This is a genomic window from Bosea sp. 124 (genome assembly GCF_003046175.1).
In the GTDB taxonomy this organism is placed as follows: domain Bacteria; phylum Pseudomonadota; class Alphaproteobacteria; order Rhizobiales; family Beijerinckiaceae; genus Allobosea.
In genome coordinates, this window is record NZ_PZZM01000001.1 from 2,350,647 (window position 1) to 2,405,509 (window position 54,863).

General features: G+C 67.8%; 54 protein-coding genes and 1 tRNA gene (2 of these 55 cut by a window edge). 25 read left to right on the forward strand and 30 right to left on the reverse strand.

What is annotated here, in order from left to right; translation table 11 throughout:
* Both C8D03_RS11060 and C8D03_RS11065 read right to left on the reverse strand, forming a co-directional pair.
* Positions 1–712, reverse strand: partial view of a bifunctional metallophosphatase/5'-nucleotidase gene (locus C8D03_RS11060; RefSeq protein ID WP_108046307.1) — the 5' end (the start) only. It extends 809 nt beyond the left edge of the window; only the first 712 of its 1,521 coding nucleotides appear in the window; the start codon lies at positions 710–712; the stop codon falls past the left edge of the window.
* 92 nt (positions 713–804) lie between these two features.
* Entirely contained in the window at positions 805–1,515 is a 711-nt protein-coding gene (locus C8D03_RS11065; protein WP_108046308.1) for a hypothetical protein, read from the reverse strand.
* A gap of 159 nt (positions 1,516–1,674) precedes the next feature.
* Between C8D03_RS11065 and hemH the strand changes: the two genes are divergently transcribed.
* Entirely contained in the window at positions 1,675–2,739 is a 1,065-nt protein-coding gene (gene hemH / locus C8D03_RS11070) for a ferrochelatase (RefSeq protein ID WP_108046309.1), read from the forward strand.
* Here hemH and C8D03_RS11075 read toward each other — a convergent pair.
* Positions 2,655–3,647 carry an alpha/beta fold hydrolase gene (locus C8D03_RS11075; RefSeq protein ID WP_108046310.1) on the reverse strand — a complete coding sequence of 331 codons (993 nt, stop codon included), beginning with the start codon at positions 3,645–3,647 and terminating at the stop codon, positions 2,655–2,657. The genes hemH and C8D03_RS11075 overlap by 85 nt on opposite strands.
* 45 nt (positions 3,648–3,692) lie before the next feature.
* On the opposite strand from C8D03_RS11075, the gene C8D03_RS11080 reads away from it, so the two are divergent.
* Positions 3,693–4,172: a MarR family winged helix-turn-helix transcriptional regulator gene (locus C8D03_RS11080; RefSeq protein WP_108046311.1), complete on the forward strand. Its 480-nt coding sequence runs from the start codon at positions 3,693–3,695 to the stop codon at positions 4,170–4,172.
* Positions 4,173–4,268: 96 nt separating this feature from the next.
* Here the strand turns inward: C8D03_RS11080 and C8D03_RS11085 are convergent, their stop codons facing one another.
* The gene (locus tag C8D03_RS11085) at positions 4,269–5,150 is read right to left on the reverse strand and encodes a TorF family putative porin (protein ID WP_181300879.1); all 882 of its coding nucleotides are present in this window, start codon (positions 5,148–5,150) and stop codon (positions 4,269–4,271) included.
* Here C8D03_RS11085 and C8D03_RS26435 point away from each other — a divergent pair.
* On the forward strand, positions 5,149–5,298 hold the full coding sequence (locus tag C8D03_RS26435; RefSeq protein ID WP_181300881.1) for a hypothetical protein: 150 nt from the start codon (positions 5,149–5,151) through the stop codon (positions 5,296–5,298). The two genes, C8D03_RS11085 and C8D03_RS26435, sit on opposite strands and share 2 nt — an antisense overlap.
* A gap of 109 nt (positions 5,299–5,407) precedes the next feature.
* Here C8D03_RS26435 and C8D03_RS11090 read toward each other — a convergent pair whose 3' ends face one another.
* The 3 genes from C8D03_RS11090 to C8D03_RS11100 form a co-directional block, all read right to left on the reverse strand.
* The gene (locus C8D03_RS11090) at positions 5,408–6,865 is read right to left on the reverse strand and encodes a L,D-transpeptidase family protein (protein ID WP_146170149.1); all 1,458 of its coding nucleotides are present in this window, start codon (positions 6,863–6,865) and stop codon (positions 5,408–5,410) included.
* 198 nt (positions 6,866–7,063) lie between these two features.
* Entirely contained in the window at positions 7,064–8,017 is a 954-nt protein-coding gene (locus C8D03_RS11095; RefSeq protein WP_108046314.1) for an acetyl-CoA carboxylase carboxyltransferase subunit alpha, read from the reverse strand.
* Positions 8,018–8,124: 107 nt separating this feature from the next.
* Positions 8,125–8,892 (reverse strand): class I SAM-dependent methyltransferase, encoded by a 768-nt coding sequence (locus C8D03_RS11100; protein ID WP_108046315.1) that lies wholly within the window; start codon positions 8,890–8,892, stop codon positions 8,125–8,127.
* Positions 8,893–9,044: 152 nt separating this feature from the next.
* On the opposite strand from C8D03_RS11100, the gene gloB reads away from it, so the two are divergent.
* The 3 genes from gloB (at position 9,045) to C8D03_RS11115 (ending at position 11,137) form a co-directional block, all read left to right on the forward strand.
* Positions 9,045–9,809, forward strand: a complete 765-nt coding sequence (gene gloB, locus C8D03_RS11105; protein WP_108051507.1) for a hydroxyacylglutathione hydrolase — start codon at positions 9,045–9,047, stop codon at positions 9,807–9,809.
* Positions 9,810–9,890: 81 nt separating this feature from the next.
* Entirely contained in the window at positions 9,891–10,355 is a 465-nt protein-coding gene (locus C8D03_RS11110) for a cupin domain-containing protein (RefSeq protein ID WP_108046316.1), read from the forward strand.
* A complete protein-coding gene (locus C8D03_RS11115) occupies positions 10,355–11,137 on the forward strand; it encodes a GNAT family N-acetyltransferase (protein WP_108046317.1) in 783 nt (260 codons plus the stop codon). Before C8D03_RS11110 ends, C8D03_RS11115 begins: the two co-directional genes overlap by 1 nt.
* Before the next feature lie 50 nt (positions 11,138–11,187).
* Here the strand turns inward: C8D03_RS11115 and C8D03_RS11120 are convergent, their stop codons facing one another.
* The gene (locus C8D03_RS11120; RefSeq protein ID WP_108046318.1) at positions 11,188–12,423 is read right to left on the reverse strand and encodes a metal-dependent hydrolase family protein; all 1,236 of its coding nucleotides are present in this window, start codon (positions 12,421–12,423) and stop codon (positions 11,188–11,190) included.
* 38 nt (positions 12,424–12,461) lie between these two features.
* Entirely contained in the window at positions 12,462–12,941 is a 480-nt protein-coding gene (locus C8D03_RS11125) for a DUF2938 domain-containing protein (RefSeq protein ID WP_108046319.1), read from the reverse strand.
* Between the two features lie 242 nt (positions 12,942–13,183).
* Between C8D03_RS11125 and C8D03_RS11130 the strand changes: the two genes are divergently transcribed.
* The 3 genes from C8D03_RS11130 (at position 13,184) to C8D03_RS11140 (ending at position 17,724) form a co-directional block, all read left to right on the forward strand.
* Positions 13,184–14,320, forward strand: a complete 1,137-nt coding sequence (locus C8D03_RS11130) for an ROK family protein (protein WP_108046320.1) — start codon at positions 13,184–13,186, stop codon at positions 14,318–14,320.
* A gap of 244 nt (positions 14,321–14,564) precedes the next feature.
* Positions 14,565–17,195, forward strand: coding sequence for a DUF3772 domain-containing protein (locus C8D03_RS11135; RefSeq protein WP_181300883.1), 2,631 nt, complete (start codon positions 14,565–14,567; stop codon positions 17,193–17,195).
* Between the two features lie 4 nt (positions 17,196–17,199).
* Positions 17,200–17,724, forward strand: a complete 525-nt coding sequence (locus tag C8D03_RS11140; RefSeq protein WP_248308430.1) for a CAP domain-containing protein — start codon at positions 17,200–17,202, stop codon at positions 17,722–17,724.
* A 24-nt stretch (positions 17,725–17,748) separates the two neighbouring features.
* Here the strand turns inward: C8D03_RS11140 and C8D03_RS11145 are convergent, their stop codons facing one another.
* Complete coding sequence (locus tag C8D03_RS11145; protein ID WP_108046322.1) at positions 17,749–18,573, reverse strand: OmpA/MotB family protein; 825 nt, start codon at positions 18,571–18,573, stop codon at positions 17,749–17,751.
* Positions 18,574–18,605: 32 nt separating this feature from the next.
* Complete coding sequence (locus C8D03_RS11150) at positions 18,606–19,376, reverse strand: motility protein A (RefSeq protein ID WP_108046323.1); 771 nt, start codon at positions 19,374–19,376, stop codon at positions 18,606–18,608.
* Between the two features lie 153 nt (positions 19,377–19,529).
* On the opposite strand from C8D03_RS11150, the gene C8D03_RS11155 reads away from it, so the two are divergent.
* Positions 19,530–21,347 (forward strand): glucan ABC transporter ATP-binding protein/ permease, encoded by a 1,818-nt coding sequence (locus tag C8D03_RS11155; RefSeq protein WP_108046324.1) that lies wholly within the window; start codon positions 19,530–19,532, stop codon positions 21,345–21,347.
* A 28-nt stretch (positions 21,348–21,375) separates the two neighbouring features.
* On the opposite strand, the gene C8D03_RS11160 is transcribed toward C8D03_RS11155, so the two are convergent.
* Positions 21,376–22,533: an acyl-CoA dehydrogenase family protein gene (locus tag C8D03_RS11160; RefSeq protein ID WP_108046325.1), complete on the reverse strand. Its 1,158-nt coding sequence runs from the start codon at positions 22,531–22,533 to the stop codon at positions 21,376–21,378.
* A 226-nt stretch (positions 22,534–22,759) separates the two neighbouring features.
* Between C8D03_RS11160 and C8D03_RS11165 the strand changes: the two genes are divergently transcribed.
* The 3 genes from C8D03_RS11165 (at position 22,760) to C8D03_RS11175 (ending at position 25,871) form a co-directional block, all read left to right on the forward strand.
* Entirely contained in the window at positions 22,760–23,416 is a 657-nt protein-coding gene (locus C8D03_RS11165) for a winged helix-turn-helix transcriptional regulator (protein ID WP_108046326.1), read from the forward strand.
* 104 nt (positions 23,417–23,520) lie between these two features.
* Positions 23,521–24,504 carry a TRAP transporter substrate-binding protein gene (locus C8D03_RS11170; protein ID WP_108046327.1) on the forward strand — a complete coding sequence of 328 codons (984 nt, stop codon included), beginning with the start codon at positions 23,521–23,523 and terminating at the stop codon, positions 24,502–24,504.
* 242 nt (positions 24,505–24,746) lie between these two features.
* Positions 24,747–25,871: a calcium:cation antiporter gene (locus C8D03_RS11175; protein ID WP_108051511.1), complete on the forward strand. Its 1,125-nt coding sequence runs from the start codon at positions 24,747–24,749 to the stop codon at positions 25,869–25,871.
* A 177-nt stretch (positions 25,872–26,048) separates the two neighbouring features.
* On the opposite strand, the gene aroB is transcribed toward C8D03_RS11175, so the two are convergent.
* The gene (gene aroB, locus C8D03_RS11180) at positions 26,049–27,203 is read right to left on the reverse strand and encodes a 3-dehydroquinate synthase (RefSeq protein WP_108046328.1); all 1,155 of its coding nucleotides are present in this window, start codon (positions 27,201–27,203) and stop codon (positions 26,049–26,051) included.
* On the reverse strand, positions 27,200–27,823 hold the full coding sequence (locus C8D03_RS11185) for a shikimate kinase (RefSeq protein WP_181300887.1): 624 nt from the start codon (positions 27,821–27,823) through the stop codon (positions 27,200–27,202). Before C8D03_RS11185 ends, aroB begins: the two co-directional genes overlap by 4 nt.
* A gap of 162 nt (positions 27,824–27,985) precedes the next feature.
* On the opposite strand from C8D03_RS11185, the gene C8D03_RS11190 reads away from it, so the two are divergent.
* From C8D03_RS11190 to C8D03_RS11205, 4 genes are all read left to right on the forward strand, one after another.
* Entirely contained in the window at positions 27,986–28,144 is a 159-nt protein-coding gene (locus C8D03_RS11190; protein ID WP_465246439.1) for a histidine kinase, read from the forward strand.
* Positions 28,141–29,070: a site-specific tyrosine recombinase XerD gene (locus C8D03_RS11195; protein ID WP_108046329.1), complete on the forward strand. Its 930-nt coding sequence runs from the start codon at positions 28,141–28,143 to the stop codon at positions 29,068–29,070. Before C8D03_RS11190 ends, C8D03_RS11195 begins: the two co-directional genes overlap by 4 nt.
* Positions 29,071–29,079: 9 nt before the next feature.
* A complete protein-coding gene (locus C8D03_RS11200; protein ID WP_108046330.1) occupies positions 29,080–29,691 on the forward strand; it encodes a HutD/Ves family protein in 612 nt (203 codons plus the stop codon).
* Positions 29,692–29,855: 164 nt separating this feature from the next.
* Positions 29,856–30,164: a hypothetical protein gene (locus C8D03_RS11205; protein WP_146170150.1), complete on the forward strand. Its 309-nt coding sequence runs from the start codon at positions 29,856–29,858 to the stop codon at positions 30,162–30,164.
* 55 nt (positions 30,165–30,219) lie between these two features.
* Here the strand turns inward: C8D03_RS11205 and C8D03_RS11210 are convergent, their stop codons facing one another.
* The 3 genes from C8D03_RS11210 to C8D03_RS11220 form a co-directional block, all read right to left on the reverse strand.
* Entirely contained in the window at positions 30,220–30,912 is a 693-nt protein-coding gene (locus C8D03_RS11210; protein ID WP_108051517.1) for a carbonic anhydrase, read from the reverse strand.
* Between the two features lie 69 nt (positions 30,913–30,981).
* Positions 30,982–31,299 (reverse strand): DUF167 family protein, encoded by a 318-nt coding sequence (locus tag C8D03_RS11215; RefSeq protein ID WP_108046332.1) that lies wholly within the window; start codon positions 31,297–31,299, stop codon positions 30,982–30,984.
* A 1-nt stretch (position 31,300) separates the two neighbouring features.
* Positions 31,301–31,591: a YggT family protein gene (locus C8D03_RS11220; protein ID WP_108051519.1), complete on the reverse strand. Its 291-nt coding sequence runs from the start codon at positions 31,589–31,591 to the stop codon at positions 31,301–31,303.
* Between the two features lie 130 nt (positions 31,592–31,721).
* On the opposite strand from C8D03_RS11220, the gene C8D03_RS11225 reads away from it, so the two are divergent.
* Positions 31,722–31,797, forward strand: a tRNA-Ala gene (locus C8D03_RS11225).
* A gap of 169 nt (positions 31,798–31,966) precedes the next feature.
* On the opposite strand, the gene C8D03_RS11230 is transcribed toward C8D03_RS11225, so the two are convergent.
* The 4 genes from C8D03_RS11230 to C8D03_RS11245 all read right to left on the reverse strand — a co-directional run bounded on the left by C8D03_RS11230 (position 31,967) and on the right by C8D03_RS11245 (position 37,823).
* Positions 31,967–32,176, reverse strand: a complete 210-nt coding sequence (locus C8D03_RS11230) for a hypothetical protein (protein WP_108046333.1) — start codon at positions 32,174–32,176, stop codon at positions 31,967–31,969.
* A 78-nt stretch (positions 32,177–32,254) separates the two neighbouring features.
* Positions 32,255–34,072 (reverse strand): peptidoglycan L,D-endopeptidase MepK, encoded by a 1,818-nt coding sequence (locus C8D03_RS11235; RefSeq protein WP_248308431.1) that lies wholly within the window; start codon positions 34,070–34,072, stop codon positions 32,255–32,257.
* Positions 34,073–34,273: 201 nt separating this feature from the next.
* Positions 34,274–36,223, reverse strand: a complete 1,950-nt coding sequence (locus tag C8D03_RS11240; protein ID WP_181300889.1) for a L,D-transpeptidase scaffold domain-containing protein — start codon at positions 36,221–36,223, stop codon at positions 34,274–34,276.
* A gap of 106 nt (positions 36,224–36,329) precedes the next feature.
* Positions 36,330–37,823, reverse strand: a complete 1,494-nt coding sequence (locus tag C8D03_RS11245) for a sigma-54-dependent transcriptional regulator (protein WP_108046335.1) — start codon at positions 37,821–37,823, stop codon at positions 36,330–36,332.
* 237 nt (positions 37,824–38,060) lie between these two features.
* Here C8D03_RS11245 and C8D03_RS11250 point away from each other — a divergent pair, with 237 nt between their 5' ends.
* Positions 38,061–39,884 (forward strand): M3 family oligoendopeptidase, encoded by a 1,824-nt coding sequence (locus C8D03_RS11250; RefSeq protein ID WP_248308678.1) that lies wholly within the window; start codon positions 38,061–38,063, stop codon positions 39,882–39,884.
* A 158-nt stretch (positions 39,885–40,042) separates the two neighbouring features.
* On the opposite strand, the gene C8D03_RS11255 is transcribed toward C8D03_RS11250, so the two are convergent.
* Entirely contained in the window at positions 40,043–41,578 is a 1,536-nt protein-coding gene (locus C8D03_RS11255) for an outer membrane beta-barrel protein (RefSeq protein ID WP_108046337.1), read from the reverse strand.
* Positions 41,579–41,734: 156 nt separating this feature from the next.
* Between C8D03_RS11255 and C8D03_RS11260 the strand changes: the two genes are divergently transcribed.
* Positions 41,735–42,709 carry a KpsF/GutQ family sugar-phosphate isomerase gene (locus C8D03_RS11260; RefSeq protein WP_108046338.1) on the forward strand — a complete coding sequence of 325 codons (975 nt, stop codon included), beginning with the start codon at positions 41,735–41,737 and terminating at the stop codon, positions 42,707–42,709.
* Between the two features lie 48 nt (positions 42,710–42,757).
* Here C8D03_RS11260 and C8D03_RS11265 read toward each other — a convergent pair whose 3' ends face one another.
* The 5 genes from C8D03_RS11265 to C8D03_RS11285 all read right to left on the reverse strand — a co-directional run bounded on the left by C8D03_RS11265 (position 42,758) and on the right by C8D03_RS11285 (position 47,293).
* The gene (locus C8D03_RS11265) at positions 42,758–43,144 is read right to left on the reverse strand and encodes a nitrile hydratase accessory protein (protein WP_282568591.1); all 387 of its coding nucleotides are present in this window, start codon (positions 43,142–43,144) and stop codon (positions 42,758–42,760) included.
* A complete protein-coding gene (gene nthB / locus C8D03_RS11270; RefSeq protein WP_108046339.1) occupies positions 43,131–43,790 on the reverse strand; it encodes a nitrile hydratase subunit beta in 660 nt (219 codons plus the stop codon). The genes C8D03_RS11265 and nthB overlap by 14 nt, the downstream gene beginning before the upstream one ends.
* The gene (nthA, locus tag C8D03_RS11275) at positions 43,787–44,410 is read right to left on the reverse strand and encodes a nitrile hydratase subunit alpha (protein WP_108046340.1); all 624 of its coding nucleotides are present in this window, start codon (positions 44,408–44,410) and stop codon (positions 43,787–43,789) included. The genes nthB and nthA overlap by 4 nt, the downstream gene beginning before the upstream one ends.
* Before the next feature lie 24 nt (positions 44,411–44,434).
* Positions 44,435–45,631: an amidase gene (locus C8D03_RS11280; protein WP_108046341.1), complete on the reverse strand. Its 1,197-nt coding sequence runs from the start codon at positions 45,629–45,631 to the stop codon at positions 44,435–44,437.
* 72 nt (positions 45,632–45,703) lie between these two features.
* On the reverse strand, positions 45,704–47,293 hold the full coding sequence (locus C8D03_RS11285) for a gamma-glutamyltransferase family protein (RefSeq protein WP_108046342.1): 1,590 nt from the start codon (positions 47,291–47,293) through the stop codon (positions 45,704–45,706).
* 136 nt (positions 47,294–47,429) lie between these two features.
* Between C8D03_RS11285 and C8D03_RS11290 the strand changes: the two genes are divergently transcribed.
* Positions 47,430–47,669 carry a hypothetical protein gene (locus C8D03_RS11290; RefSeq protein WP_108046343.1) on the forward strand — a complete coding sequence of 80 codons (240 nt, stop codon included), beginning with the start codon at positions 47,430–47,432 and terminating at the stop codon, positions 47,667–47,669.
* Between the two features lie 3 nt (positions 47,670–47,672).
* On the opposite strand, the gene C8D03_RS11295 is transcribed toward C8D03_RS11290, so the two are convergent.
* The 3 genes from C8D03_RS11295 to C8D03_RS11305 all read right to left on the reverse strand — a co-directional run bounded on the left by C8D03_RS11295 (position 47,673) and on the right by C8D03_RS11305 (position 51,434).
* Positions 47,673–48,038 (reverse strand): DUF1850 domain-containing protein, encoded by a 366-nt coding sequence (locus C8D03_RS11295; RefSeq protein ID WP_108046344.1) that lies wholly within the window; start codon positions 48,036–48,038, stop codon positions 47,673–47,675.
* Positions 48,035–50,350 carry a TRAP transporter permease gene (locus C8D03_RS11300; RefSeq protein ID WP_108046345.1) on the reverse strand — a complete coding sequence of 772 codons (2,316 nt, stop codon included), beginning with the start codon at positions 50,348–50,350 and terminating at the stop codon, positions 48,035–48,037. The genes C8D03_RS11295 and C8D03_RS11300 overlap by 4 nt, the downstream gene beginning before the upstream one ends.
* Before the next feature lie 115 nt (positions 50,351–50,465).
* Positions 50,466–51,434, reverse strand: a complete 969-nt coding sequence (locus C8D03_RS11305) for a TAXI family TRAP transporter solute-binding subunit (protein ID WP_108046346.1) — start codon at positions 51,432–51,434, stop codon at positions 50,466–50,468.
* A gap of 254 nt (positions 51,435–51,688) precedes the next feature.
* Between C8D03_RS11305 and C8D03_RS11310 the strand changes: the two genes are divergently transcribed.
* The 4 genes from C8D03_RS11310 to C8D03_RS11325 form a co-directional block, all read left to right on the forward strand.
* Positions 51,689–53,308: an OpgD/OpgG family glucan biosynthesis protein gene (locus C8D03_RS11310; RefSeq protein ID WP_108046347.1), complete on the forward strand. Its 1,620-nt coding sequence runs from the start codon at positions 51,689–51,691 to the stop codon at positions 53,306–53,308.
* Positions 53,309–53,492: 184 nt separating this feature from the next.
* A complete protein-coding gene (locus C8D03_RS26440; protein WP_181300892.1) occupies positions 53,493–53,642 on the forward strand; it encodes a hypothetical protein in 150 nt (49 codons plus the stop codon).
* A 14-nt stretch (positions 53,643–53,656) separates the two neighbouring features.
* Positions 53,657–54,412, forward strand: coding sequence for a zinc ABC transporter ATP-binding protein AztA (gene aztA / locus C8D03_RS11320; RefSeq protein ID WP_248308432.1), 756 nt, complete (start codon positions 53,657–53,659; stop codon positions 54,410–54,412).
* A gap of 164 nt (positions 54,413–54,576) precedes the next feature.
* Positions 54,577–54,863 carry the start of a metal ABC transporter permease gene (locus C8D03_RS11325; protein ID WP_108046350.1) on the forward strand. It continues 595 nt past the right edge of the window, so 287 of the gene's 882 nt are visible here — the first part of the coding sequence; its start codon is at positions 54,577–54,579; its stop codon lies off the right edge, out of view.

Sequence of the window (54,863 nt, forward strand, 5' to 3'; positions counted from 1 at the left end):
CGATGGCGAGATCGTGGTCGTGGCCGGTCAGCAGGATGTCGACGACGCGGGAGCGCACGATCTCGTTGTCCATGGCGCGGTCGGCATGGACGACGGCGACGAGGATGTCGGCGCCCTGGCTCTTCAGGGCGCGGGCCTCGCGGCGCAGCGCCTCCATGGTCGAGGAGAATTTCAGGTCGCCGGGATTGGAGATTTGCGGGGTCGGGTCATAGGCCGTGCCGATGACGCCGACCTTGAAGCCGCCGAGTTCGAAGATCTGGGAGTCCTTGTGGCCGGGCAAGGGCTGGCCGGCGGCGTCGCGCAGATTGGCAGCGAAGGTCGGGTAGGTCTGGGCGGCGGTCAGCTTGAGATAGTTCTCCTTGCCGAAGTCGAATTCGTGGTTGCCTGGCACGAAGACGTCGAGCCCCATCTTGTTCTGCATCGCGACGATATGGGCGCCCTGGTCGAAGCCCGACATCAGCGAGGGCGAGTAGCAATCGCCGGCATGGCAAAACAGCAGCGGCACACCCTTGGCGCGCTCGGCCCTGGCAATGCCGGCGGCGCGCGCGAAGCCGCCGCGGCCCTTGTCGTCGCTCATCTTGTAGATGTCGTTGACCAGCAGCAGCGTGAAGGCCGGAGCCGGCGTCTGCGCGATCGCGGCCGGCGCGGTGGCGGCGAGCGCGGCCGGGGCGGCGATAACGCCCAGGGCGTTGCGGCGGGTCAGCTTGGTCATGAGTGCTTTCCTCGGCGAGGCGGCGATGGGGAGACCTCGCACGCAATATCGCAGTGTCGAGCCGTTCCAATCAAGCGGCTCGCCGCCCGGCGCTAGCGATTGGTCATCTCGCTGCGGGTGGTGTTGATCGCGTCGCTGACATGGGCGTAGTTCGCGGCCGAATCGCGGATGTCCGCGCGGCGGTTGCGTTCCGCCAGCCATGGCCCGTCCCTGAACCAGGATGTCAGATTGTCCTTGCGGATGTAGTGATCGAATGTGCTCTCGGGCAGTTCCTGCGCATCCGTCAGGAATTTCTTGGTCCATTCATCCTCGAGGACCTGCCCCGGCAGCCAGTCGCGCATGATCTCGATGTCGTCGAGGACGTGCAGAAGTTCGTGCTCCCAGATGACCCCAAACAGCTTCCGGCTGAGGCGGTCCTTGTCGAGCGGGCGATCATCCTCGAGGACATGGACCGCTATCGTCGCCTCCAGAAATACATCTCCGCCCTGGAAGCGCCATGTCACGCGGTTCTGAGCCGCGATGCTGCGCTGCCACTGCTTGTCGATATCGGGAAAGATCACCGAGAATTCGGCGGTGACGAGACCATGGACCGAGGCCAACTGGCTCGGATTGTTCTTCTGCGTGCCGCTGCGCAGCTTCATCAGATCCTCGCGCCGCACGAAATTCGGCAGGCGCAGGTCGCTGGCCGTCAAGCCCGCGGGCGGTTTGATGGCGTAGAGGGCTTTCGGCACGATCACCTTGTTCGCATGGACGATCCGGCCCTTGAGCTCGAAAGCCGGGCCCCTGACTGTGGCCGGCGGCATGGCGTTCCTCCCTGCGCCGCGGGCGTCGCGGTGTCCAGATCGATGGTCTGCCGCTTCGGCCATCTCCGCAAGACAGGATCGCCAGTGTCGCACCTGCGGCGCCGGCACTGGACGAAATCGCGAACTCGTCTAAATCACGCCTAAAGGATATCCGCGCTCATGACCGTCGAGACCAAGCCCGTGGCCGCTGATTTTGCCGTGCCGCTTCCGCCCGATCACCCACCCATCCGGACCGGGCGCATCGGCGTCCTGCTGATGAATCTCGGCACGCCGGAAGGCACGAGCTACTGGCCGATGCGGACCTATCTGAAGGAGTTTCTCTCCGACCGCCGCGTCATCGAGACCTCGCGCTGGCTGTGGTGGCCGCTGCTCAACCTGATCATCCTGACGACGCGGCCCGGCCGCAAGGGCAAGGACTACGCCTCGATCTGGAACAATGAGCGCGACGAGGGCCCGCTCAAGACGATCACCCGCTCGCAGACGGAGCAACTCGCCGCCCGTCTCGGGCCTGAACTCGGGGACCGCGTCGTCTTCGACTGGGCGATGCGCTACGGCTTCCCGGATGTGAAGAGCCGGTTGAAGGCGCTGCTCGACCAGGGTTGCGACCGCATCCTGATGGTGCCGCTCTATCCGCAATATGCGGCACCGACCTCGGCCACGGCCTGCGACCAGGCCTTCCGCGCGCTGATGACGATGCGCTGGCAGCCGGCGGTCCGGGTCGCGCCGCCCTACCATGACGATCCGGCCTATATCAAAGCGCTGGCGGTCTCGATGCGCGCTTCGCTGGCGAAGCTCGATTTCGAGCCCGAGGTGATCCTCTGCTCCTTCCACGGCATGCCGAAGGAATACCTGCTCAAGGGCGATCCCTATCACTGCCACTGCGCCAAGACCTGGCGGCTGCTGCGCGAGGAACTCGGCTTCAGCCGCGAGCGTTTCAGGATGACCTTCCAGTCACGCTTCGGGCCCGACGAATGGCTGCAGCCCTATACCGACGAGACGGTGAAGGCGCTGGCGTCGTCCGGCACGAAGTCGATGGCGATTGTCGCGCCCGGCTTCTCGGCCGACTGCCTGGAGACGCTCGAGGAACTCGATGTCGAGAACCGCGAGATCTTCCTGCACAATGGCGGCGAGCGCTTCGCCTATCTGCCCTGCCTGAACGCCTCGCCGGAGGGCGTGGACGCCATCGAGGCCGTGGTGCGGCGCGAACTGATGGGCTGGGTCTGAGCGGAACGCTCATCGGTCCGTCCGGCGACGAAATCCGCGACGATCGCCGTGACACGGCGCGATTGCAGGATGCGGCGATGGCCGAGCCCCTGCATCGACTCCAGGCGGATGAAGGGGCCGGCTTCAGCCAGTGCCTCGGCATCGGCGAAGGGAACCTCCTTGTCGTCACGGCAATGCACGAGCAGCGTCGGCCCACCGAAGCGCGCCAGTTGATCGACGCCCTCGAAGGCCGCGACCGGCACGCCTGCGACACTGTGGATGCGCGCCGCCAGCGCTGCCTGGCCGCGCCGGCCAAGCCCGATCGTCGTGCCGAATTGCCGCGTCACCTGCGCCATCGATGAGGGTGGGGAGATCATGGCCAGGCGCTTCGCCGTGACGCGCGGCTGCGCCGGGACCGTCCCGGCCAGCGCCGCGAGCGCGATCGAGCCGCCGAAGGAATGGGCGACGATGGCATGCACGGGAGCAAAGGCGCGCGCCACGGCAGCCAGGCTCGCGACGCCGATCGGCAGGTTGAGTTCGGCGCCGGTCGATTGCCCATGGGCCGGCAGATCGAAGGCTACGACCCGGAAGCCGGCCCGCAGCAGCGGCGCGACGAAGGCGCTCATGAAGGCGGCTTCGCCGGTCCAGCCATGCAGAAGGATCACCGTCGGCGCCGGTTCGGGCTCGGCGATGGCAGGCGGCTCGAAGAGATAAGCGGTGACGGAGCCGCAGGGGAACGGCACCGATATCCGCGCCGCACCGTCGAGGCGGGCGGTGATGGACTTGACCGCAGGCGCGCGATTGGCTCCCTGCTTGGGGCGAGGTGGGGTGCAGAAGGCCGTGAAGGCGAGACGGCCGGTCAGGCGCGGTGCAATGAGGCTCGAGATGCGGATGACGGGCCGGAGCAGGCGGAGGAGCGAGACGGCCATGGCGCCAGTCCTGATTTGTTCATTGATGAACAAATATGTTCAACCATGAACAAAAAGCAAGAACCCTCGCCGCGTCCCGATATACCCCGGCGGTTGCCCTGGGATCTGCCGCGCTTTCGCAACTGGATCGCGGTGGCGCGTGTCCATCAGCTCTGGAAGAAGGTCTTCGGTGAGGCACTGGCGCCGCTGGGCATCCAGCTCGCGCATTACGACGTGCTCGCCAATATCGCCCATGTGCCGGGGCTGACCCAGCAGGCGCTGGCGGAGAAACTGCTGGTCGGACGCAGCGCGATGAGCATGCTCCTGCCGGAACTTGAGCGCCGCGGCCTGATCGAGCGGCGCAGCGACGAGGCCGACCGCCGTGTCCGCAGGCTCTGGCTCACCGAGGCCGGTACCACCCTGACGGACAAGGCCATGGCCATCCATGTCGTCCGGCTGGAGGCGATGATGACAGTACTGAGCGACGCCGAATGCGAATCGATCGGCGAGATGATGCGGCGGATCGGGAAGTCGCTGGAAAGCTGAGCCGGGTCGCCCCACGGCCCGGACAGCAAAAAGGCCGCTCGCAAGAGCGGCCTTTTCCTATTCAGGTCGGCGTGGTCAGGCCCGTTGGGGCCGAACTCACTTGGCCGGGGCGAAGATGCCGATGCTGCTCGCCGTGATGTCGAAGGACAGGGTGCCGACAACAGTCGCGCCGCACCATTTCGACCGGCCATTGCCCGAGGTGATACCGCGCGGATCGGCCGTCAGGAGGAAGCAGTCGGCCTTCGAGAGATCGGTGTCGTGATAGCGGAGATCGGCCGTCAGGTTCTTGTAGGTGTAGCTGATGCCGGCGTTCCAGTAGGTGTAGTCGGGCAGGTTGGTCGGTGGGACGGTCGACCAGATCGCCAGATTGGTGGTGCCGAGCCAGTAGCGGCCGAGTTCGCCCGAGATGGAGAGCCCCTCGAGGAAGGGCAGGGCGTATTTGGCGGTGACCGAGCCATAGGTGCCCTGGGCGCCGGTTCCGAGCCAGTCCCAGGCATAGAAGACGTTAGCGCCGACAGTCAGGGTCTCGGCGAAGGTATAGGAGACCTTGCCATAGACTTCCGTGTAGTCGGTGTTCTTCGGCGTCCACTGCACGCCCGCGGCATCGAAGAAGGCCTTCTCGCCCGGGTAGTAGTACTGCCAGACACCGAAATCGAAGGCGAGGTTGCCGAATTTCGGACGGATGCCGCCGTAGAAGTCGATCTCCGCGTCAGGACGGGTCGCCAGATCGACGTTCGAGGCGTAGATGCCGAGATAGAACAGGTTGTCGTAGATCTGCAGTTCGGCGCCGCCCTGAACCGCAGGCTTGCGGTCGGTCTGCGAGATGCCGCGGAAATTGTAGTCGGTCATCGCCTTGACGCTGATGGCGACGTCGAACCAGGTGATGCTCGGAGGCACCGGGACGACCGGAGCGCTCTTGCGGGTCGGCAGATCGGCTGCCTGCGCGGCGCCCGCCATCACGGCGAGGGACAGGGTCATGCCAGTGACCGAAGAACGGACGAAATCGAAGACCATTACCTGCTCCGTGCCAATCGAGCCGCTCGTTCCGGCGCGTTTCCGCCATAATCAGGCCGGTATTTCCGATTCTCGGCAAGGCGAGCTTTTTGGCAGCATGCTCAGCAATTAAGCAAAAGGCCCCGCACAGCGGGGCCTTTGCGCCTGAGAAACGGTCTAAGCCGACAAAGCGTTCGGATGTTGCATTTCCAACACGCCGCGATCGGCGTGAGACAGGGCGGTCAGCGCGTGACAGGCTGGCTGGCGAAGGCCGCCGCCGGCTCTTCCAGGCGGGTCGTGCGCAGTTTGTCGGCGCGGCGCGGCGGCAGAGGGGCGCGCACATTCGTCGGTGTCGACGGCACGACCGAAGCAACCGGCGCGGAAACTTGCGTCTCTGCCGGCTTCGAGGCGCCGATCAGGGGCACGAAGCTGAGCGCGCGACGATAGAAGGGTTCGCTCTCCTCGGAGGCCGTGGTGAAGGAGCCGGCGACCGGGGCTGGCGCGGCACCGCCCGGCTGGACCTTGGCGAGCAGCGTTGCAGCCGGTGCGGCGGCTGGCTTCGGCACCTCGGCCTTGGTCGGCTCGGGCTTGGCAGCTTCAAGCTTGGCAGGCTCGGCCTTGGCGAGTTCAGGCTTGGCTGCGGGCGGCTCGGTGGCAGCCGCGGAGACGGCTGCGAGCACGGCGTCGTTGTCGGCCGAGGTGGCGCGGATGGTCGCCTTCGCCTTGCCCTTGTCATCGAGGACGACGACGCGCGGGCCGATGGTCAGTGCATCGGGGCGGCTGACGCCGACATCGCGCGAGCCCCAGGAAGCCGAGCGGTTCAGCGAATCCGCGCCGCCGGCGACGAGGGCGGTCTTGAAGGAGCTGTGCTGGTCGCCGTCGTCATAGAGCAGCTTGATCGCGGGCGTGCCTCTGGCAACGAGCGCCGCGACCTGGGTCTCGTCCTGCTGGCGCTTCTGCTGCACGGCCTGCGCGACCGAGGGATCGCCGGTGCTGCCGTTGAAGACGTAGCGCCCGCCGGAGACGCCGACCTGCGGCTCGTCGCCCGTGACCTCGAAATAGTCGGTGCCTTCCTTCAGGTTCTTCCAGAAGGCGATGTTGGAATCGAGCCGGTGCTTGGCGAGGTTCTCCGGCGTCATCCGGAACGGCAGCGCCTGCATCTGGACGGCCTTCTGGCCGGCGTTCTGCGCCTCGCGGACGAGCGCGTAGATCTCGCCGATCTGGTCGTCGGTCATCGAGTAGCAGCCGGCCGAGGAGCAGGCGCCATGCACCATCAGATGGGCGCCGGTGCGGCCATGCGAGCGGTCATAGGCGTTGGGGTAGCCCATGTTGAAGGAGACATAATAGGACGAGTTCGGGTTCATCTGCGCCGGGCTGATGGCGTAGAAGCCCTCGGGCGCCATGCGGTCGCCCTCACGGACCTTCGGGCCGAGCTGGCCGGACCAGCGGCACATCGGGAAGGTCTTGAGCAGGGCGTACTGGCCGGTGGGCTTGCGCTTCCAGATCTCGAGCTCCGACTCCTTCTTGTAGGAGCGGATCAGGATCGGCTGATCCTTGTTCATGCCCTTCTCGGACATCAGCGTGTAGGTCGCCGACGGGATCGGGATATGGTGCCGGGCGGAGCCGCGATAACGGTCCTCCTCGCAGGCGCCCAGGGACAATGCAACAAAAGCCACGAGCGCGAGTTGCTTGAATGCCACGTCGTCAATCCCATCGATCGGCCGGCCAAGAGCGCGACCTGTGACTTCGCAAGACGGCCAAATTGTGCCCGCCGTCCTGTTTTAGAAGCGTTAGCCTTGAAGGTTCCTTACCACAGGGTCCTGTGTGAAGGCCACATGGTCAAGGCGAGGTTAATCACCGGGTCGGCGCGACACCGCCCCATGCGGGGCTGCGCGCCCTCACAGATTGCGTCCGATCGCCAGGAATTTCTCGGCGCGCTGCTCGACGATCTGGTCGCGCGAAAGCCCGGCCATCTCCGCCAGCGCTGCAGCCAGCGCATCGCCGGCGCGTCCGATCGTGGCCTCGCGGCCTCGATGCGCGCCGCCGGTCGGCTCGCTGACGATCCGGTCGATGACGCCGAATTTGAGCAGATCCTGCGCGGTGATCTTCATGCCGGTGGCGGCATCCTGGGCCCGGCCGGTGTCGCGCCAGAGAATCGAGGCGGCGCCTTCCGGCGAGATCACCGAATAGATGGCGTGCTCCAGCATCATCACGCGACTGGCGGCCGCGATCGCGATCGCACCGCCCGAGCCGCCCTCGCCGATCACCAGCGCGACGCTGGGCGTGCCGAGGCCGAGCCAGGCTTCGGTCGAGCGGGCGATGGCCTCGGCCTGGCCGCGCTCCTCAGCCTCGATGCCGGGATAGGCGCCGGCGGTGTCGACGAAGCTCAGCACCGGCAGGCCGAATCGGTCGGCGAGTTCGACCAGCCGGACCGCCTTGCGGTAACCCTCGGGCTTGGCCATGCCGAAATTGTGCCGGATGCGGGTCTCGGTCGAATCACCCTTCTCCTGGCCGATGATGCAGACCGGCTCGCCGCGGAAGCGGCCGAAGCCGCCGACGACGGCCTCGTCCTCACCGAAGGTGCGGTCGCCGGCCAGCGGCGTGAACTCGTCGATCAGCGCGGCGCAGTAGTCCTTGAAATGCGGCCGCTGCGGATGGCGCGCCACCAGCGTCTTTTGCCAAGGCGTCAGCGCGGCATAGAGGTCCTTCAGCGCCTGGCCAGCCTTGGCCTCGAGCCGGCCAATCTCCTCGGCGAGCGCGTAGCCCTCGCCCTTGGATTCCAGGGCCCGCAACTCATCCGCCTTCGCCTCCAGTTCGGCGACCGGCTTCTCGAAATCCAGATAGCTTCGCATCGTGATCCAGTTTCAGGTTCCGCGCCGGGGGGTCCTTGCGCGTGAAGCGTCATGCGGAACCGGGCTCGCGAAAAGCGGCGGACCTTGGCCGCGCCCCGGCTTTTTTGTCAACCCGGCGGCGTGCCGTCGCGGGCATTGCCGCCGCGCTGCGTCGGCGTCGGCTGCGGCAGCAGGATGGGGCGGAAGGCGAAGCTGCGGCGCGTCGCGCGCAGCGGGATGCGACGGTAGACCTGTTTCGTCGCGTCGATGACATGGACCCCCGCGAAGGGTAGCGAGAGCCCGGCCCCGACGCGTTCCCAGGCGGAGGCCGAGCGCATCAGCAGGCGGCGGCGCAGCGGCGGTACATAGAGCGCCTCGGTCCAGTTCTCGGGCGAGAACTCGGCCGCACGCATCAGCGCCTCGAGCTGCGAACGGCTGAAGGGGCGGCCCTGGCCGAAGGGCGTGCCGTCCATCCGGGCCCAGAGTCCGCGCCGGTTCGGCACGACGAGAATCATCCGCCCGCCCGGCGAGAGCACGCGCCCGACCTCCTCGATCAGGTCGTCGGGGCTTTCGGTCTCTTCCAGCGCATGGACGAGCACGACCCGGTCGATCGAGGCGGTTGGCAGGGGCAGCAGCGTCGGTTCGACCAGCGCGGAGGCCGAGGGACCGTCGGATGGCCAGCTCACCACACCCTGCGCCGCCGGCATGAAGGCGATCACCCGTTCGGCATTGACGCCGAGCACCGAGAGATAGGGCGTGGAAAAGCCCAGCCCGAGGACGCGCTGGCGTGCGCAGTCGGGCCAGAAGCGCAGCATGGCCGTGCCGATGAAGCGTCGCGCCACATGGCCGAGCGGGCTGGCATAGAAGGCTCGCAGATCGGCGACGTCGAGCGACATGGAGCCGGAAGATGTGGTGCCGCGCCGGGGCGCGCAAGGGCGAATGGCGAACGGCGAGCAGCGAAGGGCGGCCGGCTCGCGTTGCGGGGGTGGCGTTGGAGCCTTGCATTCGCTATTCGCCAGTCGCCCCTCGCATGCTTCCGGAGCCCGCCATGCCGCTCGATCTCCACGTCTTCCGCACGCTCAGCGACAATGCCGGTGCGCTGCTCCTCGATCCGGCGACGAAGGCCTGTGCGGCCGTCGACGTGCCCGATGCCGGGCAGGTCATGGCGGCGGCGAAGGCGAAGGGCTGGACGATCACCGACATCTTCGTCACCCATGCGCATTCCGACCATACCCAAGGCGTGGCCGAGTTGAAGCGGGCGACCGGGGCGACAGTCTGCGGGCCGGCCGATGCGGCGGCTTCGGCCCCGCTCGACCGCATCGTCGGAGAGGGCGACACGGTGTCGCTCGGCGGGGATAGCTTCGAGATCTGGCATACGCCCGGCCATTCGGGCGGGCATCTCAGCTTCGTCTCGCGCGGGGCGAAGCTGGCGCTGGTCGGCGACGTCGTCTTCGTGATGGGCTGCGGGCGCGTGCAGCCCGGCCAGATGGCGGCGATGTGGACCTCGCTGTCGCGGCTGATGGCGCTGCCCGGCGAAACCCGCCTGATCGGCGGCCATGACTATACCCTCTCCAATGCGCGGTTCGCCGCCGCGATGGAGCCGGCCAATGCGGCTCTGTCGGCGCGGCTGGCCGAGGCCGAGGCAGCCAAGGCGGAAGGCCGCTTCTGGGCACTCACCACGGTGGCGGAGGAGGCTGCGACCAATCCCTTCTTCCGCGCCGGCGAGGGGGCACTCGCCGCCGCCGTCGGGCTCGTCGCCGCGCCTTCGGGCGATGTCTTCGCCGCCCTGCGCGAAGCCAAGAACCGCTTCTGAGGCACGATCTCCTTTTCGAAGTGCGCGCTCTTCCCAAGACGCGAACTCTTCCCGAGGCGCGAACTCTTCCCGAGGAATGCCATGGCTTCGTCTCTGAACGGCCTGACCGCTGCCGAGGTGATCCGGCTGCTCGATCTCAAGCCCCATCCCGAGGGCGGGCATTATCGCGAGACCTTTCGCGATCCGCGGGAGGCTGAAGGGCGCAGCGTCTCGACCGCGATCTACTACCTGCTCGACACGGCTGAGACCTCGGAATGGCATCGGGTCGATGCAGCCGAGATCTGGCATCATTATGCCGGCGCCCCTCTGGTGATCAGCGTCTCGCCCAACGGGCACGACGCCTCGGCGCATCATCTCGGCACCGATCTCGCCGCCGGGCAGCGGCCGCAATTCGTCGTGCCGGCGGGCTGGTGGCAGAGTGCGACCTCGCTCGGCGCCTGGACGCTGGTCGGCTGCACGGTGGCGCCGGGCTTCGTCTTCGAGGCTTTCGAGATGGCGCCGCCGAACTGGCGGCCGACGCCGCGCAAGCCCGGAGGGAGCGCGTGATGACGCCGGATCAACAGACGCTCGACCAGAGTGAGCTCGGCCTCGTGCTCGATTGCGAGCGGCGCATCGTCAATGCCTGGCCCGCGCCGGCGACGCTGCTGATCGGCGACTGGGTGGTGCGTTTCGCCGGCGGCTATTCGGGCCGGGCGAACTCGGCCTCGCCGCTGAAGCCGGGCGCCGAGCTCGACGAGGCGACGCTGGCGCTGATCGAGGAGCTCTACCGGGCCGATGGCCTGCCGCCCTGCATCCGGCTGACGCCGCTCGTCGGAGAGGTGACGCAAGCTGTCGTGCTGGCGCGCGGCTATCGCGTCAAGGACGCGTCCTTCGGCCTGATCAGGGTGCTTGCCGACATCGTGCCGGAGGCCGAGCCCGATCTCGAGATCGAGGCGCGCCCGAGCCAGGACTGGATCGCGGGCGTCGCCGCGCGCCAGAGCGGTATCAAGACCGATCCCGTGAAGCTCGCGGGGATCGTCGATGCCGTGCGCCTGCCGGCCGCCTTCGTGACCTGGATGGTCGCGGGAGAGCCGGTCGCTTTCGGGATGAGCGTGGCCGAGCGCGGCATGGCCGAGATCGGCAGCGTCGTCGTCGATCCCGCCCATCGCGGCCATGGCTATGGCCGGCGCCTGATCGGTGGCCTGATGGGCTGGGCCCGCGCGATGGACTGCGAACAGGCCTATCTCCAGGTCGACCAGAACAATGCGGTCGCGCTCGGGCTCTATCGCTCGCTCGGTTTCCGCCAGCTCTACGCCTATGAGACGCGGGTTCTGGATCTGGGCGTGTGAAGCGAAGGCCGTCATGCTCAGGGCGGGCCCGAGCATGACGGCCTTCGCGCTCAGCCCAGGCTGGCGCGCTTCATGAAGGCGCCGCCCTTCATGATCAGCGGCATGTGCTTGCCCTGCCGCGTCAGCAGCGAGAGGTCCTTCAACGGGTCGCCGTCGACGACGATCAGGTCGGCATGGGCGCCGGCGGCGATCGTGCCGATCTTGCCCTCGAGCTTGAGCAGTTTGGCCGCGACATGGGTGGCGGAGCCGATCACCTCATGCGCCGGCAGGGCCCGGCCGCGAATCACGAACTCTTCCGACTGGTAGCGATGCATCTCGCCAAGCAGGTCGCTGCCATAGGCCATAGCGAGCCCGGCCTTTTTCATGATGGCGAGCGAGTTCATCCCGGCCGAACGCACGACATCGACCTTGGCGACGGAATCCGGCGGGAAGCCGAGCTTGGGGCCGTCCGAGACGAGCTTGTCGTAGGTGACGAGGGTGGGCACCGCGACCGCGCCCTTCGAGGCGGCGAGCTTCGCCGTTTCGGCCTCGATCAGGTTGCAGTGCTCCAGCGAGTGGACGCCGGCCAGGACGCAGCGGCGGATCGCGTCGTCGGTATAGACATGGGCCGAGACGTAGGTGCCGGCCATCCGGGCCTCCTCGACGATCGCCTCCAACTCGCTGACGGAGAAGCCTAGGAAATGGATCGGGTCTGTCGGCGAGGCGCAACCGCCATTGGCCATGATCTTGATGAAGTCGGCGCCGCCCTTCATTTCCTCGCGCGCGGCGCGGCGGACCTGGTCGAGCCCGTCGCAGACGCGGCCGAGCGCGCCGAGCCGGTGGCGGATGACCGGCGTCGTCGCGTCATCATAGCGACCGCGGAAATCGGCATGGCCGCCGGTCTGGCTCAGCGCCTTGCCGGAAATGACGAGGCGCGGCGTCGGGAAATGGCCTTCGTCCGTCGCCTGCTTCAGGCCGAAATCGGCGCCGCCGACATCGCGCACCGTGGTGAAGCCGCGCATCAGCATCTCGCGCATGATGACGAAGGAGCGCGCGGTGACGAGCGAGTCCGGCAGCATCGCGTTCTTGCCGAGATCGGCGACGCCGGCGACGACATGGACATGCGCGTCGATCAGGCCGGGCATCAGGGTCTTGCCCTTGAGGTCGACGATCCTGGCCTTGGGCGACGAGACGCTCTTGCCGACATCCCTGATCGTGCCGCCCTCGACGAGGACGCTGACGGGAGCGCCGGCTTCGGGCGCGGTGCCGTCGACAATGCGGGCATTGGTGAAGAGCGTGCTGGCCATGGTTGTCTCTGGTTTGTCCTGGTGGGTGGCGAGGGTGTTCAGCGGGTGAGGAGCGCCGTGCCGTAGAGGCCGATCGCGAAGACGATGTGGCCGATGATGTTCATCAGCCGGATGCGGTTGGCGTTGGGCCGCTTCGATGCGGCGATGCCGGCGCCCATGCCGGGCGCCAGGATGAACCAGCCGCAGCCGACGGTGACAAGACCGACGACCAGTGCCGGCAGGAAGGTCGGGTTGCGGGCCCAGCCCACGCCCCAGACCGCCAGCAGGCTCGCGGCGAAGAGAATGCCGACGGCGTAGTGGAAGGCCCAGCCGATGGCGAGCTCGTTTTGGACGGGTTCCGCCTTGGCGATGTCCTCATGGACCAGTTGCCCGCGAAACAGGTGGACGAGCCAGCGTCCGGGCATCGCCCAGTTCGTCGGGGGCCAGCCGATGGTGCGCTTCAGGAGCTGCCCCCAGAGATCCAGCACCACGGTCGCGCCGATGCCGATCATCACTGCCCGAACAATGAAATCCACCATGTCATCCCCCCGGAGCGCGGACAGCCGCGCCCGCCTCATGCGCCCGTTCAGGGCGTCGTTTGCAACCGGGCCCATGGAGCGGCGATCCGCCCGGCGGGTCAACCGGCGAAGGCCGCGAAAGCGCCGCGACGGGCGCAGGCGCGCCATGCGTCAGGCGCTGCCGCCGGTTCGGGTGGCGCGTCCCGGAACCTCTGCGGGCGTCCGGGGGTTGCCCTTATCGAAGCAGATCGGGGGAGGACGAGATGGGCACTGCTACGGCAGGGACGACAAGCCGTCGCGAGGCGGGTCAGCATGGCGTGCACGGTGCAGACGAGCTGCCCTCCGTCAGCGTCACCAGCTACAATCTCGAAATCCGCGATCAGGACGGCTTCGTCGGCGACAAGGCGAGCCGGAGCGCCTTCGTCGAGCATCTCGACGCCTTGCGCCTGCATCTGCGCGAGCAAGGCAGCGATCCGCTGAAGGGCGAGACTGCGGCGGTCAGCAAGAAGAATCTCGACGCGCTGCTGAAGGATGGCGATCCGCATGAGGCGGCGCTCGTGCTCAGCGCGATCGAGCGCTTCGCCCAGTCGCTCGCCTTCGTCATCCGCCGCTTCGTGCGGCTCAAGAGCTGGGCGCCGGTCGAGCGTATCGTGGTCGGCGGCGGCTTCCGCGAGAGTCGCGTCGGCGAACTCGCCATTGGCCGCGCCGGCATCATCCTGAGCACGGACGGACACAAGATCGATCTCGTGCCGGTCTCGCATCACCCGGACGAGGCCGGGCTGGTCGGCAGCGCGCATCTCGCGCCGAAATGGATCTTCGAAGCCTATGACAGTCTCGCCGCCGTCGATATCGGAGGCTCGAACATCCGCGCGGGCATCGTCGAGCTGCGCCAGGACAAGGCGCCGGATCTGAGCAAGGCCAGGGTCTCCTCCTCCGAACTCTGGCGGCATGCCGACGACGCGCCCAGCCGCGACGAAGCGATCGAGCGGCTCGGCACAATGCTCAAGGCCCAGCTCAAGCAGGCGAAGAAGGATGGTTTGCGCGTCGCTCCTTTCATCGGGGTCGGCTGTCCGGGGCTGATCGAGCCGGACGGCTCCATCGATCGCGGTGCGCAGAACCTGCCGGGCAACTGGGAGAGCAGCCGCTTCAATCTGGTCGATAGCATCCGCGCGCTCGTGCCGGAGATCGGCGAGCATGAGACGCAGGTCGCGATGCATAACGATGCGGTGATCCAGGGCCTGAGCGAGATGCCGGCGATGCAGGATGTCGAGAACTGGGCGGTGCTGACGATCGGGACCGGCCTCGGCAATGCGAGCTACCGCAACCGGGCGAAGCCGAAGGGCAAGGACTCCGAGAAGGAGAAAGCCGCTGGCAAGGGGAAATCCGGCGCCGGGGATTGACGTCCTCCTGCCTGCCGCAGCGTCTTTTATCGTCGCCGTGCCATGATGATGTCCCGTTTGGGAGGGAATGAGGAGCCCGACGCCGCTGCCCTGGCGTGGCGGACATCGCCCCATTCGCTTCCAACCGTGCAGACAGGTCTCGCCCTTGCCCTTCGATCGCTGGTGCCACGCTTGCCTTGGGGACGGAGCTGTGGCGACGGTCGAGCCAGGACCGAATCACCATCCTGAGCGAGGCCGGACCGGAATGGCTGCGCGCATCGGGCAAGCGCCCTCACCAAGGCCACGCCTTCATGGCCTCGTCCTTGCCCTGGCGATGCTGTTTGCGGCGCTCGTCGGCGCGGGACAGACGTTCGCGCAGCAGCCGGCGGCCGAAGTGGCGCCGGCCCGGGCCCGGCTGGATGCGATCCGGCTCGAACTGACGCAGATCGAAACGACGCTGGCGGCACCGACCGCGACGGAAACGGAGCTGCAACGGCAGCGTGCGCGGCTGCAGCCCTCGCTCGACCAGCTTCGCCAGCTCATCGAGGAGCAAACTCCGCGCGTCGAGCAGGCGAAGCTGCGGCTCGACCAGCTTGGCGCCAAGCCCGATGCCGCCGCGCCGCCCGAGACAGCCGAGGTGGCGCGCGAGCGCGACGGCCGCCTCAAGGCCTTCGCCGAGGCCGACGAGACGATGAAGATCGCGCGCGCCGCGTTCCTTCAGGCCGAGCAGCTCCAGACCGCGATCGGCGACCGCCGTCGCGAGCTGTTCGCCAAGGCGCTGTTCGCCGCCGGCCCAACCGTGTTCAGCCCGGACATGTGGAGCAGCGCGATCGCGACGGTGCCGGAGGATCTGCGCGCTTCGGGTTATATCTTCGGCGGCTGGCTGTCGGGCGTCGCCGAGGCGATGTCGGGCGTGCGCGGTGGCCTGGTCGCTCTGGCCTTCATCGGCGCCGTGCTGCTCTATCTGGCGCGCCGCCGCTATCTGCCGCGTTTCAAGGCCCGCTTCGGCAACACGCAGGACACGGGCAGCCTGCATTGCCTCTATGTCGCGCTGGCCCATGTCGTCGCGGGCGCCGCGCCTCCGGCTCTGGCGAGCTGGCTGATCTATGCGGCGCTGAACACGGCCGGGCTGCTGCCGCTGCGAATCCAGCCGGTGATCGCGGCAGCAGTCGCGGGGCTCGCCTTCGTCGCCTTCGTCCAGGCGCTGCTCGACGCGCTGTTTGCGCCGAGCCAGCCGCAGCGGCGGCTGGTCAGCGTGATGGATTCGACGGCGCGCATCGTGGTCTGGATGGGCACGTCGCTGGCCCTCGTGCTCTCGGTCAGCAAGGTTCTGGAAGCGTGGCTGACGGCGATCGCGGCAGGGCTCGCCGTCTCGATCATCCTGCGCAGCATCCTCGTGATCATCTTCGCGCTGACGCTGGTGGCGGGTCTGTTCCGCCTGCGCGACGACGAGGAGGTCGAGGAGGAAGCGTGCCTGGGGCCCTATGTGGCGGTCGACGGCGCGAGCCTCGGGCCGATCCGCATCTTCGGCTGGATCGTCGGACTCGTCATCTCGCTCTCCGTCCTCAGCGGCTATGTGATCTTCGCCTCGTTCCTCACGGAGCAGGTGCTCTGGGTCGGCATCGTCGCCTGCGTCTTCGTACTGGCCTACCAGCTCGTCGACCTCGGCATTCCGCAGGCGCTGACCGGAAAGGGCCGGCTCGCGCTGACGCTCAAAGCCGGGCTCGGCATCCGCACCGGGACGCTGGACAAGATCGCGGTCATTGCCGCGGGTGCCCTCAAGCTCATCCTGATCGTCGTCACCCTGATGCTGGTGCTGGCGCCCTGGGGGCTGGAATCGGCGGATTTCCTGACATCGCTGCGCGCCGCCTTCTTCGGCTTCCAGGTCGGCGGCGTCACGATCTCGCTGTCCTCGATCTTCATCGCCGGGCTGCTGTTTGCAGCCGGGCTCGGGGCCACGCGCTCGATGCAGGGCTGGCTCGAGACCAAGTTCCTGCCGACGACGCAGCTCGACACGGGGCTGAGGAACTCGATCACCACCGCGGCCGGCTATGTCGGTTATGTCGGCGCGGTCGCGCTCGCCGTTTCAGCGCTGGGGCTGAGCCTCGAACGGCTGACACTGGTGGCGAGCGCGCTCTCCGTCGGTATCGGTTTCGGCCTGCAATCGGTGGTGTCGAACTTCGTCTCGGGGCTGATCCTGCTCTGGGAGCGGCCGATCCGCGTCGGCGATCAGGTCGTGGTCGGCGACGCCGAGGGCATCGTCAAGAAGATCAATGTGCGCTCGACCGAGATTGCGACCTTCGACCGCTCCTCGGTGATCGTGCCGAACTCGAACCTCGTCTCCGGCGTCGTGCGCAACCGCGTCCGCAACGACCGGACGGGGCGCATCCTGATCGCGCTGTCGGTGCCGCGCTCGCTCGACGCCTCCGAGGTTCGCAGCATGCTCAGCGAGGTCGCCAGCGGCCATGGCGACGTGATGCAGAAGCCGCCGCCGGCGGTCATGTTCAAGAAGATCGGCACGGCGACGATGGATTTCGAGCTGATCTGCGTCGTCGCCGATGTCGACATCGTCGGGCGCGTCACCAGCGACCTGAACTTCGCGCTGCACAAGCGATTGACCGAGATGGAGCCGGCCGCCGGCACGCCGGAACTGCTGGTCAAGGGGCTCGAGGGCGTCGAGCAGTCACTGGGCAGCATCGCCGCCGCCGTCACCCGCGAGGCAAGGACGGGCGCGCCGAGCGCAGCCAGAAATACAAAGCCGGCCGCGCCGGCCCGGGCCGGGCGCCGGGCGCAGCCCGTACTCGCCGAGGACGACGAGACCGAGGCGGGCCAGGCCCCGCCGCCGGCACCCGCTCCCGCGCCGCCGGAGCCGGCCAAGGACGACAGCAAGGAATGATGCGATGCTCAGCCTCGAACGCGGCGCGGCGAAAGCCCGCTCGATGACCTGTCCCGTCCTCGTCGCGGGCGCGCTGGCGCTGCTCGGCGTCGCCGGCTGCACCGAGCCCGCGCGCATGAGCCAGCCGGCCTTCTATCGCGATCTCGGTTCGGCCTCGGCTCGGGTCGATGCGAACGAGGCCCGCGCGATGATCTCGGCCTACCGGCTCAATGCAGGCCTGAATGCGCTCGTGCTCGATCCCGAGCTGGTCGCCGTTGCACAGCAGGAGGCGAGCGCCATGGCGGCCGCCGACAAGCCCGCACAGGCCGAGGCGGTGAAGGCGCGGCTGGCGCGGAGCGGGCAGGCGGGGGCCGAGGCCAATCTCTCGGCGGGCTACCGGCGGCTGGCGGAGGCGTTCTCGGGCTGGCGCGACTCGCCGCAGCACGACCGCGTCATGAAGATGCCGGGCGCGACGCGCATGGGCATCGCCACGGCCTATGCGCCGGGCTCGAAGTACCAGGTCTACTGGGCACTGATTCTCGCACCGTGATCCCGGCGCCGCGAGGGCCGGCCGTCAGGGCCTGAGATCGGTCGGCAGCGGCGGTGCGTCCGCCTTCAGCACGATGCCGACACGGCGGTTATAGGGCAGATACGGGTTGTCCTTGACCAGTGGTTCGGTGTCGCCCTTGCCCGAGACGGAGGCGAAGCGGTCGCTCGGCACGCCGGCATTGGCGAGGAACTCGCGCACCGCTCCGGCACGGCCGACCGAGAGTTCCCACGGGTCGCCCTCCGGCGCAGCGCCCGGCTGGGGCGTTGCGGTGTGGCCGGTGATCGCGATCTTGTTCGGCATGCGCCGGAGCGTCGGCGCCAGTGCTCCCAGCAGCTTGCGCATGCGCTCGTTCGGCTGGCTCTTGCCCTCAGCGAACATGGCCCGGCCTTCCTGGTCGACGAGCTGGACGTCGATGCCGGTTTCCGAGACCTCCACGATGATGTTGCGCGAGAGCTCGGCGATCTCCGGCATGTCGCGCAGGGCCTGACGCAGCGAGGCGGCCGCGAGAGCGAAGCCGCGATCCTGCGCGGCCATCTCCAGGCCCTCCTCGTGAGGTGTGTTCTTGACCGGGCCCGGCGTGTCGGTCGCTTCGCCGAGCGGCCGGACACGGGCGTTGCGGACATGCGTTCCGGTGGGGATGCCGTCGGCTTCGATGATGCCGGCGAGCCGGATGTCCTTTTGCGAGCCGAAGGCCTCGCGCATCGAGCCGGCGACGATCTGGAGCTTGGCCTTGTCTTGGCTCGAATAGGCGGCGATCATGACGAAGAAGCTCATCAGCAGCGCCATCAGATCGGCGAAGGTCACGAACCAGCCGTGACCGCCATGGCCGCCGCGCTTCTTCTTAGCCATCGCTCAAATCCCGACCATCGCTCAAGGCCCGGTCAGGTCGCGTCCGCCATCTCGGCCCGGTGATGGTCGGGCAGATAGGCGAGCAGCATTTCGCGGACGAGCGTCGGGCTCTTGGCGTCGCGCATCTGCAGCACGCCGTCGATGATCAGCGTGCGCGAGATCTCCTCCTCCTCCAGCTTGATATGGAGCTTGTCGGCGATAGGCATGGCGATCATGTTGGCGACGACCGCGCCGTAAAGCGTCGCCAGCAACGCGGTCGCCATCGCCGGACCGAGCTTGGACGGGTCCGACATGTTGGCGAACATCGTCACCATGCCGAGAATGGTGCCGATCATGCCCCAGGCGGGGGCGCAGTCGCCGATCGCGCGGTAGACCTTCGAGCCCTCGTCGAGCCGCTGCAGGAAGTTGTCGCGGTCGCGCTCCATCGTGTCGCGGATGAAGTCCTTGTCGTAGCCGTCGGCGATATAGCGCAGCCCCTGCGCCAGGAAAGTGTCGGAGACCTCGGCGGTCTCGAGCGCCACCGGGCCGCTCTTGCGGGCGAGATCGGCGACGCGCGTGATCTCGTCGATCAGCTCGCGCGGGTGAATCGAGCGCATGGTGAAGGCGAAGCGCATGCCCATCGGGATGCCATGCAGGATCACCGAAAAGGGGAAACGGATCATCGTCGCGGCGGTCGCGCCGCCGAAGATCACGATCACGGCGTGGATGTCGTAATAGGCTTTGAAATTGCCGCCATCGAGCATGATCAGGCCGACGAGCACGCCGACGCCGGAAAGCAGTCCTACGCCGGTTGCGAGGTCCATGACATCGTCCCGAAAGCCACCTGCCCCAACCGGCGCCGTCGCCGGCCCGAGAACCGGGGCATGATAGCGATCGCCCTTTGAAGGAAGCGTTAAGGCGAAGGCTCGCAGGTTGAGAGCTTGCCCGGGCCGCCATGTCAGCTAAAGCTCTCCGCCATGTCGCTCTTCTCGATCTATACGCGCGTCCTCGGCGAGCTCGGCCCCGAAAAGCGGCTCGGGCTGATCCTGGCGCTGGCCAATGTGCTGCTGGCGGCGGCCTCATTCGCCGAACCGATGCTGTTCGGCGCGCTGATCGACAAGCTGTCGAGCGTGCAGGGCGCCGGGCAGAAGCTGGGGTGGGGCGACATCAGCCCGCTGATCCTGGCCTGGGTCGGCTTCGGCCTGTTCACCATCGGCGCCAGCGTCTTCGTCTCGCTGCATGCCGACCGGCTGGCGCATCGGCGCCGGCTCGCCGTGATGGCGAACTATTTCGAGCACGCGCTGACGCTGCCGCTGGCCTATCACACGCAGACCCATTCCGGCCGCGTGCTCAAGGTGATGCTGGACGGCACCAGCGGCATGTGGGCGCTGTGGCTCTCCTTCTTCCGCGAGCATTGCGCCAGCCTCGTCGCGCTCTTCATCCTGCTGCCCTTCACGCTGTGGAAGAACTGGCAGCTCGGCCTGCTGCTGATTTCGCTGGTGTTCCTGTTCGGCCTGCTCACGGCCTATGTGCTGCGCAAGACCGACAAGCTGCAGAGCAATGTCGAGGCCTATCACTCGAACCTCGCGGAACGTGCCTCGGACGCGCTCGGCAATGTTCCGGTGATCCAGAGCTTCACCCGGATCGAGGCCGAGGTGCGCGGCCTGCGCTCGACCATCGCGAGCCTGCTCGAAGCGCAGCTTCCGGTGCTGTCCTGGTGGGCGATCGCGACGGTCGCGACCCGCGCCTCGGCGACGCTGACCGTGCTCGCGATCTTCGTCGTCGGCGCCTGGCTGCTGATGCAGGGGCTGACGACTGTCGGCGAGATCGTCACCTTCATGGGTTTCGCCACCATGCTGGTCGGGCGGCTCGAGCAGATCGTTGCCTTCGTGAACTTCATCTTCATGCAGGCACCGAAGATGCGCGAGTTCTTCGACGTGCTGGACACGCTGCCGGCGGTGCGCGATCCGCCGAGCGCGCCCGATGCCGGGCGGCTCTCGGGCGCGGTCTCGTTCGAGGACGTCTCCTTTTCCTATGACGGCAAGCGCGCCGCGGTGCAGGACGTCTCGTTTTCGGTCGCGCCGGGCGAGACCATCGCCATCGTCGGCTCGACCGGCTCGGGCAAATCGACCACGCTCGGCCTGCTGCATCGCGCCTTCGACCCGCAATCCGGCCGCATCACGGTCGACGGGCAGGACATCCGCGAGATTTCGCTGCTCAGCTTGCGCCGGAACATCGGTGTCGTCTTCCAGGAGCCGATGCTGTTCGCGCGCTCGATCCGCGAGAATCTGACCGTCGGCAAGCCCGATGCGAGCGATGCCGAGATGATGGAAGCGCTCGACCGGGCGCAGGCGACCGAGGTGATGGCGCGCCAGACGGACGGGCTCGACACGCTGGTCGGCGAGCGCGGCCGGACGCTCTCGGGCGGCGAGCGCCAGCGCCTGTCGATCGCGCGGGCGCTTCTGAAGAACCCGCCGATCCTGATCCTCGACGAGGCGACCTCGGCGCTCGACGCGGCGACCGAGGTCAAGCTGCAGAAGGCGCTGGAGGAGGTGATGAAGGGGCGCACCACCTTCGTCATCGCCCACCGTCTCGCGACCATCCGCAACGCCGACCGCATCCTGGTGTTCGAACAGGGCCGGGTGATCGAGATGGGCTCCTTCGAGGAGCTCGTCGCCAAGGGCGGGCGCTTCGCGGCGCTGGCGCGGGCGCAGTATCTCGTCACCGACAAGGCTCCGGCGCCAGCCGGTGACGACGCCGTGAGCCCGCTCGCCGGGAAGATCACGCTCGACTGAGGCCGAGGCGGCCTCAAGCGCCCGGGCGTCAATAGACAGTGTCGACCGGCAGCCCGAGCGCCATCGAGCCGGCATATTGTGCCTGCGGGCCGGCCTGGAGCGGATGGTAGCGTGCCGCCTGGATATCGCGGAAGCGCCGCTCCAGCCCGGTATTCCGGAAGAAGCTGGCCCCGCCAGCCAGCTCCATCGCCAACTCGACAGCCGCGATCGCGTGACGCGCGACGAGCTGGCGCCCCATCATCACATCGTTGACGGTCCTGGCTGAGGGGGCGTTCTGGCGAACCGTCGCGAGCATCCAGTCCCGCGCCAGCCGCGCCGCGGCAAGCTCTGTGTCCATGCGACCCGCAAGCTGGATGATGTGCTGGTCCGGCTTGCGGCGCCTCGCGCAAGCGACGGCAATGTCCCGCGCGCTTTCGGCGACGCCAAGATAGACCGAGTAGATCAGGGGAAAGGCGATGGTGGCGATGACATGGAACAGGGGATGCCATTCGCCAGCCTTGCGCCGTGCCGCGACGGCTGCTTCCGGCACGACGTGACCTTCGATCATGACGTCGTTCGAGCCGGTCCCGCGCATGCCCAGGACGCGCCAGTTGTCGAGCACCCGCACATGCGGCGAGTTCATCGGCAGGCCGAAATGCAGCACCATGGGCGGCTCGCCCTCGGCTTCGAGCACGGCGCCGGTCATCAGCAGATCGCCGACAGGTGAGCCCGACGAGAAGACCTTGCGCGCCGTGATGCGATAGCCGCCATCGACCTTCTCTGCCCGGCCTGAGCCGCCGATCCAGTCGGAGCCGCCGCTCGACAGCAGGATCAGTTTCTCCTGCGCGACGCGCTTCAGCAGCGGCTCGACGGCGGCGACCTTCTGATGTGTCCAACGCCAGGCCGGAATCGCGACCTGATGGGTGTGCATCGAGAAGGCCAGGGCTGTCGAGCCGCAGTGATGGGCCAGCGTCCGCAGCATTTCGGCAAGCTGGTCGATGTCCGCGCCGCCGCCGCCGAACTCGGTGGGCACGCCGATTTCGACGAGGCCGGACGATTTGAGCAGGGCGAAATTCTCGGCGACGAAGCGATCTTCGTCGACCTCCCTGTCGGCGCGTTCGCGCAGAATCGGGCCGATATCGTCGAGTATCGCAGCGATGCCGCGGGGTTCGCGGACGGCGATGTCCAGTGTCGCTTGATCGTGCATCGTGGCCTCCCTTCCAGAGATTGCAGATGAGCCAAGCCTAGGCAGGTGCTTTGCGGCGATCCAGTTCAGGAACTGTACCGGCCCGGCATGCTCGATTTCCGCTGCGTCATGGTCTCGTGCTAACCTGCGATGTTCCCTGGTCTCCTGCATGCGCAACCGCTTCCGGAGAATCGACGTGCCCGCAAAATCCGATCGTGGAAGCTATGGGCAGTTCTGTCCGGTTTCGATGGCTGCCGAAATCGTCTGCACACGGTGGACCGCCCTCATCCTGCGCGAGTTCCTGTGCGGCACCACGCGCTTCAACGATCTGCGTCGCGGCGTGCCGCGGATGTCGCCATCGCTGCTGTCCAAGCGCCTGCGCGAGCTGGAGGAGGCGGGGGTGATCATGGCGACGCCAACCGCGCAATCCGGCGTGATGAACTACCGGCTGACGCAGGCCGGGGAGGATTTGCGCGGCGTGGTCATGTCGCTGGGTTTCTGGGGGCAACGCTGGGTCGAATCGTCGATGTCGCTGAAGAACCTCGATCCCTCGCTGCTGATGTGGGACATGCGGCGCGGCCTCGACCCGGTGCCCCTGCCGCAAAGGCGCTGCACCATCAACTTCATCTACCCCGAGCTGAGCCCCGACCGGCGATCGTGGTGGCTCGTGATCGATGGCGAGAAGGTCGATCTCTGCCATACCAATCCCGGCTTCGAGATCGATCTCTACATCCGCTGCTCGCTGCGCGCGATGACCGCGGTCTGGATGGGCCTCGCCAAGCTGAGCGCCGAGGTCGATTCCGGCCATATCCAGCTCACCGGGGACAGTGTCATCGCCCGTTCGATGGACCGCTGGCTCGGCCTCAGTCCCTTTGCCAGGGGCGAGCGCAGCATCGCCCACTGAACACCGTTCCCACTGTACTCTTCGCCCCGATCTTGCATGGTCTTCCGAGCGGAGCGGTACCGTCGGCCTGGTCGCCGAACCCGCCATCACGGAAGGACAAGATCATGCGCTCGTTCATCGCAGGCCTCCTGCTCTCGGCGGTCTCGCTGTCACTTGCTGCGCCGGCCGGCGCCCAGACGGTCTGGGAAATGCCGACCGAGTATCCGGCCAGCGCGATCCCGGGCGAAGGCGTCGCGACCTTCGCCGGCATCGTGAACGAGACGTCCGGTGGGCGGCTGACGATCAAGCCGAGTTTCGATGCCGCGCGTGGCATCAAATCGGCGGCGATGATCGGAGCGGTGCAGAAAAACGAGGTCGCAGCGGGCGACGCCTTTGCGGGCGCGCTTGGCGCAGTCGATCCGCTGTTCGGGCTGTCCTCGCTGCCGTTCCTGGCGACCTCGATTTCGGATGCGCGCAAGCTCACCGATCTGGCCCGCCCGGCCTATGACAAGAAGCTCGCCTCCTTCGGCCAGAAGATCCTCTACACCACGCCCTGGCCGGCCTCGGGCATCTGGTCGAAGGAGCCGCTGAGCGCGCCTACCGCGCTCTCCGGCTTGGCCATCCGCACCTATGACGCGACCTCGACGGCGGTGATGAATGCGGCCGGTGCCAAGGCGAGCAACCTCTCCTTCGCCGATGCCATGCCGAAGGTGAAGGATGGCAGCGTCACCGCTGTCCTGTCCTCGGGTGATGGCGGGGCCGGGCGCAATCTCTGGGATTTCCTGCCGAACTTCACCGAGGTCAATTACGCACTGCCGATCTCGATCGCGACGGTCAATCTCGCGGCCTATGAGGCGCTCCCCGCCGATCTGCGCAAGATCGTGGACGACGCGGCTGCAGCGACCGAGCAGCGGCAATGGACTGCGATCCGCACGAGGCTCGACGAGAACTACGCCCGGATGCGCACCAACAAGGTCGCGATCCTGACCGATGTGCCATCTGCTGTCGCCAAGGCGCTGGCCGATGCCGGAAAGGGCGTTGTGGACGACTGGCGCCAGAAGGCGGGGCCTGAGGGCGCGGCCGTGCTCGACGCCTATCGCAAGCCCTGAGGCCTCCACAACTTCGCCATTCCGGACAAGTGGCGCAGCCCCGCCGATCCGGAATCCATCATAGTGCGATAGCCTCCGATGGATTCCGGATCTCCGCTTCGCTGCGTCCGGAATGACGTTTCACGCCATCGGCTGCGAACGAAATCCATCCCGCTGCGTTCTTTCCTGATAGGCTGCCCGGGCGGCCTGTTTTTGCATGCCCTTTTTAATCCACATCATTTCGGGACGGCCCCTTGAACACCATGATCCTCCGCCTCGCCTGCGCCTGGGCGACCGTTGCAGCCTTCCTGCTGTTCGGAGATGGCCTGCTCGGCCAGCTCGGCGCGCCGCTGATGTCGGCGGTGGTCTTCCTGTGGCTGCTGGGCATCATCATCTGGGCGGCGTTCGGTGTGGTGCATGAGGCCGAGATCCTGGCCGGGCGGCTCGGCGAGCCCTTCGGCACGCTGATCCTGACGCTCTCGATCGTGATCATCGAGGTGGCGCTGATCTCGGCGGTGATGCTCGGAGCCAAGGGCGCGCCGACGCTGGGGCGCGACACCATGTTCGCAGTGCTGATGATCGTGCTCAACGGCGTCGTCGGCATCGGGCTGCTCGTCGGCGGAAGGCGCCATTTCGCGCAGAGCTACAATCTCAAGGGCGCGTCGTCCTATCTCGCCGTCATCATCCCGCTGACGGTGATCCCGCTGGTCCTGCCGAATTTCACCACCTCGACGGCCAACGGCACGCTGACCACCCTCCAGTCGGTCAGCTTCTCGCTGTTCACCATCGCTCTCTACGGCGCCTTCCTCGTGCTCCAGACCGGGCGGCACCGTTCCTTCTTCCAGGAACCGACCCGTGAACAGGCGCCGCTGCCCCGGACCGCCACGCAGGTCGACGAGGCCGGGGAGGACGAACACGGCCATGACGATCCGGGCGGCGCCACCGCGACGCATGTCATGCTGCTGCTCGCCAACATCCTGCCGATCGTCATCCTCGCAAAAAGCCTCGCGGCCGTGCTGGATTTCGGCATCATCAAGCTCGGCGCGCCGGTCGCGCTCGGCGGTATCCTGATCGCGATGGTGGTGTTCACGCCGGAATGCATCGCGGCGCTGCGGGCGATCTCGGCGAACCAGCTCCAGCGCGCGATCAATCTCTGCCTGGGTGCGGCGGCCTCTACGCTGGGGCTGACGGTGCCGGCCGTCCTCGGGATCGGGCTGCTCACGGGACAGGAGATCGTGCTCGGCCTGTCGGGCGCCAACATGATCATCCTGGCAATGACGCTGCTCTTGAGCACGCTGACCTTCACCGGCACGCGCACGACGATGCTGGAGGGCGCGGTGCATCTGAGCGTGTTCTTCGTCTTCGTGGTACTGGTGTTCAGCCCCTAGCGCGGGGAGGCGCCATGTCGCCGACGTCGAGAGGGGCCGTGGTCGTCGACGAGGATGCCGGGGCGGGCGCGTCCAAATCCGCTATCGGGGCAAGAGCTTATCGGAGCAAGAGCTCGTTCGTCGGCGCCCAGCTGCTGCAATGAGCGGCGGTGGCCGGGGCCGGATCGTCCGCTCCCGTCAGTGAGCCTGCCCGTTGGCCGCCAGCTCGCTCTCGATGAAGGCCTGAACCTCTTCGGCTGCGACGCCATGGGCGATGAAGCTCCGGCCGATGCCGCGCGCCAGGATGAAGGTCAGCACGCCGCGCCGGACCTTCTTGTCCTGCCCCATCGCGGCGACGATCTCCTCCGCGCTGCCGGTGCCGCCCGGCACCTGCTGCAGCGTGCTCGGCAGGCCGACCGCATCGAGATGGCGCGAGACGCGCACGGCATCCTGCCCGGAGCAGAGCCCCATGCGCTGCGAGAAGCGGAAGGCGAGCGCAAGCCCGATCGCGACCGCCTCGCCATGGACGAGCCGGGCGGAGTCGTATTTCGTCAGGCGTTCGAGCGCGTGGGCAAAGGTGTGGCCGAGGTTGAGCAAGGCGCGGTCGCCCTCCTCGCGCTCGTCGCGGGCGACGATGGCTGCCTTGGCCTTGCAGGCGACGGCGACCGCATGGTCGCGCTCGGGGCCGCCCGCGATGATCCGGTTCCAGTTGACCTCGCACCAGTCGAAGAAGGCGGGGTCGTCGATCAGCCCGTATTTCACGACCTCGGCATAGCCCGCCTTGAACTCGCGCTCGCTCAGCGTGTCGAGGAGGGCGGTGTCGGCAATGACCAGCGCCGGCTGGTGGAAGGCGCCGATCAGGTTCTTGCCATGACTCGAGTTGATGCCGGTCTTGCCGCCGACGGAGGAATCGACCTGCGCCAGCAAGGTCGTCGGCATCTGCACGAAGCGCACGCCCCGGCGCAGCACGGCTGCCGCAAAGCCCGTCAGGTCCCCGACCACGCCGCCGCCAAGCGCAATCACGAGGTCGTCGCGTTCGATTTTCGCTGCCAGCAGCGCGTCGCAGAGCGCGATGAACTGGGCATAGGATTTGGTCGCCTCGCCCGGCGGCACGGTGATGCGCGTCGCGGCGATGCCCTCCTGCTGCAGGCAGGCCTCGAAGGCCGGCGCGTGCAGGGCTGCGACGCTCTCGTCGGTGACGAGCGCGACCTTGGCGCCCGGCGCCAGCCCGGCGATCAGGGCGGCGGCCTCGCAGAGCTGGTGGCGGCCGATATGGATGTCGTAGGCGCGCCCCTCCAGCGCGACCGGAACCACGATCCGGGCGCCTGCGGCTTCGTTGGCCGGGATGGTCATGGCGTCTGCTTTCGGTCGGGGTTCGCGCGCAGATACTCGTCCAGCGCCGCGATCGCAGCGGTGACGACCACGTCATGGGGCTCGTCGCGCGAGACCAGCGTCAGATCGGCGAGCGCATAGACCGGTTCGCGCTCCGTCAGCATCCGGCGCAGCGTCTCCTCGGGGTTCGCGGTCTGGAGCAGCGGCCGTTTCGCGTTCTTGCGGACGCGCCGCATCAGCACCTCGGGGTCGGCCTTGAGCCAGATCGAGATGCCGAGATCGGCGATGCGCGCGCGCGTCTCGGCATTCATGAAGGCGCCGCCTCCCGTCGCCAGTACGAGCGGTGCACGCGTCGTCAGGATGCGGCTGATGACGCGGCGTTCGCCATTGCGGAACTCGGATTCGCCGCGCTGGGCGAAAATCTCGGGGATCGTCATGCCGGCGGCCGTCTCGATCTCGGTATCGGCATCGACGAAGGGCAGGCCGAGCCGCGTCGCCAGCCGCCGGCCGACCGAACTCTTGCCGGAGCCCATCATGCCGACCAGTACGACAGCGCGCTCCCCGATCGTGGCGCGCAACTCATCGCGATCCACGCGGGATTCCGAACTATCAGGCAGGTCGAGCGTTTCGACGATCGTCATTGCGGCGTTGTCCTCAGCGCCCGTTTAGCATGAGCGATGATGCGGCGTCATGCCCGCGCCGTGCAGATTTTGGCCGGCTTGTGGCCTTGCCGCCCTTGCCCGTGCCCGCCATCTCCCGAAAGATGTCGCGCTCCGGCATCGCATCTGCGGATGTCCTCAAGGATGAGCCTCGCCGTGCCGACGCTGTTCAGATTCGTCGCGTTCCTCGCCCTGCTCGGGGGGCTCGTCTTCGGCGGCATGGTCGCGCTCGTCACTTTTGTCCAGCCGGTGCCGCGCGAGATGGTCGAGATCGTACCACCCTCGAAGCTGCAGCCGAAATGAGCCGGATCGCGCGGGCACGGCTGAACGGCTTTCTCGACATGCTCGCAGCCGAACGCGGCGCCGCCCGCAACACGCTCGAGGCCTATCAGCGCGACGTCGACGATTATCTGGAATTCCTCGGCGGGCGCGCGCTCGATGCGGTCGAGGCCGACGATATCCGCGCCTGGCTCGCCGATATTTCCGCGCGCGGGCTGAAGGCCTCCTCGGCGGCGCGCCGGCTTTCGGCCGTGCGCCAGTTCCACCGCTTCCTCTACACCGAGGGCTTTTCACCGGGCGATCCCTCGGCCGCGATCGAGGGACCGCGCCAGGGGCGGCCGCTACCCAAGGTGATCTCCGTCGCCGATGTCGACCGGCTGATCGAAACGGCGAGGCGCGCCTGCGGGCAGGAGGGGGCGACGGCGGCGGCGCGGCTGCGCGCGCTCAGGATGCGCTGCCTGATCGAGATGCTCTACGCCACGGGTCTGCGCGTCTCGGAACTGATCGCGCTGCCGCTTTCGGCCGCGACCACGCGCGAGCGCTTCCTGGTCGTCCGCGGCAAGGGCGACAAGGATCGGCTCGTGCCGCTGAACGAGCCAGCGCGCGAGGCCGGCCGGAGTTGGCTCGGCGCGCTGCGCGAGAGCGGCGCGGCGGAGAGCCGCTGGCTGTTTCCTGCGGAAGGCGAGAGCGGCCATCTCACCCGCCAGGCCTTCGGACGCGATCTCAAGGTGCTGGCCGGCGCGGCCGGTCTGCACGCCGCGGCGCTCAGCCCGCATGTGCTGCGCCACGCCTTCGCCAGCCACCTGCTCCAGAACGGCGCCGACCTGCGAGTCGTTCAGGAGCTGCTCGGCCATGCCGACATTGCGACGACCCAGATCTACACCCATGTCCTCGACGACCGCCTCAAGAGCATGGTGCGAGACCTGCATCCGCTGGCGGACGATGCCTGAGAGCAAGCCATGACCAAGCCGACACTGAGCCCGCTCCCGCCTGCGAGCTTCCGCAGCAAGCCCTGGAAGAATGGTGGCGGCGTCACCCTCGACATTGCCGATGCCGCCCGCCCGGGCGCCGACCCTGCCGGCTGGGAGGGCATGATCTGGCGACTCGGCCGCACGGCGATCGTCCAGCCCGGGCCGTTCTCGGATCTCACCGGCTATGAGCGGCTGCAGGCGGTGATCGTCGGTTCGGGCCTCGTGCTCGACGGGGCCGATGGCGAGATCGACCTGCGCCTGCCCCTCCGGCCGGCCCGCTACGATGGCGGCCTTCCGCTCGTCAGCCGGCTGGAGAGCGGGCCGGTCGAGGTGCTCAACCTGATCGCCGACCGCGCGCTCTGCGCCATCGACCTCGTCGTTGCGGCGCCGGGCGAGGGCATCGCCCTGACGGCCGGCGCGATCCACATCCTTTATGCGCCGGGCGAGGCCGTCAGCGGCCGCTGCGGCGGGGAGCGTTTCGCACTGCCCGGCGGACATGCGTTGCGGATCGAGGCCGATGCGGATGTCACGCTGACGATCGAGGCGGGGCAGGCGCTGCTGGCGACGATCAGGTCGAGGGTCGCTTCGTGCGCCGCATGACGCGCCGATCGCCACCTGTCGGTCGCGCGGAAGTCGGGCCGCCACGGAAGCCGAGCCGAAGTAGATGACAGGGGCTTCCCGCTGCTGCCATCATCGAACGTCAACTGTCGTAGAAGACCATGGTTCTGCGACGAGGTTCCTGCGTTCTGCTCGCCCTGACCACCGTGACCGTCCTGGGCGGTCCGGTGTCGGCGTCCGAATGGATCGGAGGATGGGGCGCGCCGAGTTGCGGCCGGGATGCGGTCGTGATTCGCCTCGGCCCGAAGGAGCTGGACCTTTCGACCTTCGAGACGACCTGCAGCACTCGCTCGGCCAAGAAGCTGGGGGACGTCTACGAGCTGACGGCGGATTGCAGCGGTGAAGGCCGCCCCATCCGGGTTTCCTTCACGGTGCGCGTTCAGGGCGACGTCCTGACTTTCGTGCGCCAGCGCGGCTTCGACTTCGACCCGAAGCGCTATCGTCGTTGCGGATAGCCAGCCGCCAGGAACAGTGAGCGCGGGCCGGCGGAGACCAGGCCCCGGTCGCAGGCTAGTCGCAGCGGATCGGCTGCGCCTTGCGCGGGAGCTCGCCGATCGCCGGGACGAACTGTCCGGTCTCGGGGTCGAGCAGCATCAGGACGCCGGTGGCGACAGCGAAATAGGCGCCGTGCAGGTGCAGCCGGCCCTTGCCCTCGAGGATCTGCACGCAGGGGAAGCTGCGCAGATTGGCCAGCGATTGCTGGATCGAGGAGAGGGCGAGGCGCTCGACATAGCCGTCCAGCGTTTCGTGGCGCCCGCGCCCGCCGGTCCGCTCGGCGGCGGGGCCGATCAGCGTGATCCATTTGCCGATGAAGTCGCCCGAGGAGAGCGGGCCCTGCGTATCGTCGGCGAAGGCGCGGATGCCGCCGCAGCGGCCATGGCCGAGCACGACGATGTGCTCGACCCTGAGCGCCTGAACGGCATATTCCAGCGCCGCCGAGGTGCCGTGAAGCTGGTCGTCGGGCGAGAACGGCGGCACCAGATTGGCGACGTTGCGGACGACGAACATCTCGCCTGGCCGCGCATCGAAGATGACCTCCGGCGAAACGCGCGAATCGCAGCAGCCGATCAGCATGATCTTCGGTGTCTGGCCGCTTTCGGCGAGCTGCTCGTAGCGGTCCTTCTCGCGGTCGAAACGGTCGTCGAGAAAGGCGCGGTAGCCTTCCGTCAGCCGGTCGGGAAAGGGGGCTGCTGGCGTGTCCATAGCTTCTTCGAACAGGAGGCGCGCGGTTTCGTCAAGCGCGTGCTGCACTGCGGGGGCGTCGGCAGCGGGTCAACCCGGCGCGAATCTTGTCCGCAGACGTGATTGCAGGAGCTGCGCCTCGCCCGCCAGCGCCACTGTCTTGAGGCGGGCTGTCGCCCCCGCGACCAGCGTCACGGCCGAGCGCGGCAGCTCCAGCTCGCGCGCCAGAAGCGCGAGCAGCGCGGCATTGGCCTCGCCGTCGCTCGGTGCCACACGGACCCTGGCTTTCAGGACGGGCCGGCCATCGGCGAGAGTCTCGACGCCGTCGATCGCGTCGCGGCCGCCGCGCGGCGTCAGCCTGACCGTCAGCCGCAGCCCGTCGCCAGCGACGGTCCAGGGCTGCGTCACCTCAGAAGACGGCGGGGTAGAGATAGAGCACGATCACGCGTTGGATGAAGAAGATGCCCAGCAGCAGGATGATCGGCGAGATGTCGATGCCGCCGAGATTGGGCAGCATGTTGCGGATCGGGCGCAGGACCGGCTCGGTGATCCGGTAGAGCATGTCCCAGACCGTCGCGACGAACTGGTTGCGGGTGTTGAGGACGTTGAAGGCGATCAGCCAGCTCAGGACCGCCGAGATGATCAGCAGCCATGTGTAGATGTTCAAGGCGAGCATCACCACGTCGAGAACGGCACGCATCGGCATTCCTCTTGATCGTCGTTGAACAGCCGCGCCTTAGTCCGCGCGCGCCCGGAGAAACTCATCCGAGAAACTCATGGCGCGGGCGATTGACAGACACGCGACGCAAGGCCTAGAAGGCCAGCGCCTCGGGGCTGTAGCTCAGATGGGAGAGCGCTGCAATCGCACTGCAGAGGTCAGGGGTTCGATTCCCCTCAGCTCCACCAGGCCCTTCGTGACCGCTGGAATCAGCGAGGTCGATGGGCTTGGTGGACGTCCCCCGGGTACACACCATCATCGTGCGATCGCACCCGTTGACCGCCTGATTCGGATGCGGCGGCCGTGTCGGCCTTCGGTCCGGACAGGACGAGGCGACGGGTAGGCCGTACTGCGCGTTCAGCCGTGTTCCAGCTCGGCGCGATAGGCGGCGTCCAGCATGGCGTGGCAGGCAGCGGCCTGCTCGCGCACCGTCTCCAGCGAGACGTGCTTGCCGATGTCGACGAGATCGCGCAGGGCGAAATCCACCGCCGACAGCAGATCGAGCGCGAGGCCGGCCGGGGCCTCTTCCCGCACTTGCGGCAGTCGAAACTGCAGAACCTGTCCCATGTCACTCTCACTGTTGGCGAATCGCCGGCAGTGTGGCGCGAACGGGGTCAGCAATCCGTTAATGCGTGGGACGATCGTTCAGTTCTGGACGAAGTTCGTCGGCAGGGCCCTGACGGCCGGGCCGCTGAACGAGCCGGTGCGGGCGTCGCTCGGCTCGGCATGGCTGAAGCCGAGGGCGGCGGCCGGGCTCGGGCCGGCGATCGGTGCACTGGCGGGAGTGGTCGTCCGGGCGCGGGCGGTCGCGACCGTGACGCTGCGGCCGGCCGGGGCCGGCATGCGGGCCACCGCCGCAAACAGGGAATCGAGGCCGGAGCGATCGGCGTCGTACTGCGCCACGATCGGCGTGGGGGCGGCGCGAGCAGGCGCCGAGGCTGCGACCGTCACGCCGCCGCTGCCGGGGCGGCTCGGCGGCAGGGGATGGGTCACAGTGACGAGCCGGCCTTCCGGCAGGGCCACGGCCTCGGAGCCGCGCAATCCGGTCGGGGCCAGTTGGCCCAGCGGAGTCGACTGGCCGGCGAGGGCGAAATTGGCGAGGGTCACCGGCCGCGTCGGCGGTAGCGGAGCCTGGGTCGGCGTCCCGGCGACGATGGTCTCGGCGAGGGGGGCGATCTCGCCGGGCCGGCGCGGCGGCAGCGCCGCGAGGATCAGCTTCTGCTCGGCGCCGGGGCCCGATGCCGGGGCGAAGGCGAGTGCGCCGCCCGTTGCGGGAAGTGCTGCGAGCTGGACCGCCGCGCCATCGTCGCCTTGCTGCTGGGGCAGGGTCAGGCCGCGGGGGCGGGCGAGCGGCAGCGGGGCATCGACCAGGGACGGCCGGTTCTCCTGCGGCGGCGGAGGCGGCGCGGCTGCGGCATTGATCGGGGCGACGGCCTGGGCCGCCGGCGGCTCCGGTGCACGCGGCGCCAGCCTCTCGGAGCGCTCCTGTGCCAGAGAGCGCGAAGCGGGGGCGGTCGCAACGGAGGCTACGGCGAAGCGGCCGCCATCGGAGGCGTTTCCGTCGGAATAGCCGCTGCTGGCATAGGCCATGACGGTGGGCTGCGGCTTCGGCGCGGCACGGCGGCCACGGGTCGGGCGGGCGTCGGCCTCTTCCTCGTCGCCGCCGAACAGGGCGGCCCAGAGGCTCTTGCGGCCGGACGAGATCACCGCACCCTCGTCGAGGTCGGCCGCCGCATAGCCGGCGACGGCGCCGCCGCCCGAAAGAATCTCGGCCTTGGCCAGTTCGTAGCCGCCGAGCGGCTGTCCGTCCGCCGGGAGATGGACGGTCTTCTCATCCGGGAACAGGCGCACGAGCTGATCGCGCGTCATGCGCGGCCAGGAGCGGACCGAGCCAGCGTCGAGATGGACGAAAGGGTTGTGTGCGCCCGGGTAAAAGCCGACACCGCCGCGCTGCAGCCGCATGCCGGCCTCGCGGATACGGGCGGTCGGGGTATCGGGCAGATAGAAATCCATCGCCTTGCCGAGCATGTGCTGGCTGTGCTTGGCGACGGCGCGGGAGCGGCGCCGCAGCATCGAATTGGTGCCGGGCGAACGATAGGCCGAGACGACATGGAAAGGCTGCTCGGAGCCGACCGTGCGCTGGACCTCCCAGGCGACATCGAACAGGCGCGGATCCATCCGGATCGGTTCGTCGGTACGCCAGTCGCGCAGCGCCCAGTTCAGCTTCTCGAGGCCTTCGGAGACATAGCGACCGTCGCGCTTAAAGGTGACGGTCGTCTCCTCCTTGGTGTGCATGTGCCTGATCGTGATCGTGCGGGTGTCGCCGTTGGCGATGGCATCCTGCGTGCCACGCACGCCCAGCAGCAGTGCACCCGCCGCGACGCCCAGCGCCAGCGCCCGACGAAGAACAGGCTTCGAACGCGATGCGATGCGTCCCGAAAGCGTGGCGTTTGACCTGCCCAATCTGCCTGACCCGTCTCGATGCCCCGGCCGAAGCGGCGCGATGAACGTAAACGAACAGTTGCGGAGAAGCGTTAACGACTCGTTAGCAAGCGAGCAATCAGCGTGCCATGCTTTTCTGCGCCATGCTGGCTAGCTGCGGATCGTGGCGAAATGGTGCCCGTATATCAGCCAGCCGAGAAGGCGATGCCCTCCGGCGGGGCCTCAACCCTGCTGTTCGAGCGCCTGCCGGACCATGCGGTGGAAGCCGTAGAGGTCCTCGAAGGTGGTGAGCTTTCCGTCCGCGCCGACGACATGGGTGTTGTAGACGAGGTGGATCGCCAGCGGTGCCGGCAGGTTGATGCGGCGTTCGCCGGAGCCGATCAGCCGCTTCAGCCGCTCATGCGTCCATTCCGGGCCGAGGACCTGGTCGGCCAGCAGGAAGGGATTGTCGACACGCACGCAGCCATGGCTGAAAGCGCGCCGCTCATTGGCGAAGAGCCGCCGATTGGGCGTGTCGTGCAGATAGACCGAATGGTCGTTCGGGAACATGAACTTGATCCAGCCGAGCGCATTGCGCTCGCCCGGCGGCTGGCGCACCGAAATGCCATGGCGGGTGCGGGTCACGACATAACCGCGCTTGGCCGCATATTCGGGATCGGCCGCCAGCCCCGGCAGGAATTCCTTCTTCAGGATCGAGGGCGGGACGAACCAGGACGGGTTGACGATGACGTGGTCCATCTTGTGCGAGAAGATGGGCGTCGCGGTCTCGGGCTTGCCGACGATGGCGCGGGTCTCGTGGACAATCTGGCCCTGACGGACGACGCGGACCCGGAATTCCGGGACGTTAACCATGATGTGGCTGCTGCCGAGATCGGCCGGCAGCCAGCGCCAGCGCTCCATCTGGGCGATGATGTCCTGCTCGCCGCGTGCCGTTGCGGGCGTACCGAGCGCGGCCAGCGTCTGCGCGCCGAGGACGCCGTTGGCGGGCAGGCCAGCCTGCTTCTGGAAGGCGGCGAGGGCGGTCGCGGTCGAACGGTCGAAGACCGGATCCTCGGTGGGGCCAAGGCCGAGCCTGGCGCGCACCAGCGGGACACGGTCGTCGCGCATGCCGAGCTTCAGCGCCGGGCCGGCGGGAATTCGCACCAACGGCGTGTCGTCGAGATGCTCGCGCAGTTCGGCGAGCTTGGCCTGGAGGCGGCGATAGCCCTCATGGGGCGGGTTGTAGGCGGCGAGCACGGCGCCGGCATCGGTGGCGCCCGTCAGCTCGGACAGGACTTCGGTGGCGGAGGGCAGATAGAGCGTCGGCGTCAGCAGCTTCGACAGGCGGCGGGGATCGACGCGGGCGCCGCGCGCATCGCGGGCATAGAGCACGGCCAGGCCCGAGAGCCTGACATCGGCTTCCGCAAGGCTGCCCTTGTCGCTGGCCTCGAAGGCCGGCAGGGGATAGTCCGTCGGCCGCAGTCCGTCCTCGGCGGCGCGGCCGAGCCTCGCGGTCAGGCGCTTGCCGGCCTCGCTCCAGCCCTTGCCGTCGATCCAGAGCGGCTTGTTGCCGTTCGCCGCATAGGCGGTGACGATGTCGGCGCGTTCACGCTCGCCGAGGCGCGGCAGCGCCAGAGCCTCCGTGGCACGGGCGGCGATGTCGGCGGCGAATTCGGATGCGGGTGGCAGCTCGACCACGACCTTGGGCAGGTCAGGCGGCGCGATCAGCGGCTCGGCCGAGCGCAGCGGCTCCGGCGCTGCCTGGAGCCTGAAGGGCGCGATCAAAGCGGGGTCTGAGGGCGGCAGATCGATCTCGGGAATGTCGAGCGTCACCGGCAGGTCCGGCGTCGCCGCCGGAACGGAAGGCAAGTCCGGCGCGACGAGGATGCCCTGCGGCTGGGCGGAGGGCGTGACCGTGCCCGTCACCATGCCAGGCTCGGTTTCCGGCACCGGCAGGCCGGCGGTCTCGGATTTTGCGTCATCCGCGGCGTCGGGAGCAGCCTCCGCGCTCGCGTCGGGCCGTGCCGGGGCGGGCTTCTCATCATCGAGGATGACGAGAGCGGGCTGTTCCGGCAGCGGGATTCCCAGCGTCGGATCGGTTCCGGGCATACTTTCGGCGAGGGCTGCTGCGTATCCCAGCGACAGGGCAAGAGCCGAGACGCAAGCCAGATTCGCCCATTGGCGACGACGCATGGTCGCTATCCCTGAATTCTGCCGAGTGCCGCCATTCCTGCGTGACTCGGTCTGTTTCGACAAGATGCGGCGGCGCAACAGGCGGCTGCATTCGGTTGGTCGCGGCTCAGGCCGCGTCGGTTTCATCCACGCTCGAATCAACCTCGATCAGCCCGTAATCCTTGAGCTTGCGGTAGAGCGTCGAGCGGCCGATGCCGAGCTTGCGCGAGATCTCGGACATGTGGCCGCGATAATGCGCCAGCGCGAATTTGATGATCTCGCGCTCGAGCTCGTCGAGCGTGCGCATGTCCGAGCCGGCGACGAGATCGAGCGCGTTGGGGTCGCGTACCGGCATCTGGATGATGCGCGGCGTGTCGTTGCGCGATTCGGCAGGGCCGAGCGGAGCCGGCGCCGGCGGGATGCGGACGTCGTAGCCGTCCATCTGCGCGGCGATCTGCGGGAATTCGGCGACGGTGAGTTCGTCGCCGTCGGCCAGTACCACGGCGCGGAACATGGCGTTCTCGAGCTGGCGGACATTGCCGGGCCAGTCATAGCCGCCGATCAGGGAGAGCGCCTCGGCGGCGATGCCACGCAGCTTCTTGCCCTCCTCGGCGGCAAAGCGGGCGACGAAGCCGCGGGCGAGATCGGGAATGTCCTCGCGGCGCTGGCGCAGCGGCGGCAGCGTGATCGGGAAGACGTTGAGGCGGTAGTACAGATCCTCGCGGAACTCACCCGCCTTGACCTGGTCGAGCAGGCTCTTGTTGGTGGCGGAGATGATGCGGATGTCGACGCGCACCGACTTCTTGCCGCCGACCGGATCGACCTCGCCCTCCTGGATGGCGCGCAGGAGCTTGACCTGCGCATCGAGCGGCAGTTCGCCGACCTCGTCGAGGAAGAGCGTGCCGCCGCTGGCCTCGACGAATTTGCCGACATGGCGCTCGGTCGCGCCGGTGAAGGAGCCCTTCTCGTGGCCGAACAGGATCGATTCGACGAGATTATGCGGAATCGCGCCGCAGTTCACCGTGACGAACGGCTTGCCCTTGCGGTCGCTGGAGCCCTGGATCGCGCGCGCCAGCACCTCCTTGCCGACGCCGGATTCGCCCTCGACCAGAATCGGGATGTTCGACTTGGCGGCGCGCTCGGCGAGGCGCACGACGCGGGCCATGTCGTCGCTCTTGGTGGCGAGGTCGCGAAAGCCCAGCGTGCCCGAGTTGCGGCGCTTGATGTGGCGCAGCTCATGCTCGAGCGCGCCGAGCTTGAGCGCGTTCTTGAGCGAGATCTGCAGGCGCTCGGCCCCGACCGGCTTGACGACGAAGTCGACCGCGCCGGCGCGCATCGCCTGGACCACGGTCTCGATCGAGCCGTTGGCCGTCTGCACGATGACGGGCGTCTCGATGCTGCGTTCGCGCAGAGCGGCGAGTACGCCCATGCCGTCAAGCTCCGGCATGACGAGGTCGAGGACGATCGCGTCGAAGCGCTCGCCGTCCGGCCCGGCGAGCAGCAGGAGGGCGGCATGGCCGGTTTCGGCCGTGACGACGTCGTAGCCGAAGCGCTTGAGCATGGCGTCGAGCAGGCGCCGCTGGACGGGATCGTCGTCGACGACGAGAACGGTGGCGGTCATGACACCTCGGTTTGCGGGCAGTGCGGAGCTGAAAAATCGATCGGGACGGAATCGCTGTTCCGTTCTGGGGCATCCTCGGTCAGAACGGTTAAGCGCTGCTTAAGCGCGGCGGGGCGCCGTGCGACGATGTCAGGCTCACGCCAGCGTTGATCGCGCCGCCTGCCCCGCGCATATGAATGGTGAGACCGGCCGAGCTTGCGGAGTGATCCAGAGATGACGATTGCGTTTGACGGGACGATGCGCGTCAGCGCTGCCGCAACAGCGGCGGCCAGCACCGGCAAGGCGCTCGGCCCCTTGCCGGAATGGGATCTCAGCCATCTCTATCCGTCGATGGATTCGCCGGTCCTGAAGGCCGATCTCGAGCGGGCCATGGCCGAATCGCAGAGCTTCGCGGCGCTCTATCGCGGAAAGCTCGTGACGCTCGCCGAGCGTGAGGATGCCGGCAGCGTTCTGGCGGAGGCGGTCCAGGCCTTCGAAAAGCTCAGCGACCTGCTCGGCCGGATCGGTGCCTATGCGGGGCTGATCTATGCCGGCGACACCACCGATCCGCAGCGCGCCAAGTTCTATGGTGATACGCAGGACCGGCTGAACGCGGCCGTGACGGAGCTCTTGTTCTTCGAGCTCGAACTCAACCGCATCGAACCGGCGCTGCTGGCGCGGATCGCGGCGACGGACCCTCTGTCGCACTGGAAGCCTTGGCTCGAGGATCTGGCCAAGGACAAGCCGCATCAGCTCGAGGATCGCATCGAGGCGCTGTTCCACGAGAAGTCGATGACCGGGCATGCGGCCTGGAACCGGCTCTTCGACGAGACTATCGCCTCGCTGCGCTTCAGGATGGACGGCGAGGAGCTGACGCTCGAACTTACGCTGAACAAGCTGCAGGACGCGGATGGCGCGGTTCGCAAGGCCGCGGCCGAGGCGCTGAGCGAGGTCTTCCGCGCCAATCTGCGTATCTTCGCGCTGATCACCAACACGCTCGCCAAGGACAAGGAGATCTCCGACCGCTGGCGCAAGTTCGAGGATGTCGCGGATTCGCGCCACCTCGCCAACCGGGTCGAACGCGAGGTCGTGGACGCGCTGGTTTCGGCCGTGCGCGCGGCCTATCCGCGGCTGTCGCACCGCTATTACAAGCTGAAGGCCAAATGGTTCGGCCGCGAGGCGCTGGATTTCTGGGACCGCAACGCGCCGCTGCCGCAGGTCGAGCAGCGCACCATTCCGTGGACCGAGGCGCGCGACACCGTCCTCGACGCCTATGGCGCCTTCTCGCCGGAGATGGCCGGCATCGCCCGGCGCTTCTTCGACGAGAAATGGATCGACGCCCCTGTCCGTCCGGGCAAGGCGCCGGGCGCGTTCGCGCATCCCACCGTGCCCTCCGCGCACCCCTATGTGCTGGTCAATTATCAGGGCAAGCCGCGCGACGTGATGACGCTCGCCCATGAACTCGGCCATGGCGTGCACCAGGTTCTGGCGGCACCCAATGGCGCGCTGATGGCGCCGACGCCGCTGACGCTGGCCGAAACCGCGAGCGTCTTTGGCGAGATGCTGACCTTCAGGCGCCTGCTCGATGGCACGACCGACCGCAAACAGCGCAAGGCGATGCTGGCGGCCAAGGTCGAGGACATGATCAATACGGTCGTGCGGCAGATCGCGTTCTACTCGTTCGAGCGCAAGGTGCATGAGGCGCGCAAGGGCGGCGAGCTGACCGCCGAGGCGCTGTGCGAACTCTGGATGAGCGTGCAGGCGGAGAGCCTGGGGCCGGCGATTCGGCTCGGACCCGGCTACGAGCCGTTCTGGTGCTACATCCCGCACTTCATCCATTCGCCCTTCTATGTCTACGCCTATGCCTTCGGCGACTGCCTGGTGAATTCGCTTTACGGCGTCTACCAGAATGCAGCCGAGGGCTTCCAGGAGCGCTATTTCGCTCTGCTTTCGGCCGGCGGCACCAAACACCATGCCGAATTGCTGGCTCCGTTCGGGCTCGACGCGCGCGATCCGGCCTTCTGGCAGATCGGGCTGACGATGATCGAGGGCATGATCATCGAGCTGGAGGGAATGGAGTAAGGGCGCGGGGGCTCCCGGCCTTTTTGGCGAGCCGTTTTCGTTATGGTCGGGCTTGTCCCGGCCATCCACGCCTTCGCTCTTCGAGACCTGTGTTCAAGACGTGGATGCTCGCCACAAGGGCGAGCATGACGGAGTGCGCTCGAGGCTCGCCGCTCGTATCAGAACTGCACCCGCAACCCCACCTGCGCGACGTTGGCGGTGTAGTCCGAGCCCTGCGCCGTCGAGTTCAGGCGCTCCTGCGTGAAGCTCGCACGCACCGAGAAGGTCCGCGTCAGCTTGTATTCGACGCGGGCTCCGTAGCTGATGAAATCCTCGCGCAGGCCCTGCCCGTCATATTCGGTGCGGCCGAAGCTGGCGAGGCCGGTGACGATCAGATTGCGGCGCAGCGCATAGGCGATTTCGAGCGAGACGCGCCTGGCGGTGGTGCCCGAGGAGCCGGCGATGGTGGTGTCGCCGAGCTCCGAGGTGCCGCGCAGCGTCACGGTGGTCAGCGGCGTCGGCGACCACAGGATCGCGGCGTCACCGACGAAGCCCTTGAGATTTCGCAGGCGATTGTCGTCGTATTTGCGGTTCTGGTAGCCGACCGAGACCTCGCCCGTGAGCTGGCGGCTGATCTCGAAGGTCGAGCCGACGCGTCCGGTGGCGCCCTCCGACGAGCGCCGGTAGCCACTCGAATCGACGGCCTGATCGAATTCGCGGGTGTCGATCTCGCCCTGGACGAAGGGCTTGAAGCCCGGCGTCACCTCATAGGCCGCGCGCAGGCGCAGGCCGAGTTGCGTCTGGTTGCGGTCGCGCTGGCTCAGCATCGCGCCGCTGGTGAGCGTCGCGTCCTCATAGTCGCTGCGGTCGACCGAGCCGCGCAGCGTCATCTGCAGGCGGTTGATGTCGTGCGTGACGCCGGCCGAGGCGCCGTACTGGTAGACCAGCGGGCGGCCGGTCACGGGCGCGTTCAGATCCGGTGAGCCCGGGCGCTGCGTATCGAGCTTCAGCCGCGATTCGAGCAGTATGCGGGTGTCGCGCGATGCGTCGAGCCGAAGATCGAGATTGCCCTCGGCATCGGGGCGTGAAGCCTCATGGTCGCGGAAATACGAGCTGTAGCCGCCGCGCAGCTTGCCCTTGAGCTCGTGGACGTTCCAGTCCGACTGGATCTCGACCTCGCCGTCCGTCCGGCTGAAGGGCGAGCCCTTGCGGTCCGCGCCGGCGCTGCGCTGCGGATTGGTATCGTAGCCCATGCCACCCGTGATCGCGGGCTTCAGCACGACGCTGCCCAGCCGCAGCCCGAGCGGCGCATAGGGGTCTTCCTCCGCCGTGACGCGGCGGCGGGGTGGTGGAGGCGGTGGCGGCAGCGGCGGCGGCAACCCGGTCACCGTTGGCTGTGGCGCGCGGAACTGGCGCTGGGTGACGCCGCGCACGGATGTCGCGCGCACCGGCCGGCTGGCGTTCGGCGGGGCGCGGCGCGAGATCGCCGAGGGTTGACCCTGGATCAGCGCGGCGGGATCTCGCACCGCTTCAGGTGTCGCCGAGAGCGAGGAAGCGACTGGCGGTTCCGGCGCGGGCTGCTGGGCGACATAGGCCGGAACGGTCGGGCGCAGGGTCGATCGCCGCGCCTGCTGCGCCTGCACGGCAGTCACCGCCAGCGCGAGGCTGGCAGTGGCGACGCCGGTCAGAAGCAGGGTCGTTGCGCGGCGGGACACGGGGCTTGCGTCGTTCCAGGCATGAGGTCTGGCGCGCCCGGAGAGCGCGCATGGTTAACGGAGTTAGAACGAACTCGGTTAACGGGGCGTCAATGCATGGCAGGCTTGAAGGCCGATGCTGGAAACGCGGTGGTCGTCCGTGCTAGAGCGCGCGCCATGACAGCCGATATCCGCGCTTCCGCGCTCCGCACCATCGCGACCGAGCGCGCCGGCCTCGACACGCTTCACGCCGCCCTGGCGAACGGGCTGGGCGAACCCTTCAGCGCTGCGGTCGCAATGATCCAGGCCGCCGGCGGGCGCGTCGTCGTCTCCGGGATGGGCAAGTCCGGCCATGTCGGGCGCAAGATCGCGGCGACGCTGGCCTCGACCGGGACGCCCGCGCATTTCGTGCATCCGGCCGAGGCCAGCCATGGCGATCTCGGCATGGTCCAGCCCAATGATGTGGTTGTCGCCCTGTCCTGGTCGGGCGAGACGGCGGAACTTGCCGCCATCGTCGCCCATACACGGCGCTTCCGTGTCGGGCTGATCGCGATCACCGCCAATGCCGACAGCGCGCTCGGCCGCGAGGCGGATGTGACGCTGCTGCTGCCGAAGGCCGAGGAGGCCTGCCCGAACGGGCTCGCCCCCACCACCTCGACGACGATGCAGGTCGCGCTCGGCGATGCGCTGGCGGTCGCGCTGCTGGAAGCGCGCGGCTTCTCGCGGCAGGATTTCTTCGTCTACCATCCGGGCGGCAAGCTCGGCGCGCAGCTCAAGACGGTCGCCAGCATCATGCATCGGGACGGGGCGCTGCCCCTGATCGGCCTCGATACGGCGGTGCCGGACGTGATCGCGATGATCTCGGCCAAGGGCTTCGGCTGCGCCATCGTCACCGATCTCGATGGTCGGCTGGCCGGCGTCGTCACGGATGGCGACCTGCGCCGAAAGCTGATGGCCGGCGGCGGCGCGGCCCAGCGGGCGCGCGACGTGATGAGCCCCAACCCCCGCCGGATCGCGCCCGATGCGCTGGCCGGCGAGGCGCTGGAGCTGGTCAACCGCCTGCGCATCACCGCGCTGATCGTCGCCGATGCCGAGGAGCGCCCGGTCGGGCTCGTGCATGTGCACGACCTCCTGTCGCTTGGCGTGGCGTGAGCGGAATTTGACGGTTTCCGAGATCGAATGATTTCGCCGGAGCCTTGTTCAACCCTTCTGCGGGTCGTTCTCCAGCAGGATCGGCTTGCCATGCGGCGTCGCCTCCGCCGCGCGCGCCCATGAGGCCGCGAGCGCGTCGACGCCGTCATGCGAGGTGAGGCCCTTGGCGATGAGCAGATGCTCCAGCGCCTCGCACCAGCGCTCGTAATAATCCGAGCCGTCGCGGCAGCCGCCCTTTGCGAGGGCCTCGCGAATTTCGGCGCCAAGCGCCTGCGCCCATTCCTCAGGCGTAAACACGCCCCGGCCCTGAAGCTCGACCACCAGCGCGAAGACCATCGCCTGCCAGGGTTCGGCGAAGACGGGGCCGTCCGCGTCGCGCGGGATTGGGGTGTCGGCAGCGAGCCGGATGGCGAGATCACTGTCAGGCGGGTTCAAGATAGCTCTCCCACGCCTCGATCGAGACCGTCGATGTCGGGTCGGCGTCGCGGCCCCAGAGTTCCGGGCCGGTGAAGACCACGGTGTAGAGCCATTGCGCCGTCTCGGGCAGGCCTTGCGAGCCGGTGTCCGGGAAGACATGGCAACCGGTGACGCGCTCGATCACGCCCTGCTTGCCACGGGCATAGCGCGGCAAGCGGGTGTGGTGCTGCGGGTGCATCACGAGCGTGCGAATGCGGTCGCCGACGGCGAATTTCGCCGGGGCGGGGGCGTCTCGCTCAAAGGGGAAGCCGCGACGCAGGACGGCCGGGACGTCCTCGCCCTTGAGGACGCGCTTGGGCGTCTTCGCGGGGGCGAGCGGTTGGCCTTGCGCGAGTTCCTCCCGCGTCAGGAAGCCGTGCTGGACGAGCACCTTGTCGAGCCCCGCCAGCCAGATCTCGTAATAGGACGAGGAGAGGTACTGCGCCGGCGGCAGGCTCTCGCGCGCGGCGCGGATGCCGTCGATCGTCCAGGCGCCCATGGCGCCGGCCGCGACATTGATCGCGAGCACGCGCTTCTCCCAATCGGCATGGAAGATCGGCTCATTGGGTTCGGGCAGGACCGGGCCGAAGCCCATCTGCCCGCCGAGATCCTGGCCGCCGTTCATGACGCATCCTCCACGCGCGGCAGCCCGGTGCCGATCATCGCGTCGCGGTTGACGATGGAGACGAGCTTCTCCTCGGACCAGCCCTCGGTGCCGGCGGGCCGCATCGGGATGACGATGAAGCGGGTTTCGGCAGTCGAATCCCAGACGCGGATGCGCTGGCCCTGGGGCAGCGTCACGCCGAAATCGGCGAGGGTGCCACGCGGGTCGATCACCGCCTTGGCGCGGTAGGGCGGCGATTTGTACCAGACCGGCGGCAGACCCAGCACCGGCCACGGGTAGCAGGAGCACAGCGTGCAGACGATGAGATTGTGCTCTTGCGGAGTGTTGAAGCAGGCGACGATGTGCTCGCCGCCGCGCCCGCCATAGCCGAGCTCGGCAACGGCGGCGGAGCCGTCCGCCTTCAGCCGCGCGGCAAAGTCCGGATCGAGCCACGCCTTGGCGACGACGCGGGCACCGTTGCGCGGGCCGACCCTGGTCTCGTAGGTCTCGACGATGGCGTCGAGGGCGGCCGGATCGACATAGCCCTTCGCGACCATCAGCGATTCCAGCGCCTTTACCCGCGCCTCGATCGGGGTGAAGTGGTTGTCGTGATCGTGGTCGTGGTGATGGTGACCGCTCATGGCTGTCTCCTTCTGGTTGCCTGCTCAGGCGATTCGCATCCGTGCCGCGCGCTCCAGCCGGACCGCGAGCGCGATCAGGGATTTGTCCGAGCCCTTGGGGCCGATCAGCGAGAGGCCGAGCGGGGCGCCCTCGCGGCGTGCCACCGGAACCGAGACCTGCGGGAAGCCCGAGAGCCCGCCGAGGCAGAGCAGGCGGAGCGCGCGATTGCGGAAATCGTCGAGTTCGTCCTCGCCGGCGATGGCGAGCGGTGCGATGTCGGGCACGGTCGGCAAGAGCAGCACGCCGTCGCTGCCGAGCAGCCTTGCGAGCTTGCTGCGGAAGCGCTTGCGGACCGCTTCGCTCTTCTCGAAATCCGCATCGGTGATCGCCTTGGCATAGGCGAAACGGTCGCCGACGCCGGGGCCGAGCGGCACGCCGAAGCGCTCGATCATCGGGCCGTCGTTGGTCCAGGCCTCGCGGCCCTGGATGCGGCGCGAGGCCCAGTAGAGCGCATCGAGATCGCGCGCGACGGTGACGGTCTGCGGCTCGCCGAGCAGCGGCACGATGCGCTGGATGGTGTTGCGCAGCAACGTCTCGGCTTCCGGAACGGCTTGGGCGAAGAGTTCGTCCGCGAGCAGCAGGCGCGGGGTCTCGGGCAAGGTCACCCTGTCGGCGCCGAGCAGGACCTCGCCGACACGGGCGAAGACCTCGCCGTCACGCGCGAACCAGCCCGGCGTGTCGAAGGAGTCTGCCAGGGGCCAGACGCGCTTGAGCGAGAGCCGGCCATGGCTCGGCCGGATGCCGAAAAGCCCGCAATAGCTCGAGGGCGCCCGCACCGAGCCGCCGGTATCCGAGCCCAGCGCGAAATCGGCCAGGCGCCCGGCAACGGCCGCGGCCGAGCCTGAGGAGGAGCCGCCGGTGATGCGGTCCGGCGCGGCCGGATTGATCGGCGAACCGAAATGCGCGTTCTTGCCGTTGAGCGAGAAGGCGAGTTCGTCGGTATGCGTCTTGCCGACGAAGCGCGCGCCGGCATTCAGCAGCGTCTTCACGATCGGGGCGGTCTTGGTCTTGATACCCGACTGCGCCAGCACGATCGGCGAGCCGGCTCCGGTCGGGTAGCCCTTGACGTCGAACAGGTCCTTCACGGCAAGCGTCAACCCGGCGAGCGGGCCGGTCGCAGCGTGCTTCACGGACGCTTCAGGATAGGGGACGAAGCAGCGGAACGGGTCGTCGACAAGCATCGCGGTCAAATCCTCTCGGTCACTGGCGCATTTTCTTCACGCTAGCCGGTGTCAACTTCGCTCGAAAATACGCTAGCAGCCTCGCGCATCGCCGTCGGAACGCGGATCATGCGTCGCTTCGACATGGCCCTTCGGGTGCTTCACCAGCATGCCGGCATGGCCGAACTGGTCGGAATAGGCTTCGGAATACTCCTCGACCGGGTGTCCGGAGCCGGTCAGCCGCGCCAGCAGCATCGGGTCGAAACGGCTTTCGAGCTTGAGCGAGATCGAGCCCGCGCCCCAGGTCCGGCCGAAGAGCCAGCGTGGCGCGTCGACGGCTTGTGCAGGGTTTTGGCCAAAGCGGTAGCGCGACAGGATCTGCGCCTGGAACTGTGGCTGGCCGTCGCCGCCCATCGCGCCATAGGACATGATGCGGCCGTCGTCGAAGCGGGCGAAGGCCGGGTTCAGCGTGTGGAACGGCTTGCGGCCGGGCTTCAGCGGGTTGAGCGTCTTTGCATCGAGCGAGAAGGCGACGCCGCGGTTCTGCCAGTTGATGCCTGTGCGCGGCAGGATGCAGCCCGAGCCGTATTCCCAGTAGATTGACTGGATATAGGAGACGGCCAGTCCCGACCCGTCGATCGCGCCCATCCAGACGGTGTCGCCGTCTCCGGTCCTGAAAGGCCAACTCGCCGCGCGCTTGCGGTCGATCGCAGCGGCCTCGCGGGTGAAGACGGCGTCGGTCAGCACGCTCATGGGATCGACGGTCGCGAAGGCTGGGTCGGTGACGATCCGGTCCCGGATCGCGAAGGCGCGCTTGGTCGCCTCGACGAGGCCGTGATGATGGTCGAAGCCTTCGGCGCGGGCGATGCCGAGCTTCTCGAAGATGCCGAGGATCAAAAGCGAGGCGACGCCTTGCGTCGGCGGCGCGAAATTATAGACGGTCAGTTCCGGCAGCCGGATCGAGAGCGGTTGGACCATCCGCGCCTTGAAGGCTTCCATGTCGGCGCGGGTGACGGGCGCGCCGATGGCGTCGAGGTCATGGGCGATCTCGCGGCCGATGTCGCCGCGGTAGAAGTCGGAGAGACCGGCCTCCGCGAGCTGGCGGAAGGTCGCGCCGAGCGCGTCGGGCTTGCGGCGCGCGCCGGCCTTGGGCTGCTTGCCGCCCGGCCAGAAGAATTCGCTGAAGCCGATCGCTTCCTTCACCGCCTCGACCTGCTGCGGCCAGGTCCGCAGTTCGGAGGGCGAGATCTCGTAGCCCTCGTCGCAATGGCGGATGGCGTCCGCCAGCAAGTCCTTGAGCGGCATCCGGCCGCCCAGCGTCTTCGAGAGCGCGAGCGCCGCCTCCCAGCCGCCGATCGCGCCCGCGACCGTCAGGGCCGAGTCCGGGCCGCGTTGCGGAATCGCATCATGGCCCTTCTCGCGGTAGCGCTCGATGGTGGCGAGCGCGCCGGCCGGGCCGCAGGCCTCGATGGCGTGGACCTTGCCGCCAGGCTCGTGCACCAGCCAGAAGCCGTCGCCGCCGATGGCGTTCATATGGGGATAGACCACCGAGACGGTCGCGGCCATGGCGACCATCGCCTCGATGGCGTTGCCGCCCTCGGCGAGGATGGCGCGCCCGGCTTCGGAGGCGAGATGGTGAGGCGCGGCGGCGGCTGCGGCACCGAAGACAGGCGTATCGATCATCAGGGTCTTTTCAAGCTGAACGCAAACAACCATTTCGGCCGGACGGCGCGATTTTGTTGCATGCCGAAGCCGGCTTCGCTAGAGCTTGCGCCCGAAAAGTGGGAGCGCTTGCGCCCCACGACTGAGGACTGACAGCATGGCCGCAAGGCAGACCAACTGGCGCAACCTGATCATGGTGATTTCGCTCGGCATCCTGATCGCGGTCGAGCTGTTCGGCGTGGCGCTCGCCTCGGGCTGGGCGCTGGCTGGCCTGTTCGAGCTGGGTGCGATCGTCAGCTATGTGCTGATGGCTCTGTTCTCGTTGCTCGCCGGCTACGCCATGATCAATCTGATGCGCCGCGTGCTCAAGGTCGAACGGCTCAGCCAGGGCGGCTGAGGCTCAGCCGCAGGCCTTCAGGGTCACGGGGTCCGCCTCCGGCGGCAGATGATCCCCCATCGGCCGGCACCCTCCGGCGATACAGACCTGCCAGTCGGCGGTCGCGCCGGAGCGACGCATCACGATCTCTCGCTGCGCCGGAAGCTTGGGCGACCAGCGCCAGAACCCGTCGATCAGCCGGGCTTCGTCCGGCGGATCCATGCCGGCGCCGGAGCCCTGGATGCGGGCTTCCGAAAGAACCAGCCCGGCGGGTGTTTCCCGCCAGACCTCCTCCCACAGCGTTTTCTGGACCGAATGGCGCCAGCGCAGCGTGATCTCGTCGCTGCCGAGCGCGACGACGAGCGCGCCGGCTGCCAGGCAGAGGCTCATGCGGCGGCGCGTCTGGACGCCCGCACGCGCCAGAGATGCTGGCCGATCATCACGGCGGCAAGAGCGAAGCCGACCTCGTCGGTCAGGGGCACCGCCGCGACCAGGAAACCGGCGGCCACTGCGGCAAGGATGCGCTCCCACATCGCGAGCGGCCGCGTCAGTTGCCCGACGAAGGCTGCGCCCCACAGGATCATCGCCAGCGTCGCTTTTGTGACGATATAGATCACGGCAAGCCAGTAGCTCGCGCCTTCCAGGCCAGCTACGGGCTGCAGCATCAAGGTTGGGTCATAGACCGCCATATAGGGGATGACGAAACCGGGCAGGGCGATCTTCACCGCCTGCACGCCGATCTTCATGCCAGAGACCTTGGCCATGGGCGCAGCGGCGAAGGCTGCCAATGCGACCGGCGGCGTCAGGTCGGCCATGATGCCGAAATAGAACACGAACATGTGGCTGACGATCAGCGGCACGTCGAGTTGCAGCAGGATCGGCGCAGCCAGCGACGAGGTGATGATGTAGTTCGGGATAGTCGGGATGCCCATGCCGAGGATCAGGCTGAAGATCATCGTCAGGATGAGCGCGAGGAACATGCTCTCCTTGCCGATGCCGATCAGCCAGGAACCGAAGATCGTGCCGATGCCGGTCAGCGTCATGGTGCCGATGACGATGCCGACCAGCGCGCAGGCGAGGCCGACCGGCAACGCCTGGCGGGCGCCGTCGGCAAGCGATTCGATGCAGGCCGTCAGGACCTCGCGGCCCGAGCGTCCGCGCAGGATGTTCCAGACCACGAGCAGCAGGACGACGCCGAGGACGGTGGCGACGCTGATCGCCATCGAGGCGGCCGAGACTAGCGCAAAACCGATCCAGAAGACGACGCGGAGCGCGGTGGTCCCGAGCCCGGCCGAGATGGCGAGCGCGAGAATCAGCGCGACGGTCAGGGCAAGCCCGATCGCGCCGGCGAAAAGCGGGGTGAAGCCCGCGAAGAGCAGATAGACCAGCACCAGCAGCGGCGCGATCAGGTACCAGTTCTTGCGCAGTTCGGCGCGCGCGCTCGGCAGCTCGGATTTGGGCAGGCCGGTCAGGCCGAGCTTGCCGGCTTCGAGATGCACCGCCCAGTAGCAGGCGGCGAAATAGAGGATCGCCGGGATAATCGCCGCCTCGACGATCTTGGAATAGGGCACGTCAATGGTCTCTGCCATGATGAAGGCAACGGCGCCCATGACAGGGGGCATGATCTGGCCGCCCATCGAGGAGGTCGCCTCGACGCCGCCCGCAAAGGCGCCGGTGAAGCCCGAGCGCTTCATCAGGGGGATGGTGAACTGGCCCGACGCTACGACGTTGGCGACGCCCGAGCCCGAGACGGTGCCCATCAGCGCCGAGGAAGCGACACAGACTTTGCCGGGCCCGCCCTGCTTGCCGCCGAACAGTGCCATCGAGATGTCGTTGAAGAAGTCGATGACGCCGGCGCGCTCCATGAAGGCGCCGAACAGGATGAACAGGAAGATGAAGGTCGCGGAGACCGCCGTCGGCGTCGCGTAGAGTCCCTCCGTGCCGAAGGACATCTGCTCGATCACCTGCTCCAAGCTGTAGCCGCGATGGTCGAACGGGGCCGGCAGATAGCGGCCGAACAGGCAGTAGGCCAGGAAGGTGCCGGCGACCAGCGGGAGCGCGATGCCCATGGCGCGCCAGACCAGCAGGAACAGCACGGCCAGCGCGGTGATGCCGACGACCATGTCGGCATCGGTCAGTTCGCCGGCACGGTTCACCAGCTCGATGTAGTTCCACCAGTGATAAAGCCCGACGGCGAAGCCGACGCCGCCGATGGCCCACCAGACCAGGCGGCCGATGGGAGAGGTCTCATCGGCATTCGCAAGCAGACCGCAGGCGATCAGCGCGAGGAAGCCGACATGGACGGTGCGCAGCACCTGGTTCGGCAGCGTGCCCGTATAGAGTGAAACCAGCTCGAAGGCGCCCAGCATGGCGAGAAAGGCGATGGCGGGCTCGATCATGGACCTGCCCCGGACCGCGCCCAGCACGATCCAGGCGAGCCAGAGCACGAAGGCGATCCGGATCAGGGTAATCGGCGTCAGCCAGGCGACGGATCCGACCAGTCTGAAATCGAGCGGGATGCCGAAGGCGGTGACGACCTGGAAGGCCGAAAAGCCGACGGCCAGCCAGAACAGCAGCCTGCCCTTCCAGCCCGTGCCGAAGGTGGCAGGCAGGCCGTGTTCGGGATCATAGGGGACGGGCGTCGAGGCATGCGTGCCGGCGATATCGGGCACCGCGAGCGGTCTTGCTGCATTCTGGCTCATCGCGGCGTCCCCGTCTCTTAACCCTTGGCGGGCGGTGCTTCTTCTGGCCTGCCATCACAGAAAAGGCGAGGCCGGGTCAACCGGCCTCGCCTGTGTCGCGTGGCTGAAGGATGGCTCAGGAGCCGACCTTCAGTCCCTTTTCCTTGAAGTAGCGGGCCGCGCCGGGATGGAGCGGCAGCGGCATGCCATCGAGCGCGTTCTCAAGCTTGATCGAGCGAGCTGCGGCATGGGCGGCACCGAGATCGCCAAGGTTCTCGTAGATCGCCTTGGTCATCTGGTAGACGGTCTCCTCCTTCATGCCCTCATGGGTCACGAGGTAGTTGACCACGGCGGCTGCCGGCACGGCTGCGGTCTGGCCGGTGTAGGTATTGGCCGGGATCGAGACCTTGATGAAGGGCGGGCCCGCCTTGTCGACGGCCGCGGCCGGCACCTCGACGACGGTGATCTCGACCGAGGTCGCGAGATCGCGCAGGGAGGCCACGCCAAGGCCAGCCGATTGCAGCGTGGCGTCGAGCTGGCGGTTCTTCATCAACTCGACGGATTCCGCGAAGGGCAGATACTCGATCTTGCCGAGATCCTTGTAGGACAGGCCGGCTGCGGCGAGGATCGCGCGGGCGTTCAGCTCGGTGCCGGATTTCGGCGCGCCGACCGAAAGACGCTTGCCCTTGAGATCGGCCAGCGTCTTGATGCCGCTGTCCTTCGAAGCGACGATCTGGATGTAGTTCGGGTAGATCGCGGTGATACCGCGCAGCTTCTTCAGCGGGCTCTTGAAGCCGGCTTCCTCGTCACCCTTCCAGGCGGCGTCGAGCGAGTCGCCCAGCGTGAAGGCGACCTCACCCTTGCCCTGTTGCAGGAGCTGCAGGTTCTCGACGGAGGCCTTGGTGGCCTGGACGGTCGGCCGGGTGCCGGGAATCTTCTCGCCATAGATCTTGGAGAGCGCCACGCCGAGCGGATAATACACGCCCGAGGTGCCGCCGGTCAGCACGTTGATGAAATCCTGCGCGCGGGCCGAGGCCGGTGCGAGTGCAATCAGGGCAGCGGTGGCGAACCCGGCGAAACGCCGGCTGGACAAATACGCGTGCATGCAACCTCCCAGTGAAAAAGCGCCAGCATGGCGTGCTGGTCTACCGCTCTTTGTAGATCAGGCCGGAGCGAAATTGAAAGGCGCTGGCCTCCGACATTAGGCGGAGCGGTTCCCGATGCGTGACGCTTTCGCCATGATTGCGGTCCATCGAGACCCGACGCCTCCCCGGTTGCCCTTGCCGCCGGGACAGGCTAGCCCGGATTCCACCCTGACGGCCGACCGTCCTTTTTCCAGCCGAACGAGCCCCGCCCGCCATGCACCCCAGCGCCAGATCGCCCCGCCCCGACCGCCGCATGCTGCTGGCCGGTGCCAGCGCGACAGCGGCGCTGGCCGCGCTCGGTTTCTCGCCAGACGCGCTGGCGCAGCAGGGTCTGAAACTGGGCGAGGCGGAGACCTTCGGCTTCGAGGCGCTGAAGATGCGGGCGCGCGATCTGGCGGCGCAGCCCTATCAGGTGCCGCAGAGTCCGCGCCCCGACGTGCTGGAGCGGATCGACTACGATGCCCATGGCAAGATCCGGTTCAGGCCGGAGATGGCGCTGTGGGCCGACGGCCCGTCGCCCTGGCCGGTGACGTTCTTCCATCTCGGTCGCTACTTCCAGAAGCCGGTGCGCATGCATGTGCTGGACGACGGGAAGGCGCGCGAGATCGTCTACGACGAGAGCTATTTCGAGATGCCGGCGGATTCGCCGGCACGCGAGCTGCCGCGCGGCGCGGGCTTCGCCGGCTTCCGTTTCCAGGAGAGCCGCACGGGACATCCCGGCCGTAAGGGCGAGGCGCTCGACTGGAAGAAGAACGACTGGGTCGCCTTCCTCGGCGCTTCCTATTTCCGTGCCATCGGCGAACTCTACCAGTACGGGCTCTCGGCGCGCGGGCTCGCCGTCGATCCGGCCGTCGGGGGCCGGGCGGAAGAGTTCCCCGACTTCACCCATATCTGGCTCGAGACACCGCAACCCGGCGCCGAATTCGTCGTCGTCTATGCGCTGCTGTCGGGGCCGAGCGTCGCCGGCGCCTATCGCTTCCGCATGCATCGCGGCAAGGGCGTGGTGATGGAGATCGAGACGGCGCTGTTCCTGCGCAAGGATGCCGAACGGCTTGGCATCGCGCCCTTGACCTCGATGTACTGGTATTCCGAGACGGCCAAGGCGACGGCGGTCGACTGGCGGCCCGAGGTGCATGATTCCGACGGACTCGCGCTCTGGACCGGCACGGGCGAGCGCGCCTTCCGGCCGCTCAACAATCCCTCCCGCACCACCGCCTCCTCCTTTATGGACGAGAGCCCGCGCGGTTTCGGGCTGATGCAGCGCGACCGCGAGGTCGGGCATTATCTCGACGGCGTGTTCTACGAGCGCCGGCCGAGCCTCTGGGTCGAGACGCAAGGGGACTGGGGCAAGGGGGCGGTCCAGCTCATCGAGATCCCGACCGATGACGAGATCCACGACAACATCGTCGCGATGTGGGTTCCGGCTGGCCCGGCCCGCGCCGGCGCCTCCTTCGCCTTCCGCTACCGGCTGCACTGGCTCGCCGACGAGCCCTTCCCGACGGTGCTCGGCCGCGTCGTCGCGACACGTCTCGGCAATGGCGGGCAGCCCGGCACGACGCGCCCCAAGGGCGTGCGCAAGTTCATGATCGAGTTCAGGGGGCCGGCGCTGGAGACGATCCCCTTCGGCGTGAAGCCCGAGGTCGTGCTCTCGGCCTCGCGCGGCTCATTCTCCTACATCTTCGCGGAAGCGGTGCCCAACGACGTGCCCGGCCATTGGCGGGCGCAGTTCGACCTCACGGTGGACGGCGGCGACCCGGTCGAGATGCGCTGCTTCCTGAAGGCCGGGGAGACGGTGCTGACCGAGACCTGGCTGTATCAGTACCTGCCGTTCTGAGGCGACTATCACGCTGGGCCTTCGTCGTCGTGGTCGGGCTTGTCCCGACCATCCACGTCTTCGCGGGTCGAGCCCTGTGACGAAGACGTGGATGCTCGCCACAAGGGCGAGCATGACGGTGAGCTGTGGCACCCTGCAAAGACTCCACTTGCTCCAGCTTGTTCGTAACATTATATCATCGCGCATGGCTCACGCGCACGCCCACCACGCTTCCCATGCCGTCCCGGAGAACCCTGGCTGGTCGCTTCTGCGCCTGTCGGCGCTGGGGCGGATCGGTCTTGCCGCGGGGGTCGTCGTGCTGCTGTGGCTCGCGACCTTCGCCGTGATCCTGTGAAAAGGCCGGATCCTGTGAAAATAGCCGCCAACCCCGTGTCCGCCATCCGCCTCACCGATCTGACGCTGGGCTATGACCGCCATCCGGCGGTGCATCATCTTTCGGGCGAGATCGCCTCAGGCAGCCTGACGGCGATCGTCGGCCCCAACGGCGCCGGCAAGTCGACCCTGCTCAAGGGCATCGCCGGCGCCTTGTCGCCGCTTGGCGGGGATGTTTCCGTCGCCGGTGGGCGGCGCCTGGCCTATCTGCCGCAATCGGCCGAACTCGACCGCTCCTTCCCGATCCATGTCTATGACCTCGTCGCGATGGGGCTGTGGAACAGCGCCGGCATCTTCGGGCGGATCGGGCGCGGCTTTGCGGCCAAGGTCGAGTCGGCGATCGCCGCGGTCGGTCTCGCCGGTTTCGAGCGCCGTCCGATCGGGGCGCTCTCCGGCGGGCAGATGCAGCGCGCGCTGTTTGCGCGCCTTCTGCTGCAGGATGCCGACATCATCCTGCTCGACGAGCCCTTCACCGCGATCGATGCGCGCACCACGGCCGACCTTCTGGCGCTGGTGCAGCGCTGGCATGGCGAGAGCCGCACCGTCGTCGCCGTGCTGCACGACATTGAGACGGTGCGCCGGGCCTTCCCGCGCACGCTGCTGCTGGCGCGCGAGACGGTGGCCTGGGGCGAGACGGCCGAGGTTTTGACGCCCGCCAATCTTTTGAAGGCGCGCCGCATGGTCGAGGCCTTCGACAGCCATGCCGCGCCCTGCGAGCGCGACGCGGCGTGATGCCTTCCGCCGATTTGAGACGATAAAGACGTCGCCATTCCGGGTGCAGCGCAGCGGAGACCCGGAATCCAGGGTGGGGCACCGACGGCTCCCGATGATGGCTTCCGGATCGGCGCCGCTTCGCGGCTTGTCTGGAATGACGGCGTCGAGAATTGGGCCCGCCGATGACGCCTCTCTACGACCTCCTGATCGGCCCCTTCGCCGAGTTCGATTTCATGCGCCGCGCGCTGGTCGGCATCGTCGCGCTGTCGGTGTCGGGCGCGCCGATCGGTGTCTTCCTGATGCTCAGGCGGATGAGCCTGACCGGCGATGCGATGGCGCATGCGATCCTGCCCGGCGCCGCGATCGGCTATCTCGTCGCCGGCTTCTCGCTGCCGGCGATGACGCTGGGCGGGCTTGCTGCCGGCTTCGCGGTGGCGCTGGCGGCGGGCGCGGTGGCGCGGGTGACGGT

Excerpts from the sequence above, each read along its gene's own strand:
- C8D03_RS11065 (WP_108046308.1), bottom strand. The coding sequence starts at position 1,515 with ATGCCGCCGGCCACAGTCAGGGGCCCGGCTTTCGAGCTCAAGGGCCGG.
- hemH (WP_108046309.1), top strand. The coding sequence starts at position 1,675 with ATGACCGTCGAGACCAAGCCCGTGGCCGCTGATTTTGCCGTGCCGCTT.
- C8D03_RS11075 (WP_108046310.1), bottom strand. The coding sequence starts at position 3,647 with ATGGCCGTCTCGCTCCTCCGCCTGCTCCGGCCCGTCATCCGCATCTCG.
- C8D03_RS11080 (WP_108046311.1), top strand. The coding sequence starts at position 3,693 with ATGAACAAAAAGCAAGAACCCTCGCCGCGTCCCGATATACCCCGGCGG.
- C8D03_RS26435 (WP_181300881.1), top strand. The coding sequence starts at position 5,149 with ATGCCAGTGACCGAAGAACGGACGAAATCGAAGACCATTACCTGCTCC.
- C8D03_RS11085 (WP_181300879.1), bottom strand. The coding sequence starts at position 5,150 with ATGACCCTGTCCCTCGCCGTGATGGCGGGCGCCGCGCAGGCAGCCGAT.
- C8D03_RS11095 (WP_108046314.1), bottom strand. The coding sequence starts at position 8,017 with ATGCGAAGCTATCTGGATTTCGAGAAGCCGGTCGCCGAACTGGAGGCG.
- C8D03_RS11100 (WP_108046315.1), bottom strand. The coding sequence starts at position 8,892 with ATGTCGCTCGACGTCGCCGATCTGCGAGCCTTCTATGCCAGCCCGCTC.
- gloB (WP_108051507.1), top strand. The coding sequence starts at position 9,045 with ATGCCGCTCGATCTCCACGTCTTCCGCACGCTCAGCGACAATGCCGGT.
- C8D03_RS11110 (WP_108046316.1), top strand. The coding sequence starts at position 9,891 with ATGGCTTCGTCTCTGAACGGCCTGACCGCTGCCGAGGTGATCCGGCTG.
- C8D03_RS11115 (WP_108046317.1), top strand. The coding sequence starts at position 10,355 with ATGACGCCGGATCAACAGACGCTCGACCAGAGTGAGCTCGGCCTCGTG.
- C8D03_RS11120 (WP_108046318.1), bottom strand. The coding sequence starts at position 12,423 with ATGGCCAGCACGCTCTTCACCAATGCCCGCATTGTCGACGGCACCGCG.
- C8D03_RS11125 (WP_108046319.1), bottom strand. The coding sequence starts at position 12,941 with ATGGTGGATTTCATTGTTCGGGCAGTGATGATCGGCATCGGCGCGACC.
- C8D03_RS11130 (WP_108046320.1), top strand. The coding sequence starts at position 13,184 with ATGGGCACTGCTACGGCAGGGACGACAAGCCGTCGCGAGGCGGGTCAG.
- C8D03_RS11135 (WP_181300883.1), top strand. The coding sequence starts at position 14,565 with ATGGCTGCGCGCATCGGGCAAGCGCCCTCACCAAGGCCACGCCTTCAT.
- C8D03_RS11140 (WP_248308430.1), top strand. The coding sequence starts at position 17,200 with ATGCTCAGCCTCGAACGCGGCGCGGCGAAAGCCCGCTCGATGACCTGT.
- C8D03_RS11145 (WP_108046322.1), bottom strand. The coding sequence starts at position 18,573 with ATGGCTAAGAAGAAGCGCGGCGGCCATGGCGGTCACGGCTGGTTCGTG.
- C8D03_RS11150 (WP_108046323.1), bottom strand. The coding sequence starts at position 19,376 with ATGGACCTCGCAACCGGCGTAGGACTGCTTTCCGGCGTCGGCGTGCTC.
- C8D03_RS11155 (WP_108046324.1), top strand. The coding sequence starts at position 19,530 with ATGTCGCTCTTCTCGATCTATACGCGCGTCCTCGGCGAGCTCGGCCCC.
- C8D03_RS11160 (WP_108046325.1), bottom strand. The coding sequence starts at position 22,533 with ATGCACGATCAAGCGACACTGGACATCGCCGTCCGCGAACCCCGCGGC.
- C8D03_RS11165 (WP_108046326.1), top strand. The coding sequence starts at position 22,760 with ATGGCTGCCGAAATCGTCTGCACACGGTGGACCGCCCTCATCCTGCGC.
- C8D03_RS11170 (WP_108046327.1), top strand. The coding sequence starts at position 23,521 with ATGCGCTCGTTCATCGCAGGCCTCCTGCTCTCGGCGGTCTCGCTGTCA.
- C8D03_RS11175 (WP_108051511.1), top strand. The coding sequence starts at position 24,747 with ATGATCCTCCGCCTCGCCTGCGCCTGGGCGACCGTTGCAGCCTTCCTG.
- aroB (WP_108046328.1), bottom strand. The coding sequence starts at position 27,203 with ATGACCATCCCGGCCAACGAAGCCGCAGGCGCCCGGATCGTGGTTCCG.
- C8D03_RS11185 (WP_181300887.1), bottom strand. The coding sequence starts at position 27,823 with ATGACGATCGTCGAAACGCTCGACCTGCCTGATAGTTCGGAATCCCGC.
- C8D03_RS11190 (WP_465246439.1), top strand. The coding sequence starts at position 27,986 with ATGAGCCTCGCCGTGCCGACGCTGTTCAGATTCGTCGCGTTCCTCGCC.
- C8D03_RS11195 (WP_108046329.1), top strand. The coding sequence starts at position 28,141 with ATGAGCCGGATCGCGCGGGCACGGCTGAACGGCTTTCTCGACATGCTC.
- C8D03_RS11200 (WP_108046330.1), top strand. The coding sequence starts at position 29,080 with ATGACCAAGCCGACACTGAGCCCGCTCCCGCCTGCGAGCTTCCGCAGC.
- C8D03_RS11210 (WP_108051517.1), bottom strand. The coding sequence starts at position 30,912 with ATGGACACGCCAGCAGCCCCCTTTCCCGACCGGCTGACGGAAGGCTAC.
- C8D03_RS11220 (WP_108051519.1), bottom strand. The coding sequence starts at position 31,591 with ATGCGTGCCGTTCTCGACGTGGTGATGCTCGCCTTGAACATCTACACA.
- C8D03_RS11230 (WP_108046333.1), bottom strand. The coding sequence starts at position 32,176 with ATGGGACAGGTTCTGCAGTTTCGACTGCCGCAAGTGCGGGAAGAGGCC.
- C8D03_RS11240 (WP_181300889.1), bottom strand. The coding sequence starts at position 36,223 with ATGCGTCGTCGCCAATGGGCGAATCTGGCTTGCGTCTCGGCTCTTGCC.
- C8D03_RS11245 (WP_108046335.1), bottom strand. The coding sequence starts at position 37,823 with ATGACCGCCACCGTTCTCGTCGTCGACGACGATCCCGTCCAGCGGCGC.
- C8D03_RS11250 (WP_248308678.1), top strand. The coding sequence starts at position 38,061 with ATGCGCGTCAGCGCTGCCGCAACAGCGGCGGCCAGCACCGGCAAGGCG.
- C8D03_RS11260 (WP_108046338.1), top strand. The coding sequence starts at position 41,735 with ATGACAGCCGATATCCGCGCTTCCGCGCTCCGCACCATCGCGACCGAG.
- nthB (WP_108046339.1), bottom strand. The coding sequence starts at position 43,790 with ATGAACGGCGGCCAGGATCTCGGCGGGCAGATGGGCTTCGGCCCGGTC.
- nthA (WP_108046340.1), bottom strand. The coding sequence starts at position 44,410 with ATGAGCGGTCACCATCACCACGACCACGATCACGACAACCACTTCACC.
- C8D03_RS11280 (WP_108046341.1), bottom strand. The coding sequence starts at position 45,631 with ATGCTTGTCGACGACCCGTTCCGCTGCTTCGTCCCCTATCCTGAAGCG.
- C8D03_RS11285 (WP_108046342.1), bottom strand. The coding sequence starts at position 47,293 with ATGATCGATACGCCTGTCTTCGGTGCCGCAGCCGCCGCCGCGCCTCAC.
- C8D03_RS11290 (WP_108046343.1), top strand. The coding sequence starts at position 47,430 with ATGGCCGCAAGGCAGACCAACTGGCGCAACCTGATCATGGTGATTTCG.
- C8D03_RS11295 (WP_108046344.1), bottom strand. The coding sequence starts at position 48,038 with ATGAGCCTCTGCCTGGCAGCCGGCGCGCTCGTCGTCGCGCTCGGCAGC.
- C8D03_RS11300 (WP_108046345.1), bottom strand. The coding sequence starts at position 50,350 with ATGAGCCAGAATGCAGCAAGACCGCTCGCGGTGCCCGATATCGCCGGC.
- C8D03_RS11305 (WP_108046346.1), bottom strand. The coding sequence starts at position 51,434 with ATGCACGCGTATTTGTCCAGCCGGCGTTTCGCCGGGTTCGCCACCGCT.
- C8D03_RS11310 (WP_108046347.1), top strand. The coding sequence starts at position 51,689 with ATGCACCCCAGCGCCAGATCGCCCCGCCCCGACCGCCGCATGCTGCTG.
- C8D03_RS26440 (WP_181300892.1), top strand. The coding sequence starts at position 53,493 with ATGGCTCACGCGCACGCCCACCACGCTTCCCATGCCGTCCCGGAGAAC.